General features: G+C 63.7%; 54 protein-coding genes and 1 tRNA gene (1 of these 55 cut by a window edge). 37 read left to right on the top strand and 18 right to left on the bottom strand.

Features of this window, described 5'->3' with window-relative positions; all coding sequences use genetic code 11:
* A protein-coding gene (locus tag AC0L2B_RS25245; RefSeq protein WP_473747222.1) for an MFS transporter crosses the window boundary here: on the bottom strand, window positions 1-31 show its start. 1,148 nt of this gene lie to the left of the window's left edge; 31 of the gene's 1,179 nt are visible here — the first part of the coding sequence; it begins with the start codon at window positions 29-31; the stop codon falls past the left edge of the window.
* A 137-nt stretch (window positions 32-168) separates the two neighbouring features.
* On the opposite strand from AC0L2B_RS25245, the gene AC0L2B_RS25240 reads away from it, so the two are divergent.
* Window positions 169-1,077 carry a LysR family transcriptional regulator gene (locus AC0L2B_RS25240; RefSeq protein WP_473747220.1) on the top strand — a complete coding sequence of 303 codons (909 nt, stop codon included), beginning with the start codon at window positions 169-171 and terminating at the stop codon, window positions 1,075-1,077.
* A gap of 51 nt (window positions 1,078-1,128) precedes the next feature.
* Here AC0L2B_RS25240 and AC0L2B_RS25235 read toward each other — a convergent pair whose 3' ends face one another.
* Both AC0L2B_RS25235 and AC0L2B_RS25230 read right to left on the bottom strand, forming a co-directional pair.
* Window positions 1,129-2,178: an aldo/keto reductase gene (locus AC0L2B_RS25235; RefSeq protein ID WP_473747219.1), complete on the bottom strand. Its 1,050-nt coding sequence runs from the start codon at window positions 2,176-2,178 to the stop codon at window positions 1,129-1,131.
* 162 nt (window positions 2,179-2,340) lie between these two features.
* Window positions 2,341-3,003 carry a YggS family pyridoxal phosphate-dependent enzyme gene (locus AC0L2B_RS25230; RefSeq protein WP_473747217.1) on the bottom strand — a complete coding sequence of 221 codons (663 nt, stop codon included), beginning with the start codon at window positions 3,001-3,003 and terminating at the stop codon, window positions 2,341-2,343.
* A 146-nt stretch (window positions 3,004-3,149) separates the two neighbouring features.
* Between AC0L2B_RS25230 and leuS the strand changes: the two genes are divergently transcribed.
* Both leuS and AC0L2B_RS25220 read left to right on the top strand, forming a co-directional pair.
* A complete protein-coding gene (gene leuS, locus AC0L2B_RS25225; protein ID WP_473747216.1) occupies window positions 3,150-5,774 on the top strand; it encodes a leucine--tRNA ligase in 2,625 nt (874 codons plus the stop codon).
* Window positions 5,761-6,348, top strand: coding sequence for an LPS assembly lipoprotein LptE (locus AC0L2B_RS25220; RefSeq protein ID WP_091600163.1), 588 nt, complete (start codon window positions 5,761-5,763; stop codon window positions 6,346-6,348). The genes leuS and AC0L2B_RS25220 overlap by 14 nt, the downstream gene beginning before the upstream one ends.
* Window positions 6,349-6,476: 128 nt before the next feature.
* On the opposite strand, the gene fsa is transcribed toward AC0L2B_RS25220, so the two are convergent.
* The gene (gene fsa / locus AC0L2B_RS25215; RefSeq protein WP_027154569.1) at window positions 6,477-7,130 is read right to left on the bottom strand and encodes a fructose-6-phosphate aldolase; all 654 of its coding nucleotides are present in this window, start codon (window positions 7,128-7,130) and stop codon (window positions 6,477-6,479) included.
* A gap of 189 nt (window positions 7,131-7,319) precedes the next feature.
* On the opposite strand from fsa, the gene AC0L2B_RS25210 reads away from it, so the two are divergent.
* The 7 genes from AC0L2B_RS25210 (at window position 7,320) to AC0L2B_RS25180 (ending at window position 15,627) form a co-directional block, all read left to right on the top strand.
* Window positions 7,320-9,503, top strand: coding sequence for a primosomal protein N' (locus AC0L2B_RS25210; protein ID WP_473747215.1), 2,184 nt, complete (start codon window positions 7,320-7,322; stop codon window positions 9,501-9,503).
* A 293-nt stretch (window positions 9,504-9,796) separates the two neighbouring features.
* A complete protein-coding gene (locus AC0L2B_RS25205; RefSeq protein ID WP_473747214.1) occupies window positions 9,797-10,192 on the top strand; it encodes an AGROH133_08824 family phage infection protein in 396 nt (131 codons plus the stop codon).
* 246 nt (window positions 10,193-10,438) lie between these two features.
* Window positions 10,439-10,999: a F0F1 ATP synthase subunit delta gene (locus tag AC0L2B_RS25200; RefSeq protein WP_023800087.1), complete on the top strand. Its 561-nt coding sequence runs from the start codon at window positions 10,439-10,441 to the stop codon at window positions 10,997-10,999.
* A complete protein-coding gene (gene atpA / locus AC0L2B_RS25195) occupies window positions 10,999-12,528 on the top strand; it encodes a F0F1 ATP synthase subunit alpha (RefSeq protein WP_023800086.1) in 1,530 nt (509 codons plus the stop codon). Before AC0L2B_RS25200 ends, atpA begins: the two co-directional genes overlap by 1 nt.
* A gap of 34 nt (window positions 12,529-12,562) precedes the next feature.
* Window positions 12,563-13,447: a F0F1 ATP synthase subunit gamma gene (locus AC0L2B_RS25190; protein WP_473607408.1), complete on the top strand. Its 885-nt coding sequence runs from the start codon at window positions 12,563-12,565 to the stop codon at window positions 13,445-13,447.
* A gap of 73 nt (window positions 13,448-13,520) precedes the next feature.
* On the top strand, window positions 13,521-15,104 hold the full coding sequence (gene atpD, locus AC0L2B_RS25185) for a F0F1 ATP synthase subunit beta (protein WP_027154564.1): 1,584 nt from the start codon (window positions 13,521-13,523) through the stop codon (window positions 15,102-15,104).
* A 115-nt stretch (window positions 15,105-15,219) separates the two neighbouring features.
* Window positions 15,220-15,627 (top strand): F0F1 ATP synthase subunit epsilon, encoded by a 408-nt coding sequence (locus AC0L2B_RS25180; protein ID WP_027154563.1) that lies wholly within the window; start codon window positions 15,220-15,222, stop codon window positions 15,625-15,627.
* Window positions 15,628-15,865: 238 nt separating this feature from the next.
* Here the strand turns inward: AC0L2B_RS25180 and AC0L2B_RS25175 are convergent, their stop codons facing one another.
* On the bottom strand, window positions 15,866-17,350 hold the full coding sequence (locus AC0L2B_RS25175; RefSeq protein WP_473747213.1) for a mannitol dehydrogenase family protein: 1,485 nt from the start codon (window positions 17,348-17,350) through the stop codon (window positions 15,866-15,868).
* Window positions 17,351-17,526: 176 nt separating this feature from the next.
* Here AC0L2B_RS25175 and uxaC point away from each other — a divergent pair, with 176 nt between their 5' ends.
* From uxaC to recQ, 9 genes are all read left to right on the top strand, one after another.
* Window positions 17,527-18,936, top strand: coding sequence for a glucuronate isomerase (uxaC, locus tag AC0L2B_RS25170; protein ID WP_473747212.1), 1,410 nt, complete (start codon window positions 17,527-17,529; stop codon window positions 18,934-18,936).
* Between the two features lie 36 nt (window positions 18,937-18,972).
* Complete coding sequence (locus AC0L2B_RS25165; RefSeq protein ID WP_473747211.1) at window positions 18,973-19,950, top strand: TRAP transporter substrate-binding protein; 978 nt, start codon at window positions 18,973-18,975, stop codon at window positions 19,948-19,950.
* Window positions 19,951-20,053: 103 nt separating this feature from the next.
* Window positions 20,054-20,581, top strand: coding sequence for a TRAP transporter small permease (locus AC0L2B_RS25160; protein WP_091600171.1), 528 nt, complete (start codon window positions 20,054-20,056; stop codon window positions 20,579-20,581).
* A gap of 4 nt (window positions 20,582-20,585) precedes the next feature.
* Window positions 20,586-21,866 (top strand): TRAP transporter large permease, encoded by a 1,281-nt coding sequence (locus AC0L2B_RS25155; protein WP_292597357.1) that lies wholly within the window; start codon window positions 20,586-20,588, stop codon window positions 21,864-21,866.
* A gap of 9 nt (window positions 21,867-21,875) precedes the next feature.
* A complete protein-coding gene (locus AC0L2B_RS25150) occupies window positions 21,876-22,652 on the top strand; it encodes a FadR/GntR family transcriptional regulator (protein ID WP_473747210.1) in 777 nt (258 codons plus the stop codon).
* Between the two features lie 27 nt (window positions 22,653-22,679).
* Window positions 22,680-23,537: a 5-dehydro-4-deoxy-D-glucuronate isomerase gene (gene kduI / locus AC0L2B_RS25145; RefSeq protein ID WP_473747209.1), complete on the top strand. Its 858-nt coding sequence runs from the start codon at window positions 22,680-22,682 to the stop codon at window positions 23,535-23,537.
* On the top strand, window positions 23,534-24,301 hold the full coding sequence (gene kduD / locus AC0L2B_RS25140; protein ID WP_287072167.1) for a 2-dehydro-3-deoxy-D-gluconate 5-dehydrogenase KduD: 768 nt from the start codon (window positions 23,534-23,536) through the stop codon (window positions 24,299-24,301). The genes kduI and kduD overlap by 4 nt, the downstream gene beginning before the upstream one ends.
* A gap of 22 nt (window positions 24,302-24,323) precedes the next feature.
* Window positions 24,324-24,662 (top strand): cupin domain-containing protein, encoded by a 339-nt coding sequence (locus tag AC0L2B_RS25135; protein ID WP_473747208.1) that lies wholly within the window; start codon window positions 24,324-24,326, stop codon window positions 24,660-24,662.
* A gap of 428 nt (window positions 24,663-25,090) precedes the next feature.
* Window positions 25,091-26,935 carry a DNA helicase RecQ gene (gene recQ, locus AC0L2B_RS25130; protein ID WP_473747207.1) on the top strand — a complete coding sequence of 615 codons (1,845 nt, stop codon included), beginning with the start codon at window positions 25,091-25,093 and terminating at the stop codon, window positions 26,933-26,935.
* Between the two features lie 36 nt (window positions 26,936-26,971).
* On the opposite strand, the gene AC0L2B_RS25125 is transcribed toward recQ, so the two are convergent.
* Genes AC0L2B_RS25125 through AC0L2B_RS25105 form a run of 5 tightly spaced genes read right to left on the bottom strand, consistent with a single transcriptional unit; the run spans window position 26,972 to window position 29,386 of the window.
* Entirely contained in the window at window positions 26,972-27,178 is a 207-nt protein-coding gene (locus AC0L2B_RS25125) for an SEC-C metal-binding domain-containing protein (protein ID WP_473747247.1), read from the bottom strand.
* Complete coding sequence (locus tag AC0L2B_RS25120; protein ID WP_473747250.1) at window positions 27,102-27,284, bottom strand: hypothetical protein; 183 nt, start codon at window positions 27,282-27,284, stop codon at window positions 27,102-27,104. Before AC0L2B_RS25120 ends, AC0L2B_RS25125 begins: the two co-directional genes overlap by 77 nt.
* Window positions 27,271-28,089 (bottom strand): DUF1186 domain-containing protein, encoded by an 819-nt coding sequence (locus AC0L2B_RS25115; protein WP_473747206.1) that lies wholly within the window; start codon window positions 28,087-28,089, stop codon window positions 27,271-27,273. Before AC0L2B_RS25115 ends, AC0L2B_RS25120 begins: the two co-directional genes overlap by 14 nt.
* Window positions 28,090-28,488: a hypothetical protein gene (locus AC0L2B_RS25110; RefSeq protein ID WP_353817245.1), complete on the bottom strand. Its 399-nt coding sequence runs from the start codon at window positions 28,486-28,488 to the stop codon at window positions 28,090-28,092.
* A gap of 4 nt (window positions 28,489-28,492) precedes the next feature.
* Entirely contained in the window at window positions 28,493-29,386 is an 894-nt protein-coding gene (locus AC0L2B_RS25105) for an alpha/beta fold hydrolase (RefSeq protein ID WP_473747205.1), read from the bottom strand.
* A 189-nt stretch (window positions 29,387-29,575) separates the two neighbouring features.
* On the opposite strand from AC0L2B_RS25105, the gene AC0L2B_RS25100 reads away from it, so the two are divergent.
* Entirely contained in the window at window positions 29,576-30,556 is a 981-nt protein-coding gene (locus AC0L2B_RS25100) for a Tim44 domain-containing protein (RefSeq protein ID WP_473747203.1), read from the top strand.
* An 82-nt stretch (window positions 30,557-30,638) separates the two neighbouring features.
* Here the strand turns inward: AC0L2B_RS25100 and AC0L2B_RS25095 are convergent, their stop codons facing one another.
* The 5 genes from AC0L2B_RS25095 to AC0L2B_RS25075 all read right to left on the bottom strand — a co-directional run bounded on the left by AC0L2B_RS25095 (window position 30,639) and on the right by AC0L2B_RS25075 (window position 35,188).
* Entirely contained in the window at window positions 30,639-31,532 is an 894-nt protein-coding gene (locus tag AC0L2B_RS25095; protein ID WP_128248059.1) for a LysR family transcriptional regulator, read from the bottom strand.
* A 133-nt stretch (window positions 31,533-31,665) separates the two neighbouring features.
* Window positions 31,666-32,076 carry a cyclophilin-like fold protein gene (locus tag AC0L2B_RS25090; protein WP_473747202.1) on the bottom strand — a complete coding sequence of 137 codons (411 nt, stop codon included), beginning with the start codon at window positions 32,074-32,076 and terminating at the stop codon, window positions 31,666-31,668.
* Between the two features lie 63 nt (window positions 32,077-32,139).
* Window positions 32,140-33,252: an alpha/beta hydrolase gene (locus tag AC0L2B_RS25085; RefSeq protein ID WP_473747200.1), complete on the bottom strand. Its 1,113-nt coding sequence runs from the start codon at window positions 33,250-33,252 to the stop codon at window positions 32,140-32,142.
* 657 nt (window positions 33,253-33,909) lie between these two features.
* Complete coding sequence (locus AC0L2B_RS25080) at window positions 33,910-34,626, bottom strand: pentapeptide repeat-containing protein (RefSeq protein WP_473513354.1); 717 nt, start codon at window positions 34,624-34,626, stop codon at window positions 33,910-33,912.
* Window positions 34,627-35,098: 472 nt separating this feature from the next.
* Window positions 35,099-35,188: transfer RNA gene (locus tag AC0L2B_RS25075), tRNA-Ser, on the bottom strand.
* Between the two features lie 320 nt (window positions 35,189-35,508).
* Here AC0L2B_RS25075 and AC0L2B_RS25070 point away from each other — a divergent pair.
* From AC0L2B_RS25070 to AC0L2B_RS25060, 3 genes are all read left to right on the top strand, one after another.
* Complete coding sequence (locus AC0L2B_RS25070) at window positions 35,509-36,168, top strand: 50S ribosomal protein L21 (RefSeq protein ID WP_473586124.1); 660 nt, start codon at window positions 35,509-35,511, stop codon at window positions 36,166-36,168.
* Window positions 36,169-36,267: 99 nt separating this feature from the next.
* On the top strand, window positions 36,268-36,537 hold the full coding sequence (gene rpmA / locus AC0L2B_RS25065) for a 50S ribosomal protein L27 (RefSeq protein ID WP_023678077.1): 270 nt from the start codon (window positions 36,268-36,270) through the stop codon (window positions 36,535-36,537).
* A gap of 116 nt (window positions 36,538-36,653) precedes the next feature.
* Window positions 36,654-37,241 carry a GNAT family N-acetyltransferase gene (locus AC0L2B_RS25060; protein WP_128173597.1) on the top strand — a complete coding sequence of 196 codons (588 nt, stop codon included), beginning with the start codon at window positions 36,654-36,656 and terminating at the stop codon, window positions 37,239-37,241.
* A 170-nt stretch (window positions 37,242-37,411) separates the two neighbouring features.
* Here AC0L2B_RS25060 and AC0L2B_RS25055 read toward each other — a convergent pair whose 3' ends face one another.
* Window positions 37,412-38,281, bottom strand: coding sequence for an endonuclease/exonuclease/phosphatase family protein (locus tag AC0L2B_RS25055; RefSeq protein ID WP_473747199.1), 870 nt, complete (start codon window positions 38,279-38,281; stop codon window positions 37,412-37,414).
* A 180-nt stretch (window positions 38,282-38,461) separates the two neighbouring features.
* On the opposite strand from AC0L2B_RS25055, the gene obgE reads away from it, so the two are divergent.
* The 5 genes from obgE (at window position 38,462) to AC0L2B_RS25030 (ending at window position 44,203) form a co-directional block, all read left to right on the top strand.
* Complete coding sequence (gene obgE, locus AC0L2B_RS25050) at window positions 38,462-39,490, top strand: GTPase ObgE (protein WP_128168566.1); 1,029 nt, start codon at window positions 38,462-38,464, stop codon at window positions 39,488-39,490.
* Window positions 39,491-39,492: 2 nt separating this feature from the next.
* Window positions 39,493-40,689, top strand: a complete 1,197-nt coding sequence (gene proB, locus AC0L2B_RS25045) for a glutamate 5-kinase (protein WP_128245913.1) — start codon at window positions 39,493-39,495, stop codon at window positions 40,687-40,689.
* Between the two features lie 3 nt (window positions 40,690-40,692).
* A complete protein-coding gene (locus AC0L2B_RS25040) occupies window positions 40,693-41,979 on the top strand; it encodes a glutamate-5-semialdehyde dehydrogenase (RefSeq protein ID WP_473747198.1) in 1,287 nt (428 codons plus the stop codon).
* 115 nt (window positions 41,980-42,094) lie between these two features.
* On the top strand, window positions 42,095-42,682 hold the full coding sequence (locus tag AC0L2B_RS25035) for a nicotinate-nucleotide adenylyltransferase (RefSeq protein WP_027152843.1): 588 nt from the start codon (window positions 42,095-42,097) through the stop codon (window positions 42,680-42,682).
* A gap of 225 nt (window positions 42,683-42,907) precedes the next feature.
* Window positions 42,908-44,203, top strand: a complete 1,296-nt coding sequence (locus AC0L2B_RS25030) for an MFS transporter (RefSeq protein WP_128246131.1) — start codon at window positions 42,908-42,910, stop codon at window positions 44,201-44,203.
* 24 nt (window positions 44,204-44,227) lie between these two features.
* On the opposite strand, the gene AC0L2B_RS25025 is transcribed toward AC0L2B_RS25030, so the two are convergent.
* Window positions 44,228-45,082 (bottom strand): mechanosensitive ion channel family protein, encoded by an 855-nt coding sequence (locus AC0L2B_RS25025; protein ID WP_473747197.1) that lies wholly within the window; start codon window positions 45,080-45,082, stop codon window positions 44,228-44,230.
* Window positions 45,083-45,321: 239 nt separating this feature from the next.
* On the opposite strand from AC0L2B_RS25025, the gene rsfS reads away from it, so the two are divergent.
* The 8 genes from rsfS to AC0L2B_RS24985 all read left to right on the top strand — a co-directional run bounded on the left by rsfS (window position 45,322) and on the right by AC0L2B_RS24985 (window position 53,633).
* Entirely contained in the window at window positions 45,322-45,699 is a 378-nt protein-coding gene (rsfS, locus tag AC0L2B_RS25020) for a ribosome silencing factor (protein ID WP_023800052.1), read from the top strand.
* An 82-nt stretch (window positions 45,700-45,781) separates the two neighbouring features.
* Window positions 45,782-46,264 carry a 23S rRNA (pseudouridine(1915)-N(3))-methyltransferase RlmH gene (gene rlmH, locus AC0L2B_RS25015; protein ID WP_473586130.1) on the top strand — a complete coding sequence of 161 codons (483 nt, stop codon included), beginning with the start codon at window positions 45,782-45,784 and terminating at the stop codon, window positions 46,262-46,264.
* 146 nt (window positions 46,265-46,410) lie between these two features.
* Window positions 46,411-47,802, top strand: coding sequence for a murein hydrolase activator EnvC family protein (locus AC0L2B_RS25010; protein ID WP_473747196.1), 1,392 nt, complete (start codon window positions 46,411-46,413; stop codon window positions 47,800-47,802).
* A 1-nt stretch (window position 47,803) separates the two neighbouring features.
* Window positions 47,804-49,129 (top strand): S41 family peptidase, encoded by a 1,326-nt coding sequence (locus tag AC0L2B_RS25005; RefSeq protein ID WP_473513284.1) that lies wholly within the window; start codon window positions 47,804-47,806, stop codon window positions 49,127-49,129.
* Window positions 49,130-49,261: 132 nt separating this feature from the next.
* A complete protein-coding gene (locus AC0L2B_RS25000; protein ID WP_473747195.1) occupies window positions 49,262-50,458 on the top strand; it encodes a divergent polysaccharide deacetylase family protein in 1,197 nt (398 codons plus the stop codon).
* A gap of 2 nt (window positions 50,459-50,460) precedes the next feature.
* Window positions 50,461-50,982: an RNA pyrophosphohydrolase gene (locus tag AC0L2B_RS24995; RefSeq protein WP_473747194.1), complete on the top strand. Its 522-nt coding sequence runs from the start codon at window positions 50,461-50,463 to the stop codon at window positions 50,980-50,982.
* A 90-nt stretch (window positions 50,983-51,072) separates the two neighbouring features.
* Window positions 51,073-52,224, top strand: coding sequence for an alanine racemase (gene alr / locus AC0L2B_RS24990; protein WP_473747193.1), 1,152 nt, complete (start codon window positions 51,073-51,075; stop codon window positions 52,222-52,224).
* Between the two features lie 152 nt (window positions 52,225-52,376).
* Window positions 52,377-53,633, top strand: coding sequence for a D-amino acid dehydrogenase (locus AC0L2B_RS24985; RefSeq protein WP_473492146.1), 1,257 nt, complete (start codon window positions 52,377-52,379; stop codon window positions 53,631-53,633).
* 99 nt (window positions 53,634-53,732) lie between these two features.
* Here the strand turns inward: AC0L2B_RS24985 and AC0L2B_RS24980 are convergent, their stop codons facing one another.
* The gene (locus AC0L2B_RS24980) at window positions 53,733-54,614 is read right to left on the bottom strand and encodes a LysR family transcriptional regulator (RefSeq protein ID WP_473747192.1); all 882 of its coding nucleotides are present in this window, start codon (window positions 54,612-54,614) and stop codon (window positions 53,733-53,735) included.
* A 230-nt stretch (window positions 54,615-54,844) separates the two neighbouring features.
* Here AC0L2B_RS24980 and AC0L2B_RS24975 point away from each other — a divergent pair, with 230 nt between their 5' ends.
* Entirely contained in the window at window positions 54,845-56,341 is a 1,497-nt protein-coding gene (locus AC0L2B_RS24975) for a CoA-acylating methylmalonate-semialdehyde dehydrogenase (protein ID WP_091600217.1), read from the top strand.
* Window positions 56,342-56,481 lie beyond the last annotated feature (140 nt).

The raw sequence follows: 56,481 nt of genomic DNA, 5'->3' as shown, positions 1-56,481 counted from the left end.
CGGCGGCGAGAGCATAAAGTGCAAGAGGCATTGCGGTTCCCACTCCGATGACAGCAGTTTTGACGACAGGACGCCGTGTCCTCCTGCGTCCCGACCCGGAAGATCGTGTTGCCATGTGCTGTGAACCAGCCTTGCGTCGGGCACATTATCTGTGAAATAGATTCACGAATGGCGAGGCCTGACATCAACCGCTCCGGCGAGATCGAAGTGTTTGTCCGTGTCGTCGAAGCGGGCAGTTTTTCGGCTGCGGCGCGGATGCTGCGGATGACGCCGTCGGCGGTGAGCAAGCTGATTGCGCGGCTTGAGGCGCGGCTTGGCGCGCGGCTGATCAGCCGTTCGACGCGCAAGCTGCAACTGACACCGGAGGGAGCGGCGTTCTTCGACAGCGGCGTGCGCATCCTGGCCGACATGGCGGCAGCCGAGCGCGAGGCGGCAGCTGGTGCTGCGCCGCGCGGCCGGCTGCGGGTCAACAGCTACGTGCCGTTCGGGCAGCACCGGCTGATCCCGCTGTTGCCGCGCTTTCTCGAACGCTATCCGGAAGTCGCCATCGATCTGGTTTTGACCGACAATGTCATCGACCTGATGGAGGAGCGCGCCGATGTCGCCATCCGCGCCGGGCCGCTCGGCGAGTCACGTTTGGTGGCGCGCAAGCTCGGGCAGAGCCGGCTGGTCGTCGTCGCCGCGCCATCGTACATCAGGACGCATGGCGCGCTCCAAACGCCGGCCGATCTCGATCATCACAATCGGATGGGTTTCTGCTTCATGCGTCATGTCGACGGTTGGCCCTTCGTCGGTTCGGCCGGCGAGGCCCTCATCGTCCCGATCACCGGAAACGCGCTGGTCAGCGACGGCGAGGCGATGCGGCTGATGGCGCTCTCGGGCGCTGGCATCGCCCGGCTGGCGCGCTGGCATGTGGAGCCCGACATCGCCGCCGGTCGGCTGGTCCCGCTTCTGGAGGACTTCAACCCCGGCGACGAGGAGCTTACCCATGCTGTTTACGTCGGCCAGGGCAAACATTTGCCGGCGCGAGTGCGGGCCTTTCTCGACTTTCTTGTCGAGACGGTCCGGCTGAGCTGAGCCCAAAAGATCGGGAGCCCGCCGGCTCCCGAAATCGAAGATGAGATTGAGTTACTTTTTCGCCGCAAAGGGTGCCGGACGCCGGCCAGCCGCCTGGCGCTCGAGCATCCAGCCCGGATATTCGGATGGCAGCGCGCTGACTTCGTCGAGACGAGCAAGATCGTCGCTGTCGAGCTTCAACGCGGTGGCGGCAAGGTTCTGTTCGAGCTGCTCCATGCGGCTGGCGCCGATGATCACGCTCATCACGAAAGGCTTGGCCAAGACATAGCCAAGTGCCACCGTGGCGACGCTGGCGCCGTGCTTGCCGGCGATCTCGCGCATGACGGCGACCGCCGCCCAGGCGCGGTCTTCATTGACCGGCGGGAAATTGAAGCTGGCGCGGCGGCCCTCGCCATTGCCGGGCGCGCCGGGTCCGTATTTGCCGGAAAGCAGCCCGCCCGCCATCGGCGACCAGACCATCAGCCCAAGCTTCTCCTCGTTGAGCAGCGGCACGATCTCGCGCTCCAGATCGCGGCCGGCGATCGAATAGTAGGACTGAACCGTCTCAAAACGGGCAAAGCCCTTGCGTTCGGCGATGCCCAATGCCTTGGCGATGCGCCAGGCCGCCCAGTTCGAGACGCCGACATAGCGGACCTTACCGCTGGCAACCAGATCGTCGAGCGCCCTGAGCGTCTCGTCGATCGGCGTTGCCGCGTCGGTGCCGTGCAACTGATAGAGATCGATATGGTCCAGTTGCAGCCGTTCGAGACTGCCGTCGACCGAATCCATGATGTGGCCGCGCGAGGAGCCGCGCTGGTTGGGGCCGTCGCCCATGGCGCCATAGACTTTGGTGGCGATGATCACGTCCTGCCGCTCGATGCCGAGATTGCGCAGCGACTGGCCGAGAAATCGTTCCGATGCGCCGAAGGAATAGACATCGGCCGTGTCGAAGAAATTGATGCCGGCGGCGAGCGAGCGCTGGACGATCCTGTCGACGCCATCCTGGTCGAGGCTGGCGATCAGGCCCCATTGGTTGTTTTGGTCGGCGGCGCCGAAGGTCATGGTGCCGAGACACAGTTCGGAGACAAACATCCCCGTGTTTCCAAGTTGATTGTAACGCATGGTGGCTCCGGAAAGTTTTGGAATGATCCGTCGATATAGGAACGATACGTTTCGTTTCTATATGTTGGCGTAACGGCCTGGTGGTTCTGGACCGAGCGCCGCGACCGACGATCCGGTGCAACGGGGAACAGGCTGATCACTAAACTGCCGCTAAAATGCCCGCTAGCGGCTGCCGAAGATCGCCGAGCCGACCCTAATGCTGGTTGCACCGAAGGCGATCGCGGTTTCATAGTCGCCGGACATGCCCATCGAGAGCGCCTCCACCCCTGCCTCCGTGCCGAGCTTTTCCAGCAGCGCGAAATGCGGGCCGGGATTCTCATCGGCCGGCGGAATGCACATCAGGCCTTCGATGGCGAGGCCATGAACCTCGCGGCAGCGCGTAACGAAGGGTACGGCTTCGCGCGGCTCGATGCCTGCCTTTTGCGGTTCCGAGCCGGTGTTGACCTGAACGTAGAGTTTTGGTGACCGGCCTTGCCTGGCGATTTCCTTGGCGAGTTCGGCGGCGATCTTCTCGCGATCGACCGTCTCGATGACGTCGAACAGGGCGACTGCTTCCTTCGTCTTGTTCGATTGCAGCGGACCGATCAGGTGCAGCTCGATGTCGGGGAAGGCTTGCTTCAGCGCTGGCCATTTGGCTTGTGCTTCCTGGACGCGGTTCTCGCCGAAGACGCGCTGCCCGGCGTCGATGACCGGGCGGATATCGTCGGCGCTGAAGGTCTTCGAGACCGCGACCAGCGTCACCGCGCCGGCTTGCCGTCCTGCCTCGCGCTCGGCGGCGGCGATCCTCGCCTTGACCGTGAAAAACTGTTCGACGGCGCTCGCCATGCCTATATCCTGACTCTGGTTTTTGTCCTGGCCGGGGCGTCGCAGTTGACGGGTCCGGCAATCCATGGTGAACACCGCGACGACATTTCCTGAGCCGCCGGGCGTGTCCGGCTGTTCGCGCATGCTTTTTAAGTGAAAAACACCCAATGGCAACCGAACGATACAATCCGCGCGCATCAGAGCCCAAATGGCAGAAGGCCTGGGACGCCAAGAAGCTGTTCGAGGCTGACAACGACGACCCGCGTCCGAAATACTACGTGCTCGAGATGTTTCCGTATCCGTCGGGGCGCATCCATATCGGCCATACCCGCAACTACACGATGGGCGACGTGGTGGCGCGCTACAAGCGGGCCAAGGGTTTCAACGTGCTGCACCCGATGGGCTGGGACGCCTTCGGCATGCCGGCCGAGAACGCGGCGATGCAGAACAAGGTCCATCCCAAGGACTGGACCTATCAGAACATCGCCGCCATGCGCGAGCAGCTCAAGGTCATGGGCCTGTCGCTCGACTGGGCGCGCGAATTCGCCACCTGCGATGTTGACTACTACCACCGCCAGCAGATGCTGTTCCTCGATTTCGTCGAGAAGGGGCTGGTGACGCGCAAATCCTCCAAGGTCAACTGGGATCCGGAGGACATGACGGTGCTTGCCAACGAGCAGGTCATCGACGGACGCGGCTGGCGCTCCGGTGCGCTGGTCGAACAGCGCGAGCTGACGCAGTGGTTCTTCAAGATCACCGACTATGCGCAGGACCTGCTGGACTCGCTGGAAGGCCTCGACGAATGGCCGGAAAAAGTGAAGCTGATGCAGGCGAACTGGATCGGCCGTTCGGAAGGCCTGCTGATCCGCTGGCCGCTGGCCGCGCCGATTGCTGGCGAGGATGAGCTGGAGGTCTACACGACGCGGCCTGACACCATCTTCGGCGCCTCCTTCATGGCGGTCGCAGTTGACCATCCGCTGGCCAAGAAGGCGGTCGAAAACAATCCGGCGCTGGCCAAGTTCATCGACGAGGTTCGCCACATGGGCACTTCGGTGGCGGCGCTGGAAACGGCCGAAAAAAAGGGCATGGATACCGGTATACGAGTCGTCCATCCGTTCGATGCGAACTGGACGCTGCCTGTCTATGTCGCCAATTTCGTGCTGATGGAGTACGGCACCGGCGCCATATTCGGTTGCCCGTCCGGTGACCAGCGCGACCTCGACTTCGCTAACAGATATGGGCTGCCGGTCATTCCGGTGGTGATGCCGGAAGGCGAGATCCAGGGAAACTTTCAGATCATCGACGAGGCCTATGTCGGCGACGGCGTGATGATCAATTCGCGCTTCCTCGACGGCATGAAGCCTGATCAGGCGTTCGACGAAGTGGCCAAGCTGCTGGAACAAAAGACCATCGGCAACCGGCCGATGGCCGAGCGCAAGGTCAACTTCCGCCTGCGCGACTGGGGCATTTCGCGCCAGCGCTACTGGGGCTGCCCGATCCCGATGATCCATTGCGAGGATTGCGGCGTGGTGCCGGTGCCGAAGGCGGACCTGCCGGTCAAGCTTCCCGACGACATCGAGTTCGACCGGCCGGGCAATCCGCTCGATCGCCATCCGACATGGCGGCATGTCAAATGCCCGCAATGCGGCAAGGATGCACGCCGCGAAACCGACACGATGGACACGTTCGTCGATTCGTCGTGGTATTTCGCGCGCTTCACCGCGCCCCGGGCGAACGACCCAACCGATCCCAAGGCAGCTACCGAATGGCTGCCGGTCGACCAGTATATTGGCGGCATCGAGCACGCCATTTTACACCTGCTCTATTCGCGCTTCTTCACCCGCGCCATGCGTGAGACCGGCCATGTCGACCTCGCCGAGCCGTTCAGGGGCCTGTTCACGCAAGGCATGGTGGTGCACGAGACCTATCGGGTCGGCAGTGGCGCGAACAGCCGCTGGCTTGCGCCCAGCGAGGTGCGGCTGGAGGACGTCGATGGCAAGCGCCGCGCCATAGAAATCGCGACCGGCGAAGAGGCGGTGATCGGCCCGCTCGAAAAAATGTCGAAGTCGAAGAAGAACACGGTGAGCCCCGAAGAGATCACCGACGGCTACGGCGCCGACACCGCGCGCTGGTTCATGCTGTCGGACTCGCCGCCCGAACGTGACGTCGAATGGACCGACGAGGGCGCCGCCGGCGCGCACCGCTTCATCCAGCGCATCTGGCGCCTGGTGTCGACAGCCGCCGAATCGCTCGCCGGAATCCAGCCGGCAGCGGCGAAGCAGGGCGAGGCAGGGATTGTTTCCAAGGCCGCGCACAAGATCCTGAAATCGGTGGGCGAGGACATTGAAAAGCTCGCCTTCAACCGCGCCATCGCCCGCATCTACGAACTCGCCAATGCGCTCAACACGCCGCTCAACGAGGCGGCCGAAGGCAAGGCCGATCCGGCGCTCAAGGCTTCTTGCCGGCAAGCCGTCGACATCCTCGTGCATTTGATTGCGCCGGTCATGCCGCATCTGGCCGAGGAATGCTGGCAGGCGCTCGGCGGCACCGATCTGGTCGCCGAACGGCCCTGGCCTGTCTTTGATCCGTCGCTTGTCGTCGACAGCGAGATCGTGCTGCCGGTCCAGGTCAACGGCAAGAAGCGCGGCGATTTGACAATTGCCCGCGACGCGGACCAAGGTGCCGTCGAAAAAGCGGTTCTGGCTCTCGACTTCGTGCAGAAAGCGCTCGAAGGTAAGGCACCGCGCAAGGTGATCATCGTCCCGCAGAGGATCGTCAATGTCGTTGCCTGATCCGAGGAAGACAGAAGTGACGCACTTGCTGCGCCGTGCCGCGCTGTATGGGCTGGTCGCTTCGGTTGCGCTGGTTTCGGCCTGCACGGTGCGCCCGCTCTATTCGAGCGCGCCGCTGTCGGCCGGTTCGCAAGTTGGCGCTGCCGCCGAACTCGGGTCCATCTCGGTCAAGCCGGTCAACACGCGCTACGCCCAGCAGGTCCGCAACAATCTGATTTTCGCGCTCGGCCAGGGTGCGGGCGAGCCGGCGTCGCCCGCCTATTCGCTCGATCTCGGCGTTACCGAACTTATTGAATCCGCTGCAAAGGTGCAGGTCACGACCGATGACGACGAACCAACCGCGGGCACGGTGACACTGACCGCGAATTATGTGCTGACCGACGCCAGGACCGGCACGACGATCGCGACCGGCAAGCGCTCGATAGCGTCGTCCTTCGACCGGCCCCGTCAGGAGTTCGCCTCCTACCGGGCGCAAATCGACGCCGAGAACCGCGCGGCGCGCGAACTGGCGGACCTGCTGCGCCTGTCGATCGCCCAGGCTCTGGTCAAGCACGGCAAGACGGTGGCGGGTTAGCGCCGTTCGGCCTGGATCAAGACGTTCCGGCTACCGCCGAGGCCTGATTGCTGGCGCAAAAAAAGGCCGATTGCTCGGCCTTTTTTTACGGGAACACGGCGTTTTGATTTCAGCCGATCTTCTTGATTTCAGCCGATTTTCTGGCCGGTCTTGGCCCAGTCAGCAAGGAACTGCTCCAGGCCCTTGTCGGTCAGCGGGTGCTTGACCAGCGCCTTCAGCGTCGCCGGCGGCGCGGTGATGACGTCGGCGCCGATCAGTGCGGCCTGCTTGACGTGATTCACCGTTCGCACCGAGGCGGTGAGGATCTCGGTCTGGAAATCATAATTGTCGTAGATGGTGCGGATATCGGCGATCAGTTCCATGCCGTCCCAGCCGCTGTCGTCGATGCGGCCGACGAAGGGCGAGATGAAGGAGGCGCCGGCCTTGGCGGCGAGCAGCGCCTGGGTAGCCGAGAAGCACAGCGTGACATTGACCATGCGGCCGTCCGAGCGGATGTCCTTGCAGGCCCTCAGGCCGTCGAGCGTCAGCGGCACCTTGATGCAGACGTTGTCGGCGATCCTGGCCAGGATCTTGGCCTCCGCCATCATGTCCTTGTATTCGGTGGCGACGACTTCGGCCGAGACCGGGCCCTTGACGATCTCGCAGATCTCTCTGGTGACTTCGGCGATCTTGCCGCCGGATTTGAGGATCAGCGAAGGATTGGTGGTGACGCCGTCGAGCAGCCCCAAATCGTTCAGTTCACGGATTTCCTTGACATCGGCGGTGTCGACAAAAAATTTCATGACGGTCTCCTGAAGATTTTTATCGCATCGGCCCGAAAATCGAATCGATTTTCGGAAGCACGATGCGAGGTTTAAAGTTCTAGAGCGTACTTTGTGCGTCCGGATGGACGCACGTCGCTCTAGTGCATGTCATGCACCTCTGGGGGTCGGACTTTGATCTAGACGAAAGTCGGGGCAAGGTCACGCCTCATGATGGAAGATTCGCCCTTTGTCGCGGCCGCACCGGTGCTGGTGCCGATGCCCGCCGAGCGGCCCTACACCTATGCCGTGCCCGCCGGCATGCGCGTGGTGCCGGGCTCGATCGTGCGCGTGCCGCTCGGTCCGCGCCAGGTTGCCGGCATCGTCTGGGACGGTGCCGTCGAAAAGGTCGATGCCAAAAAACTGCGCTCGATTGAGCAGGTCTTCGACTGCCCGCCGATCGACCGCGCCATGCGCCGCTTCGTCGACTGGATCGCGCAATACACGCTGTCGCCGCCCGGCATGGTGGCGCGCATGCTGCTGCGGGCGCCGGAGGCCTTCGACCCGGAACCGTGGATCGAAGGCCTGCAACGCACCTTGGCCAGACCCGACCGTGTGACGGATGCGAGGATGCGCGTGCTGGAGACAGCCGAAGGCGGGCTCGCCTGGACGCGGTCCGGGCTGGCGCATGCGGCCGGCGTGTCGTCGACGGTCATCGACGGGCTGAAGGCGCAAGGCGTGTTCGAGACCGTCATGATCCCGCCGCGACCGGTGGTCGCAGCACCCGACCCAGGCTACGCCCAACCATCGCTGATGCCGGACCAGCGCGATGCAGCCGAGATGCTGCGCAGCAATGTCGCGGCCGGCGCATTCGGCGTCACGCTGCTCGACGGGGTGACCGGATCGGGCAAGACCGAGGTCTATTTCGAGGCGGTGTCGGCGGCGCTCGACCGCGGCAGGCAGGTGCTGATCCTGCTGCCGGAGATCGCGCTGACCCACGCTTTCCTCGAGCGCTTCCAGGAACGGTTCGGCGCCAAGCCGGCCGAATGGCACTCGGACCTGCCGCCAAGAATGCGCGAGCGTGTCTGGCGGCAGGTGGCGGAAGGTGGCGTGCGCGTCGTTGCCGGCGCGCGTTCGGCGCTGTTTTTGCCGTTCAGGGAGCTTGGGCTGATCGTCGTCGACGAGGAGCACGACCCCGCCTACAAGCAGGAAGACCGCGTCTTCTACAATGCCCGCGACATGGCGGTGGTGCGCGGCCACATCGGCGGCTTTCCGGTCGTGCTCGCCTCGGCGACACCGTCGGTCGAAAGCCGGGTCAACGCGAGCCAAGGTCGCTATAGCAGGGCGGTGCTTTCGGCGCGCTTTGCCGAGGCGGCGCTTCCCGACCTGAAGACGATCGACATGCGCCGCGCCCCGCCGGCACGCGGCGGCTTCCTGTCGCCGGTGCTGCTTGGCCATATGCGCCAGACACTGGAGAAGAAGGAACAGTCACTGCTGTTCCTCAACCGGCGCGGCTATGCGCCGCTGACGCTGTGCCGGGTGTGCGGCCATCGCTTCGGTTGCCCGGTCTGCTCGGCCTGGCTGGTCGAGCACCGCTTTCGCGGCCAGCTCGTCTGCCACCATTGCGGGCACAATGAGCGGCGGCCCGAGGCCTGCCCGGAATGCGGCACGCTCGACCATCTGGTCGCCTGCGGGCCGGGCGTCGAGCGCATCGCCGAAGAAGTCGTCGCGCATTTCCCCGACGCCCGCACCATAGTCCTGTCGTCCGACCTGATGGGCGGCGTGCGGCGGCTGAGGCTGGAGCTTGAAGCCATCGCAAATGGCGAGGCCGACATCGTCATCGGCACGCAGCTCGTCGCCAAGGGCCACAATTTCCCCAACATGACACTGGTTGGCGTGGTCGACGCCGACCTCGGCCTGGCCAATGGCGATCCGCGCGCCGCCGAGCGCACCTTCCAGCTGCTCAGCCAGGTGACCGGCCGCGCCGGCCGCACCGGCAAGAAGAGTCTTGGCCTGCTGCAGACCTTCCAGCCCGACCACCCGGTCATGCGGGCGATCGTCTCCGGCGACGCCGAGGCTTTTTACGAGCGCGAGATCGCCGAGCGCGAGCGGGCGGTGCTGCCGCCTTTCGGCCGGCTCGCCGGCGTCATCGTCAGTGCTGCGACGCGGGCGGAAGCGGAGGGCCATGCGCGGGGTTTGCGGCGCGCCGCACCTCAGGCTGCCGACCTGTTCGTGCTCGGCCCGGCCGAGGCGCCGCTGTCGCTGATCGGCGGCCGCCATCGCTTTCGCCTGCTGATCCAGGGCGAACGGCGCGCCGACATTCAGGGGTTCATTCGCGCCATGCTGGCCGAGGGACCGAAGCTGCGGGGCTCGGTGCGCGTGCAGGTCGACATCGACCCGCAGAGCTTTTTGTGAGGCGTTTGGAGTTAGCCTAGTCAGCCGCAGGCGGGTCTTGCAATATATTCCAGCACCACACCTCGAGCGCCTCACTCCCTGTGTGGTCTCATGTGATCATAATGCATAGCGTTCCATAAAGGAGGAACAGCCCGTCATGAAGCTCTTGGTACGACGCGCATCCATACCGAGGCGGCGGTCGTGTTCGCGTTGGACTGATGCGCGCCCGTAATTCGTGACGCGCATCTGGCGCATGGCTCTTGCTTCGCTAGAATGCCCCGAAATTTCGAAACAGCCATTTGCGAGGGGACAGTATGGAATTTGCGTTTCCGTGGCCGATGAGCCAGGGCGAGTGGCTGGCGTGGTCGAGCGCCGTCGTGACCTTGCTGTTCGGGCTGATGTTGTTCCTGGCGCCGGCACTGGCTTTCCGGATACTCAGACTGCAGGTCAAGCCCGAAAAGGCGGCGGCGATCGCCGAAGCGCGCGGCAGGATGTCAGGCTTCTATCTCGGCGTCGGCCTGTGCTGCATTCTGCTGGCGCAACCGCTGCTCTACATGGCGCTTGGCTTTTCCTGGCTGTTCACCGCCTTCGGTCGCCTGCTGTCGATGATGTCGGACAGCGCCAACACACCTTTCAACTGGGCGTCCATCGTGGTCGAACTGGTGCTGGCGGCGCTGCCGCTTGCCTTCGCTTTCGGCTTTGTGCCTTGAATCAAAGGCTAATTCGGGACCGGCGGTCGAACCGCGCCGCCGGATGCGACAATAGTGCCTGAAAACCATGCGGGGCGACGCATTGCGGTCTTAAAATGCCTGTGCTAGACGGCAATCGACTTTCGGCCGGGGATAGCGGAAGCCGCGTCTTCGTGCTTGGAAAAATGCAGTAAGGTCAAAGATTTAGCCAGAGTTTTCGCTCGCGCCAATAATCTGCGGCCTGTCAGACAAGAGAAAAGACGGTCCGTGGCCCAATCGTCATCGCCAATCTCAGGTGTCGCAGAGCGCTATGCGGGTTCGCTGTTCGAGCTCGCGCTCCAGGCGAATTCGGTCGGCCAGGTCGAGGCCGACCTCAACAGTTTCGCGGCGATGCTCGAAGGCAGTGCTGATCTGACCCGCCTGATCAATAGTCCGGTGTTCTCCAGCGAGGACCAGGCCAAGGCCATTGCGGCGATCGCCGACAAGGCAGGGATCACCGGCCTTACCGGCAATTTCCTGCGCGTCGTTGCCCAGAACCGCCGTCTGTTCGCCATCCCCGGCATGATCAAGGCATTCCGCCAGATCGCCGCCGAGCATCGTGGCGAGACCGCCGCTGAAGTGACCTCGGCGCATGCGCTGACCGACGCCCAGCAAACCGAGCTGAAGGCGGCGCTGAAAAGCGTTGCCGGCAAGGATGTCGCGATCACCGTGACCGTCGATCCGTCGCTGCTCGGCGGGCTGGTGGTCAAGATAGGCTCGCGCCAGATCGATACGTCGCTCAAAACCAAACTCAATTCGCTCAAGCTTGCACTGAAAGAGGTCGGCTGATGGACATCCGCGCCGCGGAAATTTCCGCAATTCTGAAAGACCAGATCAAGAATTTCGGCAAGGAGGCCGAGGTCTCCGAAGTCGGCCAGGTTTTGTCCGTCGGTGACGGCATCGCCCGCGTCTATGGCCTCGACAATGTCCAGGCCGGCGAGATGGTCGAGTTCCCCGGCGGCATCCGCGGCATGGCACTCAATCTCGAAGCCGACAATGTCGGCGTCGTCATCTTCGGCGCCGACCGAGACATCAAGGAAGGCGACATCGTCAAGCGCACCGGCGCCATCGTCGACACGCCGGTCGGCATGGGCCTGCTCGGCCGCGTCGTCGATGCGCTCGGCAACCCGATCGACGGCAAGGGCCCGATCCAGGCGACCGAGCGCAAGCGCGTCGACGTCAAGGCGCCCGGCATCATTCCGCGCAAATCGGTGAACGAGCCGATGTCGACCGGCCTCAAGGCCATCGATGCGCTGATCCCGGTCGGCCGCGGCCAGCGCGAGCTGGTCATCGGCGATCGCCAGACCGGCAAGACCGCGATCATCCTCGACACGATGCTCAACCAGAAATCGGTGCACGAGCACGGCCCGGAGAAGGAAAAGCTCTACTGCGTCTACGTCGCCGTCGGCCAGAAGCGCTCGACCGTTGCGCAGTTCGTGAAAGTTCTCGAAGAGCGCGGCGCGCTCGATTATTCGATCATCATCGCCGCCACCGCTTCCGATCCGGCGCCGATGCAGTTCCTGGCGCCGTTCACCGCCTGCACGATGGGCGAATATTTCCGCGACAACGGCATGCACGCGCTGATCAGTTACGACGATCTGTCCAAGCAGGCCGTCGCCTATCGCCAGATGTCGCTGCTGCTGCGCCGCCCGCCTGGCCGCGAAGCCTATCCGGGCGACGTCTTCTACCTGCATTCGCGCCTTCTGGAGCGTGCCGCCAAGCTCAATGACGACAATGGCGGCGGTTCGCTGACGGCTCTGCCGATCATCGAGACCCAGGCCAACGACGTGTCGGCCTATATCCCGACCAACGTCATCTCGATCACCGACGGCCAGATCTTCCTGGAAACCAATCTGTTCTTCCAGGGCGTCCGCCCGGCGGTCAATGTCGGCCTGTCGGTGTCGCGCGTCGGCTCCTCGGCGCAGATCAAGGCGATGAAGCAGGTCGCCGGCTCGATCAAGGGCGAGCTCGCGCAGTACCGCGAAATGGCGGCCTTCGCCCAGTTCGGCTCCGACCTCGACGCCGCGACGCAGCGCCTGCTCAACCGCGGTGCACGCCTGACCGAACTCCTGAAGCAGCCGCAGTTCTCGCCGCTCAGGGTCGAAGAACAGGTCGCGGTGATCTTCGCCGGCGTCAACGGCTATCTCGACAAGTTGGCGATCGACCAGGTCAGCAAATTCGAGCATGGCTTGCTCAGCCACATGCGCTCGGCCGGCAAGGAGGTGCTCGACGGCATCCGCAAGGAGAAGGCGCTGTCGGACGATCTGCGCGCCAAGCTGAAGGCGGAGATCGACACCTTCGCCAAGACCTTTGCTTGAACGACGGCCGGACGGACGGGATCAGGTTTGAAGCATGCCTTCACTAAAAGACCTTCGTAACCGTATCGCCTCGGTCAAGGCGACGCAGAAGATCACCAAGGCGATGCAGATGGTCGCCGCGGCGAAGCTGCGCCGCGCGCAGGAGGCGGCGGAGGCAGCGCGCCCCTATTCGGAGCGCATGGGCGCGGTGCTGGCCAACATCACCCAGGCGATCGGCGGCGGCGGCGAGGCCCCGGCGCTGATGACCGGCACCGGCAAGGACGACGTGCATCTGCTCGTCGTCTGCACCGCCGAGCGTGGTCTGTGCGGCGGCTTCAATTCGCAGATCGCACGCCTTGCCCGCGACCACATTCGCAAGCTTTTGGCCGACGGGAAACAGGTCAAGATCATCTGCGTCGGCAAGAAGGGGTTCGACATCCTGCGTCGCGACTATGCGGCGCTGATCCTCGAGCGCGTCGACTTGCGCGAGGTGAAGACGCTGGGCTTCGTCAATGCCGATGGCATTGCCAAGAAGGTCATCCAGCTCTTCAACGAGGGCGGCTTCGACATCTGCACGCTGTTTTATTCGCAGTTCAAATCGGTGATCAGCCAGATCCCGACGACCCAGCAGATCATCCCGGCAGGCGTGCCTACCGCTGCCGCCGAGGCGACGGACGGCGGCAGTGCCGTCTATGAATACGAGCCGGAGCCGGGCGAAATCCTCTCCGATCTCATTCCGCGCAACATTTCCGTCCAGGTTTTTCGCGCTCTGCTCGAAAACGCCGCCGGCGAGATGGGCGCCAAGATGAGCGCCATGGACAATGCGACGCGCAACGCAGGCGACATGATCAACAAATTGTCGATCACCTACAACCGCCAGCGGCAGGCGCAGATCACCAAGGAATTGATCGAAATCATTTCGGGCGCCGAGGCGCTCTAGGCGCGCTCGCATGAAGGTCAGCGACCTTCAGGCGGATCGCGTGAGAAACAAAGAGACGAAAAGGGTAAAGACGATGGCGAAAGCAGCGACCCCCCAGAAGGCGGCCCCGAAGACCGCCGCGACGGCGGCAGCACCGGCAAAGGCTCCGGCAGCCGCAGCGAAGGCGGCTCCGGCCAAGAAGGCGGCAGCGCCCGCCAAGGCTGCCGCGGCGAAGGCGCCGACCGTTGCCATCAACAAGACCGGCTTGGCCGGCAAGGTTCGCCAGGTCATCGGCGCTGTTGTCGACGTTCAGTTCGGCGAACATCTGCCGGCGATCCTAAACGCCCTGGAAACGTCCAATGTCGGCAATCGTCTCGTGCTCGAGGTGGCTCAGCATCTCGGCGAGAACACGGTGCGCTGCATCGCCATGGACTCGACCGAAGGTCTGGTTCGCGGCCAGGACGTCTATGACACCGGCGCGCCGATCACCGTGCCGGTCGGTCCGGGCATGCTCGGCCGCATCATCAACGTCATCGGCGAGCCGGTCGACGAGGCAGGCCCGGTCGACGGCATCGAGATGCGCTCCATCCACCAGCCGGCGCCGACCTATGTCGAGCAGTCGACGGAAGCACAAATCCTGGTCACCGGCATCAAGGTTCTCGACCTGCTGGCACCCTATGCCCGCGGCGGCAAGATCGGCCTGTTCGGCGGCGCCGGCGTCGGCAAGACGGTGCTGATCCAGGAATTGATCAACAACGTCGCCAAGGCGCATGGCGGCTTCTCGGTGTTCGCCGGCGTCGGTGAGCGCACCCGCGAAGGCAACGATCTCTATCATGAGTTCATCGAGTCCGGCGTCAACAAGAAGGGCGGCGGCGAAGGATCCAAGGCGGCGCTCGTCTATGGCCAGATGAACGAGCCGCCGGGCGCGCGCGCCCGCGTCGGCCTGACCGGCCTGACTGTTGCCGAATATTTCCGCGACCAGGGCCAGGACGTGCTGTTCTTCGTCGACAACATCTTCCGCTTCACGCAGGCTGGCTCCGAAGTGTCGGCGCTGCTCGGCCGAATTCCTTCGGCCGTGGGCTATCAGCCGACACTGGCCACCGACATGGGCGCGCTGCAGGAGCGCATCACGACGACGACCAAGGGCTCGATCACCTCGGTGCAGGCGATCTACGTGCCGGCCGACGATCTGACCGATCCGGCGCCCGCGACCTCGTTCGCCCACCTTGACGCGACGACCGTGCTCAACCGCGCGATCTCGGAAAAGGGCATCTATCCGGCCGTCGATCCGCTCGATTCGACCTCGCGCATGCTCGACCCGATGGTCGTCGGCGAAGAGCACTACCAGGTCGCCCGCCAGGTGCAGTCGATCCTGCAGCGCTACAAGTCGCTGCAGGACATCATCGCCATCCTGGGCATGGACGAGCTGTCGGAAGAAGACAAGCAGACGGTGGCCCGCGCCCGCAAGATCGAGCGCTTCCTGTCGCAGCCCTTCTTCGTTGCCGAAGTGTTCACCGGCGCGCCGGGCAAGCTGGTCGATCTCGCCGACACCATCAAGGGCTTCAAGGGCCTCTGCAACGGCGACTACGACCACCTGCCGGAAGCCGCCTTCTACATGGTCGGCGGCATCGAAGAAGCGGTCGAGAAGGCACAGCGCCTGGCGGCCGAAGCGGCGTGATTGGTGAATGGTCAATAGTGAATTGTGAATGGGGAGCAGCGGACAGGAAATCGGGGCTGAGTGAAGGTCTTTCGGATCGTTCACCATTCACCATTCACCATTCGCTGAGTTGATCATGCCTGAAGCTTTCAAATTCGAACTGGTCTCGCCGGAGCGGCTGCTGGTTTCCGAGCAGGTCGAATCCGTCGTCATTCCGGGCGCCGAAGGTGAAATGACCGTCATGGCCCATCACGCGCCGGTCATGACCACGATCAAGCCCGGCGTCGTCACGGTAAAGACCGCGGAAGGCAAGGCAGAGCGCTACGTCGTGTTCGGCGGCTTTGCCGACATTGTTCCGGCCGGCTGCACGCTGCTGGCCGAATCGGCTGTAGCCGTCGGCGACATCGACCGCGCCGACCTCGCCCGCCGTATCCAGGAAGCCAGGGAAGACGTCGCCGACGCCAAGGACGACGAGACGCGCAGCAAGGCCGAGCAGTTCCTTAGCCAGCTCACCACACTCGAAGGCGCGATTTTGCCGGCATAGAGGCCACGAATCCTCGGCCGGGCGCCACTTCCCTTCTCCCCTTGTGGGAGAAGGTGGATTGGCGCGCAGCGCCAAGACGGTTGAGGGGTATTGGAAGAAATGAGGCGTCGGCGTTCTCGGGAACACCCCTCATCCGACCGCGCTTCGCGCGGCCACCTTCTCCCACAAGGGGAGAAGGGAAGTGCGTTGCCCAGCCCGTTCGCGATCTACCGCGCGCATGGCGCGTTGCAGGCCGGCCTCATGGCTTTTTACTGACTATCCCCAGCGCTGTGAAAGCAGCAGCCACGCCGCCCTGGCGCAGGCGTTCGAGATGGGCGGCCGCGAGGTCGATCAGCGTCAGGCGCTCGGCAGCGCCCTTGGCGAAGCCGGCCAGGTCGAACACCGCCACCACCGCTTCGCCAGCCGACAGATGCCGAGTGTCGAGTGCGGCCAAAGCCAGGTCGAGCGGGTCGGTGAAGTGGTTTTCCGGCAAGGCTTTGCCGCGCGCCTCGCAAGCCGCGATCCAGGCGGCGACCACCAGCATCAGATAGGCGGGCGGGGCACCGTCACTCATCCGCTCCATGGCCGAGGCAATGATGCGCTGGGGCAGTTTCTGGCTGCCATCATTGGCGATCTGCGCCGTCCGATGGGCGAGCGCGGTGTTCGAATAGCGCCTGGCAAGCTGGGCCGTGTAGTCGGTCGTGTCGAGCCCGGCGTCCTTCGGCAGTGTCGTGATCGCCTCGGCCCACAATCCGTCGACGAATTGCCGGATCGCCGGATCGGCGAAGGCGCGGTCGACCGTCTCATAGCCGCTGAGCAGGCCAAGATAGGCGATCGCCGAATGCGAGCCGTTGAGCAGGCGCAGTTTCATGTCCTCAAACGGCCCGACGTCACCGACCATGGTGACGCCGAACCTTTCCCAGGCCGGCCTGCCCGCCGGGAAATCGTCTTCGACCACCCATTGGCAGAACGGCTCGGTCATGACAGGCCAGGCGTCGACGACGCCGAGCTGGCCCGATATCCGTGCCCGGTCGGCATCGGTGGTCGCCGGCACGATGCGATCCACCATGCTCGACGGAAACGCCACTTCATCGGCGATGTGGCGGGCGAGATCGGTACCGCGCAAAGCGGCGAATTCGACCAGCAGCCGGCGCAGCGTGGCGCCGTTGGCCGGGAGATTGTCGCAGCACAGCACTGTGAATGGCTGGATACCGGCGGCGCGGCGGCGCGCAAGCGATTCGGCCAGAAAACCATGCGCCGTTCGCGGCATTTGCGGGTTGGCCAAATCGTGGACGATGTCGGCTTGGGCTGTGTCCAGTCCGCCACCCGCCGCCCTGAGATAGGCTTTTTCGGTGATCGTCAGTGTGACGATGGCGGTGCGCGGATCGGTCAGCGCGGCCAGCACCGCGCCCGGATCCTCCGGGGCCACCAGCATCGACAGGATCGAGCCGACGACGCGCAGGCTTTCGCTGTCGCTGCTCCTGACCGCCAGCGTGTAGAGCCCGTCCTGCGGCGCCAGCGCGTCGCGTGTGTCGGCGCTGCGCAGCGAGACGCCGACAATGCCCCAATCCGTCTCTCCTGCCGCCAGGCAATCGTCGACATAGGCTGCCTGATGGGCGCGGTGGAATGCGCCGACGCCGAGATGGACGATGCCGGGTACGACACGGTTGCGGTCGTATCCGGGGACCGCGACCGAGGCCGGCAATGCCTGCCGCGTGCTGTTGGAAAGGGGTCTGTCTGTCATCGTGCGATGGGTCTGATCGAGCTCGTGCCGGGCGTGGCAGGCATGCGGCGTAACATCCGTTTCGTTCCCGCACAATGGGCTGACGTTGCGTTAAAGTCATCATACAACAATCTATTTTTTGTATGTTGACATTATTTCTTTCCGACCCTACCGATGGCCGGGATGGGAGGAACGACGTGGCCGCATTGACCGATCCGGATCTGCTGTTTCCGTCGGAGGCGCGTCCGCTGTCGCTCGCCCGCGATCTTTACGCAGCTGTCAAGGATCTGCCGATCGTCAGCCCGCACGGTCACACGGATCCGCGCTGGTATGCGCTCAACGAGGCGTTTTCCGATCCAGCGCAATTGCTTGTTGTGCCGGACCATTACATCTTCCGCATGCTGTTCAGCCAAGGCGTCCGGCTCGAGGATCTCGGCGTGCCAACGCTCGACGGCTCGCCGGTGGAGACCGACGGCAGGACGATCTGGCGGCGCTTCGCCGAGCACTATCATCTGTTCCGCGGCACGCCGACGCGGCTGTGGCTCGACCATGTGCTTGCCCACCTGTTCGGCATCGAAGAGCCGCTGACGGCCGCAACCGCCGACGCCCACTACGACACGATCTCGACCTTGCTGCAGTGGGAGAATTTTCGCCCGCGAGCCCTGTTCGAGCGCTTCAATATCGAGGTCATCGCGACGACCGAAGGCGCGCTCGACGATCTCAGATGGCACCAGATGATCCGCGACAGCGGCTGGGAGGGCCGCGTCGTCACCGCCTACCGGCCGGACGCCGTCGTCGATCCCGATTTCGAAGGCTTTTCTGCCAATCTCGATCGACTCGGCGACATCACCGGCTGCGATACCGGCAGCTGGGCCGGCTATCTCGATGCGCATCGCCAGAGAAGAGCCTTCTTCAAAAGTTTTGGCGCAACCGCGTCGGATCACGGCCATCCGACGGCGGAGACCGCCAATCTGTCGGATGCTGCCGCGCATGAACTGTTCAACCGCATCCGCCGGGGCTCGGACGACGAGCGTGAGCGAAAACTGTTTCGCGCCCAGATGCTGACCGAGATGGCCAAGATGAGCCGCGACGATGGGCTCGTCCTGCAGATCCATCCCGGCTCCTGGCGCAATCATTCGCCTGCCGCCTTCCACAAGTTCGGCAGGGACAAGGGTTTCGATATCCCGACCAGAACCGACTATGTGACGGCGCTGAAGCCGCTGCTCGATTGCGTCGGGCTGGAGCGCGACGTCACCGTCATCCTCTTCACGCTCGATGAGACCAGCTATGCGCGCGAACTGGCGCCGCTCGCCGGCGTCTATCCGGCGCTGAAGCTCGGGCCCGCCTGGTGGTTCCACGACAGCCCGGAGGGCATGCGCCGGTTCCGCGAGATGACCACCGAGACAGCCGGCTTCTACAACACCGTCGGCTTCAACGACGACACCCGCGCCTTTCCATCCATCCCGGCTCGCCACGATGTGGCGCGTCGGGTCGATTGCGCCTTTCTTGCGCGTCTCGTCGCCGAGCACCGGCTCCGCGAGGACGAGGCGCACGAGCTGGCGCAGGAACTTGCCCATACGCTCGCGAAAAAGGCGTACCGGCTCTAACGGCGCTTGCCGCCATCGTTCAAACGGGAGGAACCAATGCTGCATTTTTCTAGACTGGCGGGAGCTACGCTACTGGCCGCCGCACTGATGGCCGGAACGGCAAGCGCCCAGACGGTCCTGCGCTCGTCCGACACGCACCCGGACGGCTATCCGACGGTCGAGGCTGTCAAATATTTTGGCGAGCTGGTGAAGGAGCGCACGGCCGGCCGCTATTCGGTCGATGTCTATCATTCCGCGCAGCTCGGTGAGGAAAAGGACACGATCGAGCAGGTGCGCTCCGGCGTGATCGACCTCAACCGCGTCTCGATGGCGCCGTTCAACGGACTCATCCCCGAAACCACCGTGCCCTCGCTGCCCTACATCTTCCGCTCGGAAGACCATATGCACAAGGTCATGGACGGACCGGTCGGCGACCAGATCGCGGCGGCGTTCGAACAGGTCGGGCTGGTGCTGCTCGCCTTTTATGACGGCGGCGCGCGCTCCTTCTACAATTCGAAGAAGCCGATCAACACTGTAGCCGATATGGCCGGCTTGAAATTCCGCGTCATCCAGTCCGACATCTTCGTCGACATGGTGGCCGCACTCGGCGCCAACGCGACACCGATGCCGTATGGCGAGGTGTATTCGGCGATCGAAACCGGGGTCATCGACGGCGCGGAGAACAATTTTCCGAGCTACGACACCGCCAAGCATGCGGAAGTCGCCAAGCACTATTCGCTCGACGAGCACACGATGGTGCCGGAAGCCTTTGTTATGGCAAAGTCGAGCTGGGACAAGCTGACGCCGGAAGACCAGGCGATCTTCAAGGCGGCCGCCAAGGAAAGCGTCGCCAAGCAGCGTGAGCTGTGGGCCGCCAAGGTCAAGGAATCGCGTGCCAAGGTCGAGGCGGCCGGTTCGCAGATCACGACGCCGGACAAGCAGGCCTTCATCGACGCGATGGGACCGGTCTACGAAAAGCACGTCAAGGACGACAAGCTGAAGGCGATGGTCGAAGCCATTAGGGCCGTTCAGTGATCAAGCGGCGGCGTGGGCATTCCGCGCCGCCACCCTCTTGCGGAGAGAACCAGTGACCTCCAGCTCAGAACAGAGACCGTCCCTGTCCGGCATCGCGCGCGTGATGTCGCGCGTCAGCACGGCGGCGCTGTGGATCGCCGGCATCGGGCTGGTGCTGATGACCGCCTTCGTCGCCTGGCAGGTGTTCGGCCGCTATGTTCTGAACCGCTCGCCGAGCTGGACCGAGCAGGGCTCGGTGATGCTGATGAGCTGGTTCATTTTCCTCGGCGCTGCCGTCGGGGTGCGCGAGAACTATCACCTCGGTTTCGACGTCCTGCTCTACGTGCTGCCGAAAGGCGGAAAGCGTTGGCTGAGGATGATCTCGGATCTCGTCGCGCTCGCCTTCGGCATCGGCATGATCTGGTATGGCAGCCAGCTGGTCGCGCTGACCTGGGGCGCCACCTTGCCGTCGCTCGGCATATCGGGGGGCTGGGACTACGTCCCGCTTGTCGCGGGAGGCGCGCTCATCGTGCTGTTCACGCTGGAGCGCATCGTGCTTCGCCTCTCCGGTGCGCCGATCGACGATGCGCTCGATGAGCTGCCGCCGGCGGAAGTCGCAGCCGAACTCGACACAGCCAACGTGAAGGTCTGACGCCATGGAACTCTGGATACTTTTTGGCGTCTTCACCGTCCTGATGCTCATCGGCACGCCGATCGCTTTCTGCCTCGGCGTCGCAAGCTTTGCCACCGTTCTCTATATCGGCCTGCCGCCGCTCATCGTGTTCCAGCGCCTGAATTCCGGGATGAGCGTCTTTTCGCTGCTGGCCATTCCGTTTTTCATCTACGCCGGCGACCTGATGGTGCGCGGCGGCATCGCCAGCAAGATCGTTGCCTTCGCCGGCTCGCTCGTTGGCCACATGCGCGGCGGCCTCGGGCAGGTCAACATCGCCACCGCTACACTGTTCGGCGGCATTTCGGGCTCCGCGGTGGCGGAGGCAGCGGCGGTCGGCGGCTTGATGATCCCGCAGATGAAGGCGCGTGGCTATGGAGCGGATTACGCCGTCAACGTCACATCGATGGCGGCGCTGATCGCGCTGCTGCTGCCGCCGTCGCACAACATGATCATCTACTCGATCTCGGCAGGCGGAAAGATCTCCATCGCCGACCTGTTCACCGCCGGCATCATCCCGGGCCTGCTGTTGGCCCTGGCGCTGATGATCACCGCCTATTTCGTGGCGCGCTCGCGCGGCTATCCGACCGAGCCGTTTCCCGGCTTCGCCGCGGTCGCGCATCTCTTCGCGGTCGCGGTGCCAGGCCTGCTGCTGATTGCGATCATCTTCGGCGGCGTGCGATCGGGTGTTTTCACGGCCACCGAGAGTTCCTGCATCGCCGTCATCTATGCGTTGCTCGTGACTGTCCTGGTCTACCGGCAGATGACCTGGGAAGGTTTCGTTCATGCCACCCATGGCGCCGTGCGCACCACGGCCATGGTGCTGCTCATCATCGGCATGGCAGCGGCGTTCTCGTGGTTGATGGCCTTCCTGAAAGTGCCGGCAGCGCTGATAGCCTCGATGAACGCGATCTCGGAGGATCCGCTGGTCGTGCTGCTCCTGCTCAACCTCCTGATGTTGTTTCTCGGCACCTTCATGGACATGGGGCCGACGATCATCATCTGCACGCCGATCTTCCTGCCCGTGGCGCAGGCCTACGGCGTCGATCCGGTGCATTTCGGCGTCATCATGATCCTCAACTTCGGCATCGGGCTGAACACCCCGCCGGTCGGCGCAGTGCAGTTCGTGGCGTGCGCGGTGGGCAAGATATCCGTCTGGGAAGCGATGCGCTCGATCTGGCCGTTCTATGGGGCCGGCCTCGTGGTGCTGGGGCTCGTCACTTACATTCCGGCCATCTCGCTATGGTTGCCGAGCGTCTTCAAATAGGGGCTGGCAATGGCATCGGATATGGCAATCAACCTGAAGGTCGAACGCAAGCCCAAGCTGTCGGAGACCGTGGTCGCGGCGATCCGCAAGCAGTTGCAGGCGGGCGAGATCCAGCCAGGCCAAAAGCTGCCGACCGAGGGTCGGCTGACCGAAACCTTCGGGGTCAGCCGCACCGTCATCCGCGAAGCGCTGGCCAAGCTTGCCGCCGACGGTCTGGTCGAGCCGCGCCAAGGCGCCGGGGTCTTCGTCACCGAGCACATTTCGACGATGTTCGGCACGCTGGCTGCGGACATCGGCAGCAAGGATTCGATCGCGCTCAACGTGCTGGAGGTGCGCCTGGCGATAGAGATCGAATCCGCCGGGCTGGCCGCTATCCGTCGCAATGCCGCGCAGGAAGCGGCGATCCAGGAGGCGTTCTTCGAGTTCGAGCGGCTGCTGTTGAACAGCGAGCCGACAGGTCCGGCCGACCTCGCCTTCCACCGGGCGATCGCCAGCGCCACCAACAATCCGTTCTATGTCGAGATGCTCGACGTGCTCGGCCGGCGCGCCATTCCTTGCGACGTGACATCGCCGTGGTCGACAGAACTCGCCCAATCCGACGCCTATCAGCGCGGCCTGCAAGACGAGCATCTGGTGATCCTGAACGCCATTACATCAGGCGATGCCGAGTTGGCGCGCGAAGCGATGCGCGCGCATCTCAGCGCCAGCCAGCAGCGCTATCGCGAGCGCCTGCATGCACGTCAGACCTTTTATGCCGATTCGGTCAAGGCCGCGGCAACCGAATGACCAATGAGGCAGCCCAATGGGACAGCAATGAATCACACTGAAAACCACACCGACTTCACCTCGCGCTTCGCCATCGACCCTGTCACCGCCGCGGCAATGGGGACGGACGAGCTCCGCCACAATTTTCTGATCGAAGGCCTGTTCCAGCCCGGCCGCATCGGCCTGGCCTATACGCATTACGACCGCATGATCGTTGGCGGCGCCATGCCTGCCGGGACACCGCTTCCGCTCCAGGCGATCAAGCCGACCGGAACAAAGAACTTTCTCGATCGCCGCGAACTGATCGCCGTCAACATCGGCGACGCCGGCATCGTGAAAGCCGGCGGCCAGTCCTACGAGCTGCAGCCACGCGACATGCTGTATCTCGGCATGGGCGCCAATGAGGTGTCATTCGCCTCAGTCAATCCAGCCGAGCCGGCCAAGTTCTATCTGCTCAGCGCGCCGGCGCATCAGAGCCATCGCAGCCAGCTGATCCGCATCGGCGATGCCAAGCGCCTCGATCTCGGCAGTCAGGCGACCTGCAACGAGCGCTCGATCTTCCAGTTCATCCATGCCGAGGGCGTCAAAACCTGCCAACTCGTCGTCGGCATGACCCAGCTCGCCCCAGGCTCGGTCTGGAACACCATGCCGTGCCATGTGCATGACCGCCGCATGGAGGCTTATCTCTATTTCGACCTGCCGGAGACGGCGCGGGTGTTCCATTTCATGGGCGAGCCGGACGAGACGCGCCATCTCGTCATGCGCAACGAGGAAGCGGTGCTGTCGCCGGGCTGGTCGATCCATTCGGGCGCCGGCACCTCCAACTACGCCTTCATCTGGGCGATGGCCGGCGACAATGTCGACTATACGGATGTCGACCCGGTAACGATGGAAGAGCTGCGATGAGCGACCTCTCGGCTTTCAGCCTGGCCGGCAAGCGCATTCTCGTCACCGGCGCCAACACCGGCATTGGCCAAGGCATCGCCCTGTCGATCGCGCGCGCCGGTGGTGCGGTGGTCGGCGTCGGCCGCTCTGCAATGGATGAGACCGCGGAAAAGATCGCTGCTGCGGGCGGCGGCTTCGAGGCGGTGCGCTGCGATCTTGCCGACCACGCCGCCGCCCAGGCGATGCTCGATCGCGTCTGGGACGAAACCGGGCCGCTCGACGGACTGGTCAACAATGCCGGGATCATCCGGCGCGCCGACGCCGTCGATCTGGGGCAAGCCGATTGGGAGGATGTCATGGACGTCAACCTGAAGACGGTGTTTTTTCTCAGCCAGAGCTTCGCCCGGCGCGTGCTTGCCGATCCCGAACGGCGCGGCAAGATCGTCAACATCGCCTCGGTGCTGAGCTTCCAGGGCGGCATCCGCGTCGCCTCCTACACCGCCTCGAAACATGGCGTGCTCGGCATCACCCGGTTGCTCGCCTGCGAATGGGCGTCGAAAGGTATCAACGTCAACAGCATTGCGCCCGGCTACATCGAAACCAACAACACCGAGGCGCTACGTGCCGACCCGGACCGCAGCACGGCCATTCTGGCGCGCATTCCAGCCGGGCGCTGGGGCGGACCGGAAGACATCGGCGACGCTGCCGTCTTCCTGCTGGCGCCGGCGTCAAACTACATGCATGGCGCGGTGGTGCCGGTGGACGGCGGCTGGCTGGCGCGATGAGGAGCATGACGAGGATGTGGCGATGATCGGAACGAAGATCTTTACGCATGCCGGCGAGGGCGCGTGGACGCCGACCCCGGATGGCAATCGCAGGCGTGTGCTGCTGCACACGGACGAATTGATGATGGTCGAGTTCGGGTTCGACAAGGGCGGTGTCGGTGCGCTGCATTCGCACCCGCATGTCCAGGCGAGTTATGTCGCCGAAGGCCGCTTCGAGGTCACCATCGACGGCACGACCGAGATCCTGGAAACGGGAAGCAGCTTCATTGTCCCTTCCAATTTGATCCACGGCGTCAAGGCGCTCGAGGCCGGCCGCCTCGTCGACAGTTTTACTCCGCACCGCGCCGATTTCCTCGACTGAAAGTACGACAACGCCCGCAGGTCACTGCGCGGCGGCAGCCTGTTTCGGAAGCAAAAAGCCCGCGCCTCCGGAGAGACGCGGGCGTGTTGCCTGGGCGCTTGTGGCGCCGCGGTACTCAAAACATCACCGCAGGACCTGAACCTGCCGAATCATGGTGAAGATAGGATTAATTGGCCCGAGCCGTTGCGCGATATTCACAGCCAAAGTGAATAGAGGCTGGAATCACGCTCGCATATCCGCCAATGAGGGAGATAACTTTTCAGACGGAGCCGACGGAGACAGGACTTGAGGAGCGTTCGAATGTCCGAATCGGCTGTCCAAGCGGTCACCCGACGATTCGCCTGGGAGCTTTGGCAGGTCACGTCGCCGCTGACTCGGGCCGTTCCCCCAATGCCTTTTCGGGCAGCGCCGATCATAGAAATTCCCTGATGCAGGCAGCGGCGGCGAGCGTCCCGGCGGAGGATCCCAAGCGGCGCGTCCTGAAGGACGTGTTCGGCTTCGACGATTTTCGTCCCGGCCAGGACGCCGTGACTGAGGCGCTGCTGGCCGGGCGTCATGTGCTGGCCGTCATGCCGACCGGCGCCGGCAAATCGCTCTGCTACCAGGTCCCGGCGCTGGTCCTGGGCGGCCTCACCATTGTCGTTTCGCCGCTGGTGGCGCTGATGCAGGACCAGGTCGCCGCATTGCGTCTTGCCGGCGTGGCGGCCGATACGATCAATTCCTCGCTCGACCGCGATGCCAATGTCGCCGCATGGCGCCGCGTCGCGGCGGGCCAGACGCGCCTGCTCTATCTTGCACCGGAGCGGCTGATGACCGCGCGGATGCTCGAGGCGCTGGCCAGGCTCGACATCCGGCTGATCGCTGTCGACGAGGCGCATTGCATCTCCCAATGGGGGCCGTCGTTCCGGCGCGAATATGAAGAGCTGTCGCGGCTGCGCGAAATTTTCCCTGATGTGCCGATCATTGCGCTGACGGCGACAGCGGACGAGGCGACGCGCACCGATATCGCCGCACAACTGTTCGCCGGGCGCGTCGAAACCCTGGTGCTGGGTTTCGACCGGCCGAACATCAAGCTTGGCGTCGAGGCCAAGCAGGACAGCAAGCGCCAATTGCTGGGCTTCGTGCAGCGTCATGCCGACCGCAGCGGGATCGTCTATTGCCTGTCGCGCAAGAAGACGGAAGAGATGGCGGCGTTCCTCGAGAAGAACGGCGTGCGCGCCCTGGCCTATCATGCCGGCATGAGCAAGGAGGCGCGTGAAGCAAATCAAAACGCTTTCATGACCCTGTCGGGCGTGGTGATGGTGGCGACCATCGCCTTCGGCATGGGGATCGACAAGCCTGACGTCGCCTATGTCTTCCACACCGACCTGCCGGGCAGCCTCGAAGCCTATTATCAGGAAATCGGCCGCGCCGGCCGCGACGGGCGGGCTGCCGAGGCACATATGCTCTTCGGTCTCGGCGACATTCGCATGCGGCGGCTTTTCATCGACGACGAGGACGCGCCGGCGGAACATAAAAGGCGCGCGCATGGCCGGCTCGATACGCTGATCGGCTATTGCGAAACGGCCCAGTGCCGTCGCCAGATCCTGCTTGGCTACTTCGGCGAACCAGCAATGCCTTGCGGCAATTGCGACAACTGCCTCGACCAGACGCCGCACGCGGATGGCGAAGCGGAGGCGCGGATCGTCTTCGCGGCCATTGCGCAGACCGGCGAGCGCTTTGGCGCCGTCCATGTCGTCGATGTTCTGCTCGGCCATGAAACCGAGAAAGTCCTGGCCAGGAACCACCACAGGCTTGCCAGCTTCGGGACCGGCGTGGCGCGCAAGAAGGATGTCTGGCAGTCGCTCATCCGCCAGCTCGTCGCGGGAGGGTTTCTGACGTTGGACTCAGGCGGCCATGGCGGCCTTGCCATCGCGGAAAAGGGCCGCGAGCTGGCCCGTGGCGAGGTCCCGTTCCGGTATCGCGTAGAGGTGCGGAACCGCGCGGCACAAGACAAGACTCGTCCCACCCCGAATGCTGCCGCGGGCACTGAAGACTTGGATACCGCGCTTTTGGCCACGCTCAAGGCGGTTCGGCTGCGTCTCGCCCGGGAGCGCCAGGTGCCGGCCTTCGTCATCTTCTCCGATCGCACGCTGATCGATATGGCCGAACGCTGCCCGCGCGACCTCGACGCCTTCGCAGCAGTTAACGGCGTCGGTGCCGCAAAACTCAGGGAATTCGGCGAGATCTTCCTCGGCGCAATCGCTGCGCACCAATCCCGTGGATCGGCCTGAGACAGCCAAGGATCAAGTTCGCGGTGCTGCAGCAGGTCAATTTGCGAGACAGCATTTCTTCGCTTTCTTGCCGCTTCCACAGGGACATGGGTCATTTCGTCCGACATGGCGCAAAGGATTTGTGACCGGCGCTGTCAGGCTCGGCAACTCGTCGAGCCAGGTTTTTTCAGGGAAGGGCGAGTGCAAAATCTTCCTTGCCAAAATACTCAAGGTGGCTGGTCCATTCCAACGCTTCAAGCACATCGTCGATATAGCCGAGACCGGTCCGCTCGAATCGATCGAGGTCGTTCGGGCTTTGCTCGGCTGCCCGGAGATCGTCTTCGAAATCACTGAGTTCAAGCATGCCCATTGGGACGCGGCCGTCGTCCCACGCGCTGTGAACCAGCGGCGCCAGATTCGCGCAAGCCAAGCCGGGCGATTGCCTCCAGCCAGGCGATCCAGGCGAAATCGTCGTCACCGGCCAGCCTCTCGGTGTGGAATCGCTCGAGAAAATCTCGCATTCGGTCACGCTCGATGCGGCCTTCCCAGGTCAGGAAGGTCGCTGCGCCCAAAACTGCATCGCGGACGTATTCATCGACAGAGCGGTCGCTGATCAAGCTGAACAAAGCGTCGGCGTCGCCATCAAATACGCCGGCGACGATACGCGCCATGCTCTCGGTCACCACGTCGCCGAGCAGGTCATCGAGCTCGCGTCCCGGACGGCGCAGCAGGCGCAACAAGGGCCCGAACGTTCTAGTGTCGCGAGCGCCGCCCAGGATGTAAATGCCTCGCAGGAGCCGCATCTCATCATCCCGCGACAGATCCTCTCCTTCGGCCGCTCTTGCGATGACCGCCCGCAGCGCGGGAGCGGATTCTTCAATCCTTGCGATGCAGTGGGCGATGGCGACGTCCGGAAATTGCCCTTTGCGTGCCAGGTCATGCAGTTGATCTTCAATCGGACCCAGATCGAAGCCGGGCCCGCCACGGCCAAGGACGGTTTCCAGCTCTTCCTTCTTCAGGGCATCCTCGCTGTCGTTCGTGCTTGGCAAATCTACGACAGACCGGTTGCCTTTCAACAGTTCATCCGCCGCACGAACGGCAAATACCTGTGCAGAAGGTCTCAGACTCGCGGGATCGCTTCGACAATGCTCGGCCTTCGGCAGCAGGCGCCGCAATCAGCACCTGCTTCGTCTCACAGCTGCGATCGCAGCCTCCTGCTGCTGCAATTGCTCGATTTTCGCGTTCTGGCGGGCAGTGACGGTAGTGGCGACACGCCGGGCTCCCCATAGCCAGTTCGGAATGTTGGTTTTCGCGACTTTGCCCCGGGTGATCGCTGTCGCCGACAGCTCCTTGGCGACTTCGCCCATGGCCACGTTGAGTTCGACGCAACTCATCCTGTCGTATTTCGCTGCATCAAAGGATGCATGGAAGGGCGAAGCGCAACCTCCGACAAACACGAGACTGCATGTCAGGGCCGTGGCTGTAGAGATGGCTTTCATTTTATCAAGCAGATTTGATGCCGGACGGGCGAATGAGGCATGTGAACCTCTACAACACTCTGCCCTGGGCGTCATTCCCCTATTCATCCTCGAAGAATTTCGAGAGAGTCGCTGCAGTCTGGTGAGGGTGCTCTTCTGGAAAGAAGTGCCCGCCCGGAACGGGACCTCCTTCAACTCTGTCGGCCCATTTCCTCCAGATAGCCAGCGGGCCGCCTTGCTCCGCATACCAGGTCTCGAGGCCGCCTTGGCTACTCCACAGTGCCAGGAGCGGACATTTGATGCGACGACCGTTTAGCTGGTCCAGCGCGTCATGCTCACGATCGATCGTGGCAGCGGCCCGATACTCTTCGCAAATCGCATGAATATGAACGGGATCGCGAAGCGCCTTGACATAAGCCTCCCTGATCGTTGCAGAGAACATTTCTGCCGGCGATCCCCACTGCACAATCGCATTGTCGACGATGGCATCGGGCGCCGCGCCGATCAGCCGCTCCGGCAGCGGTTCCGGTTGCGCAAGAAGGCTCCAGGGCCAGAAGCCGAGAGCCAGTCTGGCATCCGCCCTGTCCCACGCGGCGGCGGTCGGGATGACGTCGAGGACCGCGACCCTGGATACCTCATCGGGGTGATCGAGTGCCAGGCGATAGGCGACCCGCCCACCGCGGTCGTGTCCGGCAACCATGAACCGCTCAAAACCCAACTGCTGCATGACTTGAACCATGTCTGCGGCCATGGCGCGTTTGGCGTATGGGCTATGATCGGCCGAGGAGACCGGGCAGCCACTTTGCCCATAGCCGCGAAGATCGGCGGCGACGACTGTGAAGCGGGGCGCCAGGGCCGCGGCAATATCCCTCCACATCAGATGCGTTTCTGGAAAACCATGAAGCAGCAGCAGCGGCGGACCGGTTCCGCCGACCCTTGCGAAAATGGTCGTGTCGTCCAGTTGCAAGCTGGTGGCCCTGAAACCTGCAAACACCGTTTTTCTCCTCGGTGTGCCTCAGGCGACAACGCACAAGGTGGCAGAAGGATCACGGTCGGCTGCTTTGCCTGAATTTGTGGCGGCCCTGGAATTCTCCTCAATTGCCAGGTACGGAAACTGCGGCCACTGATATTTCGATCGGCGCATCCCATATAGCGCCAGAGTGTCGCTTGAGGATTTGCCAAGATGATTTCGCGTTCGAGCCGGTTTGCCGTTTTGTTTGCAGGACTGTTCCTGGCTTTTTCCATGGTCACGGCCGATTACGCCGAGGCGCGGCGTGGCGGCAGCTTCGGCAGCCGCGGCACGCGCACGTTCCAGTCGGTTCCGCCGACCAGGACAGCGCCACAGCCGGCCGCGCCGGTCGAGCGCTCGATGACGCCCAACACCGCAACGAACAATGCGGCGCGCCAGACACCGGCAGCCCAACGACCAGGGATCTTCAGCGGCCTCGGCGGTTCGATGATGCGCGGCCTGCTGCTCGGCGGTCTGATCGGACTTCTTTTGGGCCAGGGGTTCGGCGGCTTGGCTGGCATGTTGGGCCTGCTGCTGCAAGGACTGCTGATCGGCGGCGCGATCATGCTGATCATCCGCTTTTTCCGGTCGCAATCGGCACGCAACCAGGCGCCTGCCATGGCCGGCGTTCCCCAGGGCATGGGCAATTTTGGGCGAAACGCGGCAGCCCAGCGCGAGGCGGACAACGTCACATCTTTCCCCATTCCAGGCATCGGGCCTGGCTTTGGCCGGACGGCTCCAGCCAACGATCAAATTACGATGACGCCGGCCGATCTCGATACATTCCAGCAGCGGTTGACCGAAGTTCAGGAAGCGTTCGGGCGTGAAGACCATGCTGGCTTGCGCCGGCTGGCGACCCCCGAGATGGTGTCGTACCTGTCCGAAGAACTTGCCGACAATGCCAAAAACGGCATCAGGAACGAGGTGTCGAACGTCAGCCTGCTGGAGGCCGATATTGCGGAGAGCTGGCGGGAAGATGATCGTGACTACGCGACGGCTGCCCTGCGCTACGAGTCTCTTGACGTGATGCGTGATCGCGCCACCGGCAAGATCGTCGCCGGCGAAGCCGATCGGCCGACGGAAACAACCGAACTGTGGACCTTCACGCGCCAGAACGGCGGCGACTGGAAGCTGGCGGCAATACAGCAGCCCTGACCGATACGCTGCAGCCTCGGCGGTTCACGTCCTCTGGCGATGGCTTCAGTGGCAGGAACGTCGAAGCCCGCGGCATCGATAGTCACTCGCGATGGCGCAGCGCATCGACCAGGGCAACGAAAGCAGGCGAGGATTGCCGGCGGCTCGGATAATAGAGATGGTAGCCATCCCAATAGGGCGACCATCCTTCCAGGACCCGCGCCAGCCGACCTTTGGCGATGTGGGGAAGGGCCATTTCTTCCGGAACATAGCCGAGGCCGCGGCCGGCCAGCGCGGCGTCCAGGACATGAAAGATGTTGTTGAAGACGAGCTGCCCATCGACGCGAATTTTGATCTCGCGGCCGTTCTCCTCGAACTCCCACACATAAAGAGCCCCGGACGTTGGAAAACGGTAGTTGATGCAATTGTGCTGCACGAGGTCCTGCGGCTTCTCCGGCGCGGGATGCTCGGCAAAGTAGGATTCTTCGCCGACGACCGCGAAGCGGAAATCCGGTCCGATGCGAGCCGAGATCATGTCTTTCGCAAGCTGTTCGCCCATGCGGATCCCGGCGTCGAAGCGCTCCGTCACGATGTCGGTGAGGCCGTTGTCGAGCAGGAGTTCGACCTTGATGTCGGGATATTTCGGCAGAAAGCGTTTCAGCTTGGGCCAAAGGATGCTGCTGATTGCATAGTCGGGCGCTGACAGCCGGATGGTTCCGGCGGGCTTTTCTCTCAGTTCGTTCAGGGCATCGACCTCGATTTCGATCTGGTCAAAGTGCGGCCCAATCCGCTGCAAAAGCCTCTCACCCGCCTCCGTGGGAGCCACCGCGCGCGTCGTGCGGGTGAGCAGGCGAACGCCAAGGCGCGCTTCGAGCTGGCGGATGGTGTGGCTTAGCGCCGATTGCGATATGCCGAACCGGGCTGCGGCGCGCGTAAAACTACGCTCCCGAGCAACAGCCAGGAACGCGAGCAGATCATTGACATTCTGCCGCGACACTCATGAATCGTTGTAATAGCCAGAACTCGATTATACCGGATAAATCGAAGGCGAACACAGAGACTTCATGAGCGGCAGCTATTCAATCCGCCGCTCGCCCCCGGCGACGAACTACGAGCGGATTGCGCAGGTTTCAGTCGGCGCGTTCAACGCGGATGGTGACCGGACCGGGACGGTCAAAGATCGAGACATCGCCAGTGACCTGCCCGAGCCTGATGATGCCAGGCGCCGGGAGGCGACCGCTCCGATAGTAGATCACGAAATGATCGGAACTCCACAACCCAAGCGTGCCGACAGAGAACTCGCGCTGCCGCGCCAGCTCGGGCAAGGCGGAAGGCAGATTGCCGGTCTTTTCCTGGCGCAGATGATCGGACATCTCGATCGTGAGCGGCAGCATCTGCGCCAGAGATCTTGCGGCCTCGTTATCGGCGAGATCGGCTGTGACCTCGCCCCAATCCGAAGAAATGCGAATGCGTTCTTGAGCCATGGCAGATCCAGCCGTTCCGAGTGCGATAACAGCGGCGTTCAGCAATAGTTTCAGCATGCCGTGTCTCCCGATCTATGCTGATGGAGCCTGTACCGTCTGGTACAGGCTCCATCGCGCCGTTCACGCAGAGAGATGCTGATTGAAGAAGCTGGTCAGCTTGTCGAACGGGATCAGGTCGACGCGATCGTAGAGATCGACGTGCCCGGCGCCGGCAACCCACACAAGCTCCTTCGGCTCGGCCGCTCGCTTGTAGGCATCCTCGCTGAACTCGCGCGAGTGAGCCTGATCGCCGGCGATGAACAGCATCGGGCGCGGCGAGATCGTCTCGATGTCGTTGAACGGGTAGAAATTCATGAACTTGACATTGCTGGTCAGCGTCGGATGCGTGGTGATCTGCGGGTTTGCGCTTGCGGGCGTGAATTCACCCCGCGGCGTGCGGTAGAAGTCATAGAACTCCCGCTGGATCGGATGGGTGTCGGCGGTCAGCTCATGCACCGTGCCGCTGGTATATTCGACCTCGCCGCCTTCAAACTCTGCCCAGCGCCGCTCGGCAGCTGCAGCAATGGCCTGCTTGCGCTGCTCGACGCTCAGTGAATGGTTAAGCGCGTTGCGGTTGGCGGCCCCCATATCGTACATGCTGACGGTTGCGACGGCGCGCATCCGCGGGTCGATCTTGGCGGCGCTGATGACGAAGCTGCCGCTGCCGCAGACGCCGATCGCACCGATGCGGTTTCTGTCGACGAATGGCCGTGTGCCCAGGAAATCGACCGCGGCGCTAAACGCTTCGGCGTAGACATCCGGCGAAACGATCTGGCGGGCCTCGCCCTCGCTTTCGCCCCAGAACGGCAGGTCTATGGACATGGCGACGAAGCCCTGTTCGGCCATCTTGGTGGCATAAAGATTCGCGCTCTGCTCCTTCACCGCACCCATCGGATGCCCGACGACGAGCGCCGGATGGCGCGCATTGCGGTCGAGCTTGTTGGGAATGAACAGATTGCCCGCAACGTTCATCTCGTATTGGCTCTTGAAGGCGATCTTTTCCAGCGTCACCCGATCACTGGTGTAGAAGTTGTTGGCGCCGTTTGACATGTCTTGAGCCTTTGCGAAGGGGATTTTGAACAGCGACGCCGCACCGAGCGCGGCAACGCCGGCGCCGGTCAGCTTCAGGAGATCACGCCGGCCAAAGTCGACACTGGACTGCGCCGTGCTCTCGATTCCGATCTGCTTGTTCATGCCTGTCTCCTTTGATCGTCCTGAACTGTCGCAGGCCTGCCGGGCCATGCTCATTTCCTCGGCATGCGCGACAGTGTTGCGAATGTGTGAAATAGAATAGCGACGACGCCGGCGATCGATTAGACGGCAAAATCCGCATGTCGTTATGAGGATGATTCATCAATCGAATAGCGCAGGCTCGTCCCGAAGGTGAACAGATTCGTCCGCCTCCGGCCGCATCTGCATGCACAGGAAGAAGATCGTCACCGTGCCCGCCGATCAAAGGTTCGGCGTCAACGGGTTCGACGATGGCATTTGGCCCTTGAGCCTCATGCCCTATGATCTTGGATACTTCGACCTGGGACAGAGGACATTGGCAAAGCCCCATCCCGCATTCTTGGCGCAGCCGGGATGCTCGCACCTATGGTGTATAATGCCGGGGCGTGACGGGCTCCATTGCATCCGGAAGTCGGATCAGTTCGTCACTCATGCTATGATCCTTCCTTCTGAGCAGGAGGTGGACTAGCCACCTCTGCGAACGGTGCGGAAAGCACGAGTTCATGCATGTCGAGACGCAAAACCAACCGCTCGGGAACGGCGGGGCATTCGGGTTAGGCGGCTTGCCGAAAGGTTCGAATCCTGTCGGGTGCAGCATTGCCGCAGTTCGCTTGCCGACAACTATTCCTGCTCGAATTGACAGGGCCAATCTTCAGGCCTCGTCAAGCCAGAAGGCAACTCGGTCCGGGCGTCTCCGCAAGCCATGTTGAGCTGCCACTGGGACAGACCCGCCGAATTGGAAAGGTCGACGCCCTCGATATGGGTCAGAAAGAAAAAGGCGTGGTCAAAGTCTATCGACGCGGTGAACGTCGCTCCTCGGAAGTCCGCGCGTGCGAGATTGGCAAACGAGAAGCGGCTGCCGCTGAGATCGGCGCCATGGAACTGCGCACGCCCCAATTCTGCCTTTGTGAAATCAACGTTGGTCAGATTGGCGTCCTGGAAATTCGAGCGCTGCATTTCCGCGCTCGCAAACACAGCGCCCTGCGCGTCCATACGGCTGAAGTCGGTCCTGTAGGCCTCGATTCTGTCGAACCGGGCGCCTTTGGCGGTCGAGTCGGCCAGGGAAGCACGCACAAGCGTTGCCTTCTCAAGATTTGCCGCAAGGAGATTGCTGTTCCTGAGGTCGGTCGAAGTGAAATCAACACCGAACAGGTTCGCCCCGCTCAGGTCCTGTCCTTCCAGGATGAGAAGCTTCTTGTCACACTCGTGCCAATTGACGCCAGGCGTCGCGGCTGCGTGGCAATTGTGAGCAGCAGTGGCGTTCTGCCAAGCAAACACAGTGCAAATCGCCAGAACCAAGCCGGATGCGGCGTAAGCTCTGGTTCGCCTCAAAGTCATGGTTGCTGGACCTCTGCTACTCGCCGACACTCAACCTGACCACATCTGCTGACACTCGAGAGTGCTCCTCGTCTACACCACCGTCAACCCGGGAGCAGAGAACCTGGCGACGGTCGCCGCAGATGCGCAGCGGACGTCAACAATGGGAACCCTGCTCGGGTGCTGACCGCCACCGCCGGCGTCCGCCGCCGACAAGCGTGAATCCGCTTGGGTCCGCACCGATCGGTACTTCCCGACGGCGAGGTTGACCCGGCACGGGGTGCTAGTCGCGTATCCTGATTCCGCTGTCGCTACCCCACGACTTCGCTTAGCGAGGCCGAAGTTGATCTGTGCCATCTACCAGTTCGAAGCATGAACCCCGCATATTTGTGTCGTAAGCTGACGTGCCGCGAATACGGCGTTTTCGGTAGGCGGGCTTTATGGCGGGCGCGCAACCTATTCTTTGATTTTTATCAATGTAAACAATGTCGTATGGCGGAGAGGGAGGGATTCGAACCCCCGATGGGCTTGCACCCATGCCGCATTTCGAGTGCGGTGCATTCGACCACTCTGCCACCTCTCCGCGGTCATGGTCCGCCGTTGCCGGCGCGGCGCACTAGATAACGGCTGGACGGACAGGTTACAAGGGCCAATCTGCCTGATATCAGGCTTCTCTGAGGGCCGTACGGCTCGTTCTTCGATACCTCCGCCGCCTTTGCCAACGGCACCGTCTTGCTTCGGCCGTTTGCCTTGACTCGCGGAGAACCTTCGGCTAGGGACAGCGCGCAATCGGCGTGGAGGGCTCTTCCGCGCCGCTTGCTTTTTGAACCCGCAGACTGACAAAAAGACGGCCGAACCGCTGAAGCGGTTCGTCAAGGCCGACCGAACAGCGAAAGGCAAAAAATGTTCGCAGTCATCAAAACGGGCGGCAAGCAGTATCGCGTCGCCGCCAACGATCTCCTGAAGATCGAAAAAGTCGAAGGCCAGGTCGGCGACATCGTCGAGATCGGCCACGTGCTCGCGCATGGCGAGGGCGAGAATGTCACGTTCGGCGCGCCGTTCGTCGACGGCGCCTTGGTCACCGCCGAAGTCGTCGAGCAGGGCAAGAACCGCACCGTCATCGCTTTCAAGAAGCGCCGCCGGCAGAATTCGCGCCGCAAGATCGGCCATCGCCAGTTGTTGACCACCGTGCGGATCGCCGAGATCCTGCTGGGCGGCGCCAAGCCGACGAAGAAGGCCGCGGCCAAGGCCGAGGCGAAGGCTGAAGCTGCGCCGAAGACCGAAGCGAAGCCAGAGGCTGCGCCGAAGAAGGAAGCCAAGGCAACTGAAACCGCCGCCGCGCCGTTGTTCAAAGCGCCGAAGGGCGAGCCGGACGATCTGACCGTGATCAAGGGCATCGGCCCGGTTGCGGCCGGCCAGTTGAACGAGCAGGGCATCACGACCTTCGCCCAGATCGCCAAGCTGTCGGACAAGGATATCGCCAAGATCGACGAGCATATGCCGTTCAGCGCCGACCAGATCACGGACTGGCGCGAGCAGGCCAAAGATTTGGCGAAGAAGTAAAGCGGGCCGGCGCGATCGTCGCCGGTTCGGACTTGAAACGGAACGCGAACGCGTTCATAAGACCCTTTAAGCGCCTAGCGGCGCATCGGAGTTAGTTAGATGGCACACAAGAAAGCTGGCGGTTCGTCGCGCAATGGTCGCGACTCCCATTCCAAGCGGCTCGGCGTGAAAAAATTCGGCGGCGAAGCCGTGATTCCGGGCAACATCATTATTCGTCAGCGTGGCACGACGTGGCATCCCGGCACCAATGTCGGCATTGGCACGGATCACACGCTGTTTGCGCTCGAAGCCGGCGCAGTCACCTTCAACAAAAAAGCCAATGGCCGAACCTACGTATCGGTGAACCCGATGACCAAAGCCGCGGAGTAGCCGGTTCCGCACGAGAACACCGGCACCCATCTCGGGAACCGGTGTCTGGCCAAGCCAGGAAATGGATCAGGGGAGATGGGTTTCCATCTCCCCTTTTTCTTGCCTGGAGGACTGACATGGTTGCCGAAGCGGATGACACAGACGGTGAAAGTTACGCGATAGATTGTCCGGTCCTGGTGACCGAGCGGCTGGTCCTGCGGGCACCGCGCGAAAGCGACATCGAGCAACTGGTGGCGCTCGCCGACAATCGCCATGTCGCCGAAATGCTGGCCCGCATGCCGCACCCCTATGGCGAGGCCGAGGCACGCGCCTTCCTCGCGATGACGGCATCGCGCCGGGCCGGCATTGCCTATGCCTTGACCCTGGCCGGCACCGAAACCTTCGTCGGATGCGCCGGCCTCAACACCACCGATCGCGGGCTGGAGCTCGGCTATTGGATCGGCGAGCCATACTGGAAGCGCGGCTATGCGACGGAGGCCGCGCATGCGCTGGTCGACCTCGCCTTCCAGAGGACGTCGATCCAGGTGCTGCATGCCTCGACGCGGGTGATCAATCCGGCCTCGCGCCGGGTCATCCACAAATGCGGCTTCCAATATGCCGGCCAGGGCATGCTGAACTCGATCGTCGCCGGCCAGGTGCCGGTCGAGCGCTACCGTCTCGATCGCAAGACCTGGACCAGCCTGCGGAACTGGGTCCATTTCTAGGCATGTCGATCTTCAGGTGAGGCCGGCCTGCGAATGGCGGCTTCCTGCGCTTCCGGTGCTCACGTACCAAAAGTACGCTCCGCTCCGGTTCTCGGAAGCCATCATTCTCGGCGCGGCCTGACCTGAATCTCAACACGCCTAGGCGCGAAGGTTGCGGACCGAATTTGGGTTCAAACCATCTCGACCCAGACAGGCAAGTGGTCCGAACCGACTGCCTGCTGGTCGACCCACAGGCGCTTCAGCGATTTGGCCAGCGAGGCGCTGGTGAAGACATAGTCGATGCGCTTGTGGCGGCTGGCGTCGCCAGGCCGCTTGGGGTCGACCCAGGTGACGAGATCGGCGCCTGCGGCGGCAAGGCGCAGGGCGGCATCGACGGCAAGATCCGCGGTTACCGGCATGCCGAATTCGTGATCCAGGTGGCCGACGAATTCGACATGTTCCGGCGATCCGGCCAGCATGTTGAAGTCGCCCATGACGACGAAGCCTTCGGGACAGGGCAGGTCGGGCAGGCCGACCTCGGCGACACCCGACAGCGCGCCGCCCTCGATCGCATAGTTCAACAGGCGCCGGCGCAGAAACCGGATCTGGCTGGCGCGTTCGACCGGGCTGCGATGGTCGAGATGGGTGGAATAGAAGCGGATAAAACCAAGCGGCGTCTCGATTAGCGCCTCCAGCGCGCCGCGCTGGAAATTCATCACTTCGAAACTGCGGCTGCGCGGCAAGAGGAGATTGCGCGACAGATGAACGGGGGTTTTCGACAGCACCATGTTGCCGAGTTGGAAGGTGGTGGTGATGGCGCGGCCGTTTTCCAGACGCGAGCCCACATTGGCCTCGAAATTGCTGCCGTAGACGGCGAAATATTCGGGCAGCGCCTCGCCAAGCTCGGCCACCATGTCGCGGCCACCATTGTTGGGGTTGTTGCGCGAGACCTCCTGCAGCGCGATCACGTCGGCGCCGCGCACGGTATCGGCGATGCGGCCGACATCGTAGCGTCCGTCAAGACCGACGCCGTAGTGGATGTTGTAGGTTACAAGCTGCATTGCGACTCCGGCGATGTTCAGACTCGGCGATGTTCAGACTCGGACCATGTTCAGACTGGGACCATGTTCAGACTGGGGCCATGTTGATAAACAGCCTCGCCCTTCGCCCCGCCTTGGTTTAGAGCAGTGCCAAACGTTAGAGCAATGCCGCAAGGCCGATAGCAGAAACTCAGCAATACAATGAAATTTCTCGATCAAGCCAAGGTCTATGTCCGCTCCGGCGATGGTGGCGCCGGATCGGTGTCGTTCCGGCGCGAAAAGTTCATCGAATTCGGCGGTCCCGACGGCGGCGACGGCGGCCGCGGCGGCGACGTCTGGGTGGAGGCGGTCGATGGGCTGAACACGCTGATCGATTATCGCTACCAGCAGCATTTCAAGGCCAAGACCGGCACGCACGGCATGGGCCGCAACATGACCGGCGCCAAGGGCGCCGACGTGACGCTGAAAGTGCCGGCGGGAACGCAGGTCTTTGCCGAGGACAACGACACGCTGATCTGCGACCTGACCGTCGTCGGCCAGCGTTTCCTGCTGGCCAAGGGCGGCAATGGCGGCTTCGGCAACCAGCATTTCAAGACCTCGACCAACCAGGCGCCGCGCCGCGCCAATCCGGGTCAGCCAGGCGAAGAGCTCAACATCTGGCTCCGGCTCAAGCTGATCGCCGATGCCGGCCTGGTCGGCCTGCCCAATGCCGGCAAGTCGACTTTCCTCGCCGCTGTCACCGCTGCCAAGCCGAAGATCGCCGACTATCCCTTCACCACGCTGCATCCGGGCCTCGGTGTGGCCCGCATCGACGGGCGCGAGTTCGTCATCGCCGATGTTCCCGGCCTGATCGAAGGCGCGCATGAAGGCGTCGGCATCGGCGACCGTTTCCTCGGACATGTCGAACGCACGCGGGTCCTCCTGCACCTCGTCTCGGCGCAGGAAGAAAATCCGGGGAAGGCCTACAAGACCGTGCGCGCCGAACTCGACGCCTATGGCCATGGGCTGGTCGAGAAGGTCGAGATCGTCGCACTTTCCCAGGTCGACACGCTCGATGCCGACGCGCGCAAGAAGAAGGTCGCTTCGCTGAAACGCGCCGCCGGCCGCGCGCCGATGCTTTTGTCCGCGGTCACCGGCGAAGGCGTCGAAGCCGTTCTGCGCGCACTGATGACGGTCGTCGCCGAGGCGCGCGAAGCTGTCGCCGCTCCGGTCGAGACGCGCTGGAGATAGCGATGGCCGCGCAGTCGCTGAAAAAATACCGGCGCATCACCGTCAAGATCGGCTCGGCGCTGCTTGTCGACCGCACGGCGGGGCTGAAGCGCGACTGGCTGGCCTCGCTTGCCGACGACATTTCAGTGCTGGCCGAGAATGGCGCCGAGATCCTCGTCGTGTCGTCCGGCGCCATCGCGCTTGGCCGCACCATTTTAGGCCTCGGCAAGCGGGCGCTGAAGCTCGAGGAAAGCCAGGCGGCGGCGGCCGTCGGGCAGATTGCGCTGGCCGGCGCCTGGTCGGATGCGCTCGGCAAGGGCGGCCTGAAATCGGGCCAGATCCTGCTGACGCTCGGCGACACCGAAGAGCGCCGCCGTTATCTCAATGCGCGCGCGACGATCTCGACGCTGCTCAAGATGAAGGCGGTGCCGGTCATCAACGAGAACGATACGGTGGCGACCTCCGAAATCCGCTATGGCGACAATGACCGGCTGGCGGCGCGGGTGGCGACGATGATGGGCGCGGACCTTTTGGTGCTGCTCTCCGACATTGACGGGCTCTACACGGCGCCGCCGGCGCGCGACCAGCATGCCAGGTTCGTCGCTGTCGTCGACCGCATCACGCCTGACATCGAGGCGATGGCGGGTGCGGCCGCTTCGGAGTTTTCACGCGGCGGCATGCGCACTAAGCTCGACGCCGGCAAGATCGCCACCGCCGCCGGCACTGCCATGATCATCACATCAGGCACGCGGCTGTCGCCGCTGCTGGCGATCGAGCGTGGCGAGCGGGCGACGTTCTTCCGGCCGAGCGCCAATCCGGTCAAGGGCTACAAGACATGGATCGCCGGGCAGCTCGAACCGGCAGGCCGGCTGACAGTCGATGCCGGCGCCATCGGCGCGCTGCTGTCGGGCAAGTCGCTGCTGCCGGCCGGCGTCAAGCTGGTCAGCGGCAATTTCTCGCGCGGCGACACGGTGGCGATCCTGTCGCCCGAAGGCCGCGAGATCGCGCGCGGACTGGTTGCCTACGATGCCGCCGATGCCGTAAGGATCGCTGGCTTGAAAACAGCCGAGATTGAAACGGTGCTCGGCTATGAAGCGCGATCGGCGATGATCCACCGCGACGACCTTGTGGTGAGCCATTCTAGTGACCAAGTACAGGCCGGCGACCAAGTACAGGCCGCTGACCAAGCGGTCGGTGACGAGGTGAATAGCGGAGGATGAGCCATGCTGAAGCTGCATGAAAAATCCCGGGACGATACGGTGGCGCTGATGGCCGATATCGGCCGCCGCGCCCGCGCTGCCGCCCGACCGCTGGCCGTCGCCACAGCCGAGCGCAAGCACACCGCGTTGATCGGTATGGCGCAGGCGATCCTTCGCCACGAGCAGGATATTCTCGACGCCAACGCCATCGACATCAAAAATGGCGAGCAATCGCGGCTTTCGCCTTCTTTCATGGACCGGCTGAAGCTTGATCCCGGCCGCATCCGTGCCATGGCCGACGGCATCAGCGAAATCGCCGGGCTGCGCGATCCGGTCGGCGATGTCATTGCCGCATGGGACCGGCCGAACGGCCTGCATATCGAGCGCGTGCGCACGCCGCTCGGCGTTGTCGGCGTCATCTACGAAAGCCGGCCGAACGTGACCGCCGATGCCGGCGCGCTGTGCCTCAAGGCCGGCAATCCGGTGATCCTGCGCGGCGGCTCGGATTCGCTCACCTCCTCGGCGGCGATCCATGCCTGCCTGGTCGAAGGGCTGAAAGCGGCCAAGCTGCCGCAGGATGCCATCCAGCTGGTGCCGACCGCCGACCGCGCCGCCGTCGGCGAGATGCTGAAAGGACTTTCCGGCAATATCGACGTCATCATTCCGCGCGGCGGCAAGAACCTGGTCGAACGCGTCCAGAACGAGGCGCGGGTGCCGGTCTTCGCTCATCTCGAGGGCATCTGCCATCTCTACATCGACCGCTCGGCCGATCTCGACATGGCGGCCAGGATCGCGGTCAACGCCAAGATGCGGCGAACCGGCGTCTGCGGCGCGGCCGAGACGCTGCTGGTCGACCGCGCTGTTGCCGCCACTCATCTGGTGCCGATCCTCGGGGCGTTGCGCGCGGCAGGGTGCGAAATCCACGCCGACGCCGAGGTGCTGAAAGTGTTTGCCGACGCCCAGCCTGCAACCGACGCCGACTGGGTGAGCGAATACCTCGATGCCATCATCGCAGTAAAACTGGTCGATGGCGTTGCCGGTGCCATCGAGCACATCGAGACTTTCTCCTCGCACCACACCGAGGCGATCGTCGCCGAGGATGCGGACGCCGTCGAACGGTTCTTCAACGAGATCGATTCGGCGATCCTTCTGCACAATGCCTCGACGCAATTTGCCGATGGCGGCGAATTCGGCATGGGCGCCGAGATCGGCATCGCCACCGGCAAGATGCATGCGCGCGGCCCGGTCGGCGTCGAGCAACTGACCTCGTTCAAGTACCGCGTGCGCGGGACGGGACAGGTGAGGCCTTGAGCTTTTTCGCGGTTAGAGCCTGACAGGCGTGCGCCCAGCCACCCCCTCTGTCCTGCCCGGTGCCTGACACATGCTATCCCCGTCCGAACAACCCGTCCCCTCTCGCTATCTTCATATGCCGCATGCCGAGAAGGGCCTGGCCGTCGGGCTGTTCGGCGGCTCGTTCAACCCTGCCCATGCCGGCCATGCGCTGGTCGCCGAGATCGCGCTCAGGCGCCTGGCGCTCGATCAGTTGTGGTGGATGGTGACGCCGGGCAATCCGCTCAAGAGCGCGCGGGAACTGGCGCCGCTGGCCGAGCGGCTACGCCTGTCCGAGCAGATTGCCCGGAACCCGAAGGTCAAGGTCACCGCCTTCGAGGCGAGCCATTATGTCCGCTTCACCGCCGACACGCTGGCCCTGGTCAAGGCGCGCAACCCGGGCGTCGACTTCGTCTGGATCATGGGCGCCGATTCGCTGCGCGATTTTCATCGCTGGCAGCGCTGGCGCCAGATCGTGATGACGTTTCCGATCGCGGTGATCGATCGCCCTGGCGCGACGTTGTCGTTCCTGTCGTCGGTTGTCGCCAAGACCTTCGACTACGCGCGTGTCGACGAGGGCGACGCGCCGCGGCTCGCCCGCATGAAGGCGCCGGCCTGGACCTTCATTCACGGCCCGCGCTCGTCGCTGTCGTCGACCGCGATCCGCAAGATGGCGCAGGGATAGGATGAGCGCTGGTCTTCCCTTCTCCCCCTGTGGGGCCTGTGGGAAGGGAGTAGGGCAGTAGGGGAGTAGGGGAGTAGGGGAGTATGTTACGCTGCTCGCCGACCCAGCCAATTTTTTCTTTTCCCTACTCCCATACTGCCCTACTCCCCTACTCCCCTCCCACAAGACCGCTGATGTCGCATTTGCGGCTGCCTTTCCTCGGTCCGTGAGCGATCCTGCGCGGGCATGGCGATTCTCGAGCGAAACCAGACCAGACGCGACCCGGCACAGGGCAGCCCGCCGGCCCCGGCGATCGCCATCGCCAGCGTCGTCCTGTCTATGGCGCTGGTAGCGGTCGGCAACGGACTGATGTTCGCCTATATCCCGGTCCGGCTCGGCGCCGAGGGCTTCGATCCGACCTGGGCCGGGCTGATCGTCACCGGCCTCTCGGCCGGCGGCCTGGCAGGCTGCATCCTGACCGGTCCGCTGGTACGACGCGTCGGCCATGCGCGCGCATTCATGGTGCTGTCGGCGTTGATCGTGCTGTCGAACGCCGCCGTCGGGGCCGGACCGCACCCGCTGTCGTGGATCGCGGCACGCGCGCTCTACGGCTTTGCCATATGCGGCCTGTTCATCGTTGCGCAAAGCTGGCTGAACGACGTCATCGCCAACGCCATACGCGGCAGGGTCATGGCCTTCTTCTACGTCGCCTATGTCGCCGGGCTCGGTGTCGGCTACTCCACACTGGCGCTGATCGACATAAGGGCAGCGGACGCGCCGCTGGTCGGCATCGCCTTCACCGCGCTGTCGATCCTCCCCGTCGGGTTGACGCGGCTCGCACAGCCGCCGCCGCCGCAGGCGGCGTCGGTGGCGCTTGGCCGGGCCTGGAGGATTTCGCCGGTCGGCGTCGCCGGCATGCTTGCCGTCGGCGGCCTGTCGATGACGATTTCAGGCTTTGCGCCGATCCATGCCACGGCCAAGGGCTACAGCCAGGCCGATGTGGCACTGCTGCTGTCGGCGATGCCGATCGGCACATTGATCCTGCAGATCCCGCTCGGCTGGATTTCCGACCGCACCGACCGCCGCTTTGTGCTGGTCGCTGCTTCGGCGCTTGCCATGGTGGCGGGCCTGTTCGCGCTGGGCTTCGATGGTGGTGCGCTGGCGGCGCTGGTCGTCATCTATGTGGTCTGGGCCGGCGCGTCGGAATCGATCTATTCGCTGGCCAGCGCACATGCCGCCGACCGCGCCGGCAAGGACGACATGGTGGCGCTGTCCAGTTCACTGCTGTTCGCGTGGTCGCTGTCCGGCTTCATCGTGCCCGGCATCGTGACCGGGCTTTCCGCCGTCTACGGAACCCAGGCCTTCATCCATGTGGCCGTCGTCATTGCCACCGTTTTTTGCCTGTTCGTGCTGTGGCGCGTGGTGGCGATGTCGCCTGTTCCCGCCACCGAGACCGGCAATTTCGCGCCGATGAGCGCGCAGGCACCGCTGCCCGTCGATCTTGCCTTTCCGTCCGAAGAGCAGCGCCGCGCGGATAAATAGCTACTATGCCGGGAATCGATCGTCTCACTGTCTGGTGACGGCTTCCTGCCGCGGTGCTTCCGGTGGTGGCGCGGGTATAGAAATGCCTTCGCTGTCGAAGGCCTGCTTGGCGCGTTTGGTGAGATCGATCTGGGTCGCGAAGAAATCGGCAGCCGAGGTCCAGTAGCGCAAGGTTATGGCGATGTTGCTGTCGCCGACAGTCGCCACAAAGGCAATCGGCGCCGGCTCCCGCCTGACGCGTCGCTCGGTGGCGGCGACGCCCAGCATGGTCTTTTGAGCGAGATCGATATCGTTCCACGAGCCGATGGTCAGGGTGATATCGGCGCGGCGGACGCCGTTGCGTGTAAAATTGCGGACGGGCTGGTTCCACAGCGTCGAATTGGGAGCGAGCACGTAAACGCCTTCGACCGTTCTCAGCGTGGTGGCGAACAGCCCGATTTCCTCGATGGTCCCGGAAATGACCCCGACCTCGACATATTCGCCGATGCGGAATGGCCGCAGCGCCAGCAGCATGATGCCGGCGGCAATGTTCTGCAGCGTGCCCTGCAGCGCCAGGCCGATGGCCAGGCCGATGGCGCCAATGGCGGCAATGATCGAGGTCGTCTGGACGCCGAACTGGCCGAGCACCATGACGACGACGAGGATCAGTATGGCGTAGCGGACGATCCGCGAGAAGAAGTGGCGCAGCGTCGTGTCGAAGCCATGGATATGGCCGAGGCCGGCGTAGATCGAGCGCTGGGCAAGGCCGGCGACGATATAGCCGAGGACCAGCAGGATGACGGCGCCGATGGCCGAGAACGAGTACGAGACGATCAGAGCGCTGAGCTGCGCAAGGCCGGACTGCACGGTGAGGAGAGCGTTCTGAGGGTCGACAGGCATGAGGGGGATCCGATTGGTCAATGCGCCGATAACCCTCGCCAGGCGGCAAGAGTTCCGATTTTTCTTCAACTGCGGAACCGGAAGAACGGTTCTTCGTTGGCTACGGTAGGGTTGCCGTCTTGAAACTGCAACGCAACTCTGCCTATCTAAGGGTGTCACCTGCTTTGAAGGGTGATTTGGTTGTTCTTGCTGCGAAAGGAAATACACTGAGAACAGCACTTTGGAAGAAGGCCGACATCGTGCCTTCGCCGGCCGGGATCAGCGTAAACGACGCCGTGTCCCGCGCCATCAAGACAGTCCTTGCCAGTCTGGAAGACTCCAAGGCCGAAAACATCGTCTCAATCGACATTCAGGGAAAATCGAGCCTCGGTGACTATATGGTCATCGCGTCCGGCCGATCGCACCGTCATGTCTCGGCTGTCGCCGATCATCTCCTCAAGGCGCTCAAGGATGCCGGGCTCGGCACGGCGCGCGTCGAGGGACTGGCCGGCGCCGACTGGGTCCTGATCGATTCGGGCGACATCATCGTCCATGTCTTCCGCCCCGAAGTCCGCGACTTCTACAATCTTGAAAAGATGTGGCAGGCGCCGGACCTCGAGGAAGAGACCCTCCACTGAGCCGCATTTGATTGACGCATGTCGTGTCCCAAAACCGGTGACCACTTTTGGTGACATGCATTAGCGGCTCTTCGAGGCAGGGATGAAAATTACCGTTCATGCCGTGGGCCGGATGAAAGCCGGCCCCGAGAAGCTGCTCGCCGACCGGTATTTCGAGCGCTTCGCCAAGAGCGGACCGACCGTGGGGCTCGAATTCTCAGGGGTCGTCGAGATCCCGGAGGGCCGCGCCCAGACCGCCAACGAGCGTCGCCGCGAAGAGGGCCAGAAACTGCAGGCGCAGTTGCAGCCTGGCACCGCGCTGATGCTGCTCGACGAGCGCGGCAAGAGTTTTTCCTCCGAGGATTTCGCCGGGCGCATCGGGCTGCTGCGTGATAGCGGCCGCAAGGCGCTGGTCATCGCCATCGGCGGCGCCGACGGTCACGACCAGTCGCTGCGCGATCAGGCCGACCTGATGGTGTCGTTCGGCGCGCCGACATGGCCGCACCAACTGGTCCGTGTCATGTTGGGCGAGCAGCTTTACCGGGCGGCCACAATCCTGTCCGGCCATCCCTATCATCGCTCGTGAGCCGTTGCAGGTTCAACCGAAACCGGTGGATTGGCGTGAGCCGCCCGGATTTTCGCCTCAATGCGTCACGAGGCTGTTTTCGGTCGGCGGGCTCTCGAACATGGTTGATTGTTCGTTAACGAAGCCACGCATAGAGTCGGGCTTCAATGGCTGAAGGTTGGAAATCGCGAACGGGCTTTTGGCGCGCAGGCTGCGGCTTGGCAGCGGCGGTGCTTATGCTGTCGCTCGGTGCCGCGCGGGCGCAGAGCAGGCTCGACATGGCGCCCGACCCGGACCAGAGCCGCGCCGAATACGAACGGATATCGCAGGAGATCACACTGTCGTCGGAGCGGCTGGCCAAGCTCGCCGCCGACATGGCGACGGTCAAGAAGGACCATGCCTCGATCACCGCGGCGCTGATCCAGTCGGCGATGACCGAGCAGAAGCTCGGCCAGGACATCGAGGACATCGGTGCCAAGCTGGAAGGGCTGAAGGGCGACGAGCAGAAAATCCGTGCCTCACTGGCTGCCAGACGCGACGTTCTGGCCGAGGTGCTGGCCGCGCTGCAGCGCATGGGGCTCAATCCGCCGCCGGCCATCCTGGTCAAGCCGGAGGACGCGCTGTCGTCGGTGCGCAGCGCCATCCTGCTCGGCGCCGTAGTGCCGGAACTGCGCCAGCAGACCGAGATATTGCTGGCGGAACTCAAGGAGCAGTCACGGGTGACGGCCTCGATCGAGGCGGAGCGGGCGCGGCTGACGGCGGCAGTCGCCGAGCAGACGGCGGAAAAGAAGCGGCTCGGCATGCTGCTCGAAGCCAAGCAGAAGCTCGAGGCCGAGACGCAAACGGCCCTGGCGGCGGAAAAGCAGCGATCCGCAGCACTGGCGGCCAAGGCCGGCAGCCTGAAGGAACTGATCGCCTCGCTCGAGGCCGACAAGGCCCGCAAGGCTGCGGACGCGGCGAAGGCAGCCGAGCAGAAGGCCGCCGAACAGAAAGCCGCGGAGCAGAAGGCAGCGGGCGCCGACAAGGCACCGGCGCAGACGGCTCCGGCACAGAAGGCCCCGGAACAGACGGAACTGGCGGCCCTGCCTGTGCCGGAAGCCAACCGGCTCACCGCCGCGGCGCCGTTTTCGGCGCTTCAGGGGCAGATCGCGTTGCCGGTCACCGGCAAGATCAAACGGCGGTTCGGGGCCAGCGACGGTAACGGCGCAGTGATGCTCGGTGACATGGTTGCGACACAATCGGGAGCCATCGTCACCGCGCCGGCGGACGGAAATGTGCTTTATGCGGGACCTTTTCGCTCTTATGGTCAACTCTTGATCCTGAACGCAGGAGACGGCTATCATGTCGTTCTCGCGGGGATGAGTAGAATCAGCGTCGCGTCTGGCCAGTCGGTGCTCGCAGGAGAGCCGGTCGGTGCGATGGGAGAGGCCCGGGTGGCGAGCACCTCGGCATCGAAGAATGGAAATGCCACGCCGGAACTCTATGTTGAGTTCCGCAAGGATGGAAAACCCGTCGATCCGACCCCATGGTGGGCGGACCGTTTGTCTGGAAGGACGTGAGATGATGCGGAAACTGTCGCTTCTGTTTGCCGGTGCGCTGATGGGCGCATCAGCGATGAGCCTGGTCTATGGCGCGCCCGGCTCGACGGCGAACGCTGCGGGCTCCGAGACCTATAAGCAACTGGCGATCTTCGGTGATATTTTCGAGCGGGTGCGGGCGCAATATGTGACGCCGCCCGACGACAAGTCGCTGGTCGAAAACGCCATCAACGGCATGCTTACCTCGCTCGACCCGCACTCCTCCTATATGAACGCCGAAGAGGCGCAGGACATGCGCGTGCAGACCAAGGGCGAGTTCGGCGGTCTCGGCATCGAGGTCACCATGGAGAACGACCTGGTCAAGGTGATCACGCCGATCGACGATACGCCGGCTGCCAAGGCGGGCGTGCTTGCCGGCGACTATATTGCCAAGATCGACGGCGAGGAGGTTCGCGGCCTGAGCCTCAACGATGCGGTCGAGAAGATGCGCGGGCTGGTCAACACGCCGATCAAGCTCACCATCCTGCGCCAGGGCGCCGACAAGCCGATCGAACTGACGGTGGTGCGCGATATCATCAAGGTCAAGGCGGTCAAGTTCCGGGTCGAGAACGACATCGGCTACATCAAGATCACCTCCTTCACCGAAAAGACCCATGATGATCTCGAGAGCGCCATCGATACCATCGAGAAGCAGGTGCCGAAGGAAAAGCTCAAGGGCTACGTGCTCGATCTGCGCCTCAATCCGGGCGGGCTGCTCGATCAGGCGGTGAGCGTGTCCGACGCCTTCCTCAACCGTGGCGAGATCGTCTCGACGCGCGGCCGCGATCCGAAGGACGTCACCCGCTTCGATGCGCGGCCGGGCGACGATATCGACGGCAAGCCGCTGGTCGTGCTCGTCAATGGCGGCTCGGCCAGTGCGTCCGAAATCGTCGCCGGCGCGCTGCAGGATTTGCGCCGTGCCACGGTCGTCGGCACGCAGTCGTTCGGCAAGGGTTCGGTGCAGACCATCGTTCCGCTCGGCGAGAACGGCGCGCTGCGCCTGACGACGGCGCTCTATTACACGCCGTCCGGCAAGTCGATCCAGGGCAAGGGCATCACGCCCGACATCAAGGTCGACCAGCCGTTGCCGCCGGACCTGCAAGGCAGGGATCTGACGCGCGGCGAGTCGGACCTCAAGGGCCACATCAAGGGCAGCGAGGAGGGCGATGCCGGTTCAGGCTCGGCAGCCTACGTGCCGCCGGAGCCGAAGGACGATCTGCAGCTCATCTTCGCCCAGCAGTTGCTGCGCGGCGAGAAGACCGATCCGGCGTTCCCGCCGAATCCGGACAAGGCTGTGCTGAACCAGTAGGGGCCGTGCTGAACCAGTAAAAGTCGATCAGCCGGACAACAGGTCTGGCTGCCTGATCGAAGCGATGTAATGCTGCCGGGGCCGCAAGGCCTCGGCAGTTTGATTCGGGGGAACCGCGGCTGGGGATGCGGCTTGGCTGACATCGGTAGTGACATCGAACGCCCACTCGGGCAGGCCGTCCGGCCGCCGCGCGCGGCCCGCAGGATCAGCGCTGGCGTGGTCGCGGCCACTGTCGTGGTGCTGGCCGTGATCGGCGTCTCCGGGGCGATTGCGCTGCGTGAAAGGCCGTTTCGAAAGCCGGAAGAAGTCGCCGTTTCGACGCCGAAGGCGACAGCCGTGGTCGAACCCGCAGCGCCGGTCACTGAGCCGGCGCCGAAGGCCGAAGCAGCGTCCAAGGCGAGCACATCCAAGACAGGCGGATCGAAGACGGGCGGGCCGCAGATCATCCACATGCAGACCGAAGCGGGCGACGGTCCGCCCGGGGCCATCGTCATCCACGACCCTTCGACGACCGGCCAGAACCTGAGGATCGCGCATATTCCCGACAGGGCGCTGGTCGAGTCTGGCGAAACCGGTCCATTGCCGGTTCGTGCTGCCGACGGCAGGCGGCCGTTCGATGTCTATGCGCGACCATGGTCCGGCGCGCGCGGTGCGCGCGTGGCGATCGTCATCGGCGGGCTTGCCGTGTCACAGACCGGCACGCAGGCTGCCATCGCCAAGCTGCCGGCCGAAGTGACGCTGGGCTTCGCGCCGCAGGGCAACAGCATCGGCCGCTGGATGCAGGCGGCGCGGCAGAGCGGCCATGAGATCGTCATGCAGGTGCCGCTCGAACCGTTCGATTATCCGAATGTCAATCCCGGCCGCAACACGCTGACGGTCGTGGCGACACCCGACGAGAATTTGGAGAATTTGCGCTGGGCGCTGTCGCGGACGACCAATTACACCGGCGTCATGAACTATATGGGCGCGCGTTTTTCGGCCGATGCGGCGGCGATGGGGCCACTGATGGCCGAGCTTGGCAGGCGCGGCCTGGCCTATGTCGACGACGGTTCGTCGGCACGCAGCCTGGCGCCCGAACTGGCGTTGAAGAACGGTGTGCCGTTCGCCGCCGGCGACACGTCGATCGACGCCGTGCGTGACCGCGGCGCCATATTGAAGAAGCTGGACGAACTGGAAGCAACCGCGCGGGCGAAAGGCTTTGCTGTCGGCATCGGCTCGGCCTTCGACCTGACGGTCGACACCGTGTCGTCCTGGGTGATCGAGGCCAAGAAGCGCGGCATCGAGATCGTGCCGATTTCGGCAGTGGCGGTGGATCCGGAAAAAGGTTGAGCATGGCGAAGAAAAAACCGGTCGACCCCGAGACGCTGCCCTATCGTCGCTGCGTCGGAGCGATGGTCCTCAACCGAGACGGGCTGGTCTGGGTCGGGCATCGCATTGCCGAGCCGGACAGCGAATTCGCCGGCACGACGCAGCTCTGGCAGATGCCGCAGGGCGGCATCGACAAGGGCGAAGAGCCGCTGCAGGCGGCACAGCGGGAACTCTACGAAGAAACCGGCATGCGCAGCGTCTCGTTGCTGGATGAGGCGCCGAACTGGATATTTTACGACCTGCCGGCCCATCTGGTCGGCGTCGCCTTCAAGGGAAAGTATCGTGGCCAGACGCAAAAATGGTTCGCCTTCCGCTTTCACGGCGATTTGAGCGAGATTGAGATCAATCCGCCGCCGGGCGGCCACACCGCCGAGTTCGACAGATGGGCCTGGCGGCCAATGGAGGAATTGCCCGACCTGATCGTTCCGTTCAAGCGTCAGGTCTATGAGGACGTGGTTGCGGCATTCCGACATCTGGTTGCGTAGGCCTGGCGCAAGCCGCGCTCGCGCCGACCACGGTTGCCGCGTCGGCGCGGTGGCCTTATTGATGGCCAATCCGCTGCAGACGGGATTGGCATGAACGGCATTTCCAAAAAATCTCTTTCTGAAAGGGTCGCCGTCAAAGCCGCGCCGATCAGCGAAGCGGCGGCCGGCGCCATATTGACCGTCGATCTCAGCGCCATCCGCGAAAATTACCGGCGGCTCAAGGCGCGGTTGGGCGGTGTCGGCTGCGCCGGTGTCGTCAAGGCCGACGGCTACGGGCTCGGCGGGCCGCAGGTGGCCGCGGCGCTGGCGGCCGAAGGCTGCGCTGTTTTTTTCGTCGCGCATCTGGCCGAGGGTGCCTTGCTGCGCCAGGCGCTCGGCGCACGGGCGGCGATCCATGTGCTGAACGGCATTCAGCCGGGCGCCGAAAGCGAAGCCGTCGCAGCGGGACTGGGCGTGGTCATCAACAGCGCCGGCCAGCTCGCCGCCTGGCGCGCGGCGGCGCAGCGGGCCGGCCACAAGCTCAAGGCTGCAATCCAGGTCGACAGCGGCATGTCGCGGCTCGGCATGGCGGCAGCCGAGGTGGAGGCCGTCGCTGCCGACCCGCAGGCTTTCGACGGTATCGACGTCACCTTGGTAATGAGCCATCTCGCTCGCGCCGACGAGCCCGAACATCCGGCCAACGAGCAGCAGCGGCTGGAATTCGAGCGGTTGCGCAAGGTGCTGCCAAAGGCGCCGGCCTCGCTCGCCAATTCCTCCGGCATCTTTCTTGGGCAGTCCTTTCACTACGACCTCGCCCGGCCCGGTGCGGCGCTCTACGGCATCAATCCGACGCCAGCGGTGGAAAATCCGATGCTGCCAGTGGTGCGGCTTCAAGCAAAAATCATCCAGACGCGCAGCCTCGAGAGGGGAGCCGGCGTCGGCTATGGCCATATTTTTCACGTCACCGATTCGCTGATCGCCGCAACGATCTCGCTTGGCTATGCCGACGGCTGGCATCGACGTGCGGCCTCGGCCGCCTGGTTCGAAAATGTGCGCTTGCCGTTCCTGGGCCGTGTGTCGATGGATTCGATCGTCCTCGACATTTCGGCCCTGCCGCCCGGCAGGCTGAAGGCGGGCGACCTCGTCGAACTGATCGGCCCGTCGCAGACGGTCGACCAGGCGGCCAGCCATGCCGGCACCATCGGCTATGAAATCCTGACCAGCCTCGGACACCGCTTTCACCGGCGCTATGTGAATGGATAGCGCGCGGGCTTTTTTAGGCATGTGTCGTCGTCCCAAAACCTCCTGCCTACTTTTGGGCGACATGCTTGGGCACTTGGCGGACGCGGTAAAATCCGGCAGACAGAAAGCCACGATGCGCCCGCTGACAAGACATCGTTCTGGAGAGCTATGCGATGAAGATCTTCGTGCTGGGCGGCGGCGTCATCGGGGTCACCACTGCTTATTACCTGGCCGAGGCCGGCCATGAAGTGACGGTGATCGACCGCCAGAAGGGCCCGGCGCTGGAAACCAGCTTTGCCAATGCCGGCGAGATCTCGCCAGGCTACGCCTCGCCCTGGGCCGGTCCCGGCGTCCCGCTGAAGGCGATCAAATGGCTGCTGATGAAACATGGGCCTCTGGTGGTGCGGCCGACTCTCGATCCACGTATGTGGGTATGGCTGGTCAGGATGCTGCGCAACTGCACGGCCGAGCGCTATGCAGTCAACAAGGCGCGCATGGTGCCTTTGGCCGAATACAGCCGCGACACGCTGAAAGTGCTGCGCGAGGCGACCGGCATCGCCTATGACGAGCGCAGCAAGGGAACGCTGCAGCTTTTTCGCACGCAACAGCAGCTCGATGGCACAGCCGGCGATGTCGAGGTGCTGAAGACATATGGCGTTCCCTACGAGATCCTTGATCCCGACGGCTGCATCGCGGCCGAGCCGGGCTTGGCAGGGATCCGTGAAAAGTTCGTCGGCGGCCTGCGGCTGCCGGGCGACGAGACCGGTGACTGCAAGATGTTCACTGACCGTCTGGCCGAGCTCTGCGCAGCGCGCGGCGTCACCTTCGAATACGACACGTCGATCAGGCGCATCGTGCGCAAGCGCAACCAGATCGCCAACATCAATACGAGCAAGGGATGGAAGGCCGCCGACGCCTATGTGATGGCGATGGGCAGCTATTCGGCCAAATTCATGCGCTATCTGAAACGACCTATCCCGGTCTATCCGGTCAAAGGTTATTCTATCACCGTGCCGATCAAGGATGCTGCCGCAGCACCGGTGTCGACGGTGATGGACGAGACCTACAAGGTGGCGATCACCAGGCTCGGCGATCGCATCCGGGTCGGTGGCACCGCGGAGATTTCCGGCTTCGACCTGACGCTGCATGAATCGCGGCGGCGCACGCTCGAACATTCGCTCGGCGACCTTTTTCCAGGCAGCGGCGACATGCGGTCGGCGACCTTCTGGTGCGGGTTGCGGCCGATGACGCCGGACGGGCCGCCGCTGATCGGCCGCACCGAGTTTTCCAACCTCTATCTCAACACCGGCCACGGTACGCTCGGCTGGACCATGGCCTGCGGCTCGGCCAAGGTCCTGGCCGACATCATTTCCAGCCGGGTGCCGGACATCGATGTCCGCGATCTCGGACCGGAGCGATACCACCGGTAGGATCGGAAGGGTCCTTCACGCATTTAAGCGGGGTGAGAAACTTGCCGCGTGACTCGGGATCAGGCTCCAACACACCTCGCCGCGTCAGAGAAAATATCGTCAGACGAACAGGCTTCGCTCCCGTTCCACCGCCTTGGTGATGAAGCTCGCGACGATCTGGACGCGGCGCAGCGGCCTGACCGATTCGTGATAGACCAGCCAGTAGGCGCGGCGGATGGGCGCGACGATGTCGACGGCCACCAGTTCCGGCATCGAGTGGGCGACGAAGGTGTGCAGGATGCCGATGCCGGCGCCGGAGCGCACCGCTTCGGCCTGGCCGAGCGCCGAGGAGATGGCGAAGCTCGTGCGCCAGTCGGCGCTGAACTCGGCCGCATAGTCGAGCGAGGGGCTGACGATGAGGTCCGGCACATAGCCGATCAGCGTGTGCCGGCCGAGCTCGGCCGGCGTCTGCGGCAGGCCATGCGCGTCGGCATAGGCGCGGGACGCGAACAGGCCGAGCGTGTAATCGACCAGCTTTCCCGCCACCAGCCTGCCTTCCGTCGGTCGCTCCACGGTGATGGCGATGTCGGCTTCGCGCCTGGACAACGAGAAGGAACGCGGCACCGGCACCAGCTGGATGGTGAGTTCACGGTGAAGCGTCGTCAGCGCGCCGAGGCGTTTGGCCAGGAAGGCGACGCCGAAACCATCAGGCGCGCCGATGCGCACGGTGCCGGAGACGTCGTCACCTTCGCCCGCCACGGTCGCGCGGGCGGCAATCATGTCGCCTTCCATGCGCTCGGCGATGTCGAGGAAACGCTCGCCCGCCGGCGTCAGCTCGCTGCCGGTGGTCAGCCGGCGAAAGAGTTTTGTGCGCAGCGCATCCTCGAGCGCGGCGACGCGGCGCGAGACAGTGGCGTGGTTCAGCTCCAGCCGCTTGGCCGCGCCGAGGATCTGGCCGGCACGCGCCACCGCCAGAAAGATGCGGACGTCATCCCAGTTCATGAGGAGGGTCCGGATGACAATCGTCGACGTTGCGTTCCGTGGCACGGGGCGCGAAGGAACTCAATTTCTCAATCCTTGCCGCTAGGACCTGCACCCTATCATTTGCGGCAATTGATGCACAGGCGTCGCTCGCACTCTATTTACCGCACAACGGTTGCGTGTTCGCTCGCGTTGCCATCGGCGGCGCAAAGGCGGACAATGCCGCATCACAAATACAGGGAGAGAAAACCATGATCGACTACGGTCATTTCATCGGCGGCAAGCGTGTCGCCGGGACCAGCGGCCGCAAGCAGGACGTCATGCAGCCGATGGACGGCACGGTGCGCGGCACCGTGGCGCTGGCTTCGCAGGCGGAGCTGCGCGCAGCCGTGGAGAACGCCAAGGCGGCGCAGCCCGGCTGGGCGGCGACCAATCCGCAGCGGCGCGTGCGCGTCCTGATGAAATTCCTCGAATTGGTCGCCCGGGAATACGATGCGCTGGCCGACATTCTGGCGCGCGAGCACGGCAAGACCATCGCTGACGCCAAGGGCGACATCCAGCGCGGCCTGGAAGTGGTCGAGGTCTGCATCGGCGCGCCGCACATGATGAAGGGCGAGTTCACCGACGGCGCCGGCCCCGGCATCGACGTCTATTCGATGCGCCAGCCGCTCGGCGTCGTTGCCGGCATCACGCCGTTCAATTTTCCGGCGATGATCCCGTTGTGGAAGATCGCGCCGGCTATCGCTTGCGGCAACGCCTTCATCCTGAAGCCTTCGGAGCGCGACCCGGGCGTGCCGATGCGCATCGCCGAGCTGTTCATCGAGGCCGGCCTGCCAGCGGGCATTCTCAACGTCGTCAACGGCGACAAGGAGGCGGTCGACGCCATCCTCGATGATCCCGATATCAAGGCCATCGGCTTCGTCGGCTCGACGCCGATCGCCCAGTACATCTATTCGCGCGGCTGCGCGGCCGGCAAGCGCGTGCAGTGCTTCGGCGGCGCCAAGAACCACATGATCATCATGCCCGACGCCGACATGGACCAGACCGTCGACGCGCTGATCGGCGCCGGCTACGGCTCTGCCGGCGAGCGCTGCATGGCGATCTCGGTGGCTGTCCCGGTCGGCAACGATACCGCCAATCGGCTGATGGAAAAGCTGGTGCCGCGCGTCGAAAGCCTGAAGGTCGGCCCGTCGACGGATTCGTCTGCCGATTTCGGCCCGCTGGTGACGGCGCAGGCGCTGGAACGGGTCAAGGGATATGTCGACATCGGCGTCAGGGAAGGCGCCAAGCTGGTCGTCGACGGGCGCGGCTTTTCCATGCAGGGCTATGAGAACGGCTACTATATGGGCGGCTGCCTGTTCGACAACGTGACCGCCGATATGCGCATCTACAAGGAAGAGATTTTTGGGCCGGTGCTCTCGGTAGTGCGTGCGCCGACCTACGAGAACGCGATCAAGCTCGCCAACGATCACGAAATGGGCAACGGCGTCGCCATCTTCACCCGCGACGGCGATGCCGCCCGCGATTTCGCCTCGAGGGTCCAGGTCGGCATGGTCGGTATCAACGTGCCGATCCCGGTGCCGATCGCCTACTATACGTTCGGCGGCTGGAAAGCGTCTTCCTTCGGCGACCTCAACCAGCACGGACCGGACGCATTCCGGTTCTACACCAAGACCAAGACGGTGACCTCGCGCTGGCCGTCCGGCGTGAAGGACGGCGCCGAATTCGTCATCCCGACGATGAATTAGCCGGACGGTTGCTTGTCCTGCGCGTCCTCGCCTTCGGCTGCGGGCGCGCGGGCAGGCGTGAAAGACGGCGCCGAATTCGTCATCCCGACGATGAATTAGCCGGACGGTTGCTTGTCCTGCGCGTCCTCGCCTTCGGCTGC

The organism is Mesorhizobium sp. WSM4815 (assembly GCF_055811575.1).
This window is presented reverse-complemented; position numbering and strand designations above follow the sequence as displayed.

Coding starts and splice junctions, on each gene's coding strand:
- AC0L2B_RS25125 (WP_473747247.1), bottom strand. CDS start 27,178: ATGTGCTTGAAGCGTTGGAATGGACCAGCCACCTTGAGTATTTTGGCA.
- AC0L2B_RS25235 (WP_473747219.1), bottom strand. CDS start 2,178: ATGCGTTACAATCAACTTGGAAACACGGGGATGTTTGTCTCCGAACTG.
- AC0L2B_RS25120 (WP_473747250.1), bottom strand. CDS start 27,284: ATGGGCATGCTTGAACTCAGTGATTTCGAAGACGATCTCCGGGCAGCC.
- AC0L2B_RS25030 (WP_128246131.1), top strand. CDS start 42,908: ATGGCGATTCTCGAGCGAAACCAGACCAGACGCGACCCGGCACAGGGC.
- AC0L2B_RS25100 (WP_473747203.1), top strand. CDS start 29,576: ATGATTTCGCGTTCGAGCCGGTTTGCCGTTTTGTTTGCAGGACTGTTC.
- AC0L2B_RS25175 (WP_473747213.1), bottom strand. CDS start 17,350: ATGACAGACAGACCCCTTTCCAACAGCACGCGGCAGGCATTGCCGGCC.
- obgE (WP_128168566.1), top strand. CDS start 38,462: ATGAAATTTCTCGATCAAGCCAAGGTCTATGTCCGCTCCGGCGATGGT.
- AC0L2B_RS25180 (WP_027154563.1), top strand. CDS start 15,220: ATGCCTGAAGCTTTCAAATTCGAACTGGTCTCGCCGGAGCGGCTGCTG.
- AC0L2B_RS25005 (WP_473513284.1), top strand. CDS start 47,804: ATGATGCGGAAACTGTCGCTTCTGTTTGCCGGTGCGCTGATGGGCGCA.
- AC0L2B_RS24975 (WP_091600217.1), top strand. CDS start 54,845: ATGATCGACTACGGTCATTTCATCGGCGGCAAGCGTGTCGCCGGGACC.
- rpmA (WP_023678077.1), top strand. CDS start 36,268: ATGGCACACAAGAAAGCTGGCGGTTCGTCGCGCAATGGTCGCGACTCC.
- AC0L2B_RS25150 (WP_473747210.1), top strand. CDS start 21,876: ATGGCATCGGATATGGCAATCAACCTGAAGGTCGAACGCAAGCCCAAG.
- AC0L2B_RS25220 (WP_091600163.1), top strand. CDS start 5,761: ATGTCGTTGCCTGATCCGAGGAAGACAGAAGTGACGCACTTGCTGCGC.
- AC0L2B_RS25135 (WP_473747208.1), top strand. CDS start 24,324: ATGATCGGAACGAAGATCTTTACGCATGCCGGCGAGGGCGCGTGGACG.
- AC0L2B_RS25155 (WP_292597357.1), top strand. CDS start 20,586: ATGGAACTCTGGATACTTTTTGGCGTCTTCACCGTCCTGATGCTCATC.
- AC0L2B_RS25040 (WP_473747198.1), top strand. CDS start 40,693: ATGCTGAAGCTGCATGAAAAATCCCGGGACGATACGGTGGCGCTGATG.
- atpD (WP_027154564.1), top strand. CDS start 13,521: ATGGCGAAAGCAGCGACCCCCCAGAAGGCGGCCCCGAAGACCGCCGCG.
- AC0L2B_RS25090 (WP_473747202.1), bottom strand. CDS start 32,076: ATGCTGAAACTATTGCTGAACGCCGCTGTTATCGCACTCGGAACGGCT.
- AC0L2B_RS25080 (WP_473513354.1), bottom strand. CDS start 34,626: ATGACTTTGAGGCGAACCAGAGCTTACGCCGCATCCGGCTTGGTTCTG.
- atpA (WP_023800086.1), top strand. CDS start 10,999: ATGGACATCCGCGCCGCGGAAATTTCCGCAATTCTGAAAGACCAGATC.
- AC0L2B_RS25160 (WP_091600171.1), top strand. CDS start 20,054: ATGTCGCGCGTCAGCACGGCGGCGCTGTGGATCGCCGGCATCGGGCTG.
- AC0L2B_RS25165 (WP_473747211.1), top strand. CDS start 18,973: ATGCTGCATTTTTCTAGACTGGCGGGAGCTACGCTACTGGCCGCCGCA.
- fsa (WP_027154569.1), bottom strand. CDS start 7,130: ATGAAATTTTTTGTCGACACCGCCGATGTCAAGGAAATCCGTGAACTG.
- AC0L2B_RS25085 (WP_473747200.1), bottom strand. CDS start 33,252: ATGAACAAGCAGATCGGAATCGAGAGCACGGCGCAGTCCAGTGTCGAC.
- AC0L2B_RS25025 (WP_473747197.1), bottom strand. CDS start 45,082: ATGCCTGTCGACCCTCAGAACGCTCTCCTCACCGTGCAGTCCGGCCTT.
- proB (WP_128245913.1), top strand. CDS start 39,493: ATGGCCGCGCAGTCGCTGAAAAAATACCGGCGCATCACCGTCAAGATC.
- recQ (WP_473747207.1), top strand. CDS start 25,091: ATGCAGGCAGCGGCGGCGAGCGTCCCGGCGGAGGATCCCAAGCGGCGC.
- AC0L2B_RS25010 (WP_473747196.1), top strand. CDS start 46,411: ATGGCTGAAGGTTGGAAATCGCGAACGGGCTTTTGGCGCGCAGGCTGC.
- AC0L2B_RS24985 (WP_473492146.1), top strand. CDS start 52,377: ATGAAGATCTTCGTGCTGGGCGGCGGCGTCATCGGGGTCACCACTGCT.
- AC0L2B_RS25070 (WP_473586124.1), top strand. CDS start 35,509: ATGTTCGCAGTCATCAAAACGGGCGGCAAGCAGTATCGCGTCGCCGCC.
- AC0L2B_RS25035 (WP_027152843.1), top strand. CDS start 42,095: ATGCCGCATGCCGAGAAGGGCCTGGCCGTCGGGCTGTTCGGCGGCTCG.
- alr (WP_473747193.1), top strand. CDS start 51,073: ATGAACGGCATTTCCAAAAAATCTCTTTCTGAAAGGGTCGCCGTCAAA.
- AC0L2B_RS24980 (WP_473747192.1), bottom strand. CDS start 54,614: ATGAACTGGGATGACGTCCGCATCTTTCTGGCGGTGGCGCGTGCCGGC.
- AC0L2B_RS24995 (WP_473747194.1), top strand. CDS start 50,461: ATGGCGAAGAAAAAACCGGTCGACCCCGAGACGCTGCCCTATCGTCGC.
- leuS (WP_473747216.1), top strand. CDS start 3,150: ATGGCAACCGAACGATACAATCCGCGCGCATCAGAGCCCAAATGGCAG.
- kduI (WP_473747209.1), top strand. CDS start 22,680: ATGAATCACACTGAAAACCACACCGACTTCACCTCGCGCTTCGCCATC.
- AC0L2B_RS25230 (WP_473747217.1), bottom strand. CDS start 3,003: ATGGCGAGCGCCGTCGAACAGTTTTTCACGGTCAAGGCGAGGATCGCC.
- AC0L2B_RS25110 (WP_353817245.1), bottom strand. CDS start 28,488: ATGACGCCCAGGGCAGAGTGTTGTAGAGGTTCACATGCCTCATTCGCC.
- AC0L2B_RS25055 (WP_473747199.1), bottom strand. CDS start 38,281: ATGCAGCTTGTAACCTACAACATCCACTACGGCGTCGGTCTTGACGGA.
- rlmH (WP_473586130.1), top strand. CDS start 45,782: ATGAAAATTACCGTTCATGCCGTGGGCCGGATGAAAGCCGGCCCCGAG.
- kduD (WP_287072167.1), top strand. CDS start 23,534: ATGAGCGACCTCTCGGCTTTCAGCCTGGCCGGCAAGCGCATTCTCGTC.
- AC0L2B_RS25205 (WP_473747214.1), top strand. CDS start 9,797: ATGGAATTTGCGTTTCCGTGGCCGATGAGCCAGGGCGAGTGGCTGGCG.
- AC0L2B_RS25060 (WP_128173597.1), top strand. CDS start 36,654: ATGGTTGCCGAAGCGGATGACACAGACGGTGAAAGTTACGCGATAGAT.
- AC0L2B_RS25190 (WP_473607408.1), top strand. CDS start 12,563: ATGCCTTCACTAAAAGACCTTCGTAACCGTATCGCCTCGGTCAAGGCG.
- AC0L2B_RS25240 (WP_473747220.1), top strand. CDS start 169: ATGGCGAGGCCTGACATCAACCGCTCCGGCGAGATCGAAGTGTTTGTC.
- AC0L2B_RS25210 (WP_473747215.1), top strand. CDS start 7,320: ATGATGGAAGATTCGCCCTTTGTCGCGGCCGCACCGGTGCTGGTGCCG.